The sequence below is a fragment of the Actinoallomurus spadix genome (assembly GCF_024055725.1).
Classification (GTDB): domain Bacteria; phylum Actinomycetota; class Actinomycetes; order Streptosporangiales; family Streptosporangiaceae; genus Actinoallomurus; species Actinoallomurus spadix.
Map to the genome: position 1 here is coordinate 113,632 of NZ_JAMXMX010000017.1, position 51,859 is coordinate 165,490.

A 51,859-nucleotide genomic window follows, 5' to 3' on the forward strand; every position below is an offset into this window, starting at 1 on the left:
GACCGCGCGAGGCGCTCGACGTCCAGGAGATCCACGGTGAGCGCCCGGTCTGGCTGGCCGAGCCGCCCGCCGCGCCGCGGGACTGCCAGGTGCAGCTGCGGGCGCACGGCGAGGTGTACGACTGCACGGCGACGCCGGACGGGGACGTGCTGCGGATCTCGCTGCGCACGCCGGCGCGCGGGGTGGCCAAGGGCCAGGCGGCGGTGCTGTACGACGGCGACCGGGTGCTGGGCTCCGCGACGATCGCGGCGACGTTCTCCGCGGCGAGCGCGGTGCGGGCCGGCGCCTGAGACCCATCTTTCAGGGGCGCTGCCGGGCCGTGCCCACGATGCGCTCGAGCGCGGCGGCGTGCGCCGCGAAGGCCGCGTGGCCGTGGTCGGTGAGCCGGACGAGGGTCCGGCGCGCGGTGCCGGAGCGCTCCTTGCGGACGGCCACGTAACCGGCGTTCTCCAGGGCCGTGATCTGCTTGGAGAGGGCCGAGTCGCTCGTGCCGATCGTCTCGCGGAGGAACCGGAACTCCACCCACTCGGCCGGGGCGAGGAGGGCCACGATCGACAGCCGCGCCGGCACGTGGATGAACTCGTCGAAGCCTTCCTCCATCACGGCTCCCGGCGGAGCGTGGCCTTCATCGCCCGATTCAACCACGGCGTCATCAGGACCCACGCCAGCGCCATGGCGGCCGCGCCGATGGTCGAGGGGTGCGACCAGTCCGCCAGCGAGGCGACGACGTACAGCCCGATGAAAGCGGTGATCATGGCTGCCATCATCGACAGCACGAGCAGCGCCGACCTGTTCGTGTAGCGGGAGCGGCGCAGCCGCGCCGTGCGCGACCGGTTCGAGATCACGCTCAGGACGAGGAGCAGCGCGATACCGGCGGCCTGGTAGGGCAGGCATCCGGAGACGTAGTCGGGGACGGCGCCGACGGCGCACAGCAGGACGGCGACGCTGACGAGGTACCACCGTGGTACGGGCCCGAGGGCGGCGTCGGTCGTCTGGTCCTCGCGGGCCCGGATCTCGCGCAGGGCGTCTTCTGGGGTCATGATTCCTCCCGTACGGCCAACTTTCCTCTCAGGAAAGTAGCACCTGCTTTCCTCTGAGGAAAGTAGGTGTGGCGACCGGCGTCCGCCGGGCCGGCCGCGTTAGGGTCGGCAGAATGAGATTCGGTGTTTCGACCTTCGTGACCGATGAGGGCATCGCGCCGGCCGCCCTCGGCCGGGCGCTGGAGGAACGCGGGTTCGCGTCGCTGTTCGTAGCCGAGCACACCCACATCCCGGTGAGCCGCGAGACGCCGTACCCGGGCGGCGGGGACCTGCCGCGCGTCTACTACCGCACCCTCGACCCGATCGTCTCCCTGACGGCGGCGGCCGTCGTGACCGAGCGGCTCACGCTGGGCACCGGGATCGCGCTGGTCCCGCAGCGCGACCCGATCGTGTTCGCCAAGGAGATCGCCTCGCTCGACCTCGTCTCCGGCGGCCGGGCCGTGCTCGGTATCGGCGGCGGCTGGAACCGCGAGGAGATGCGCGACCACGGCACCGACCCCAAGACCCGGATGGCGCTGATGCGCGAGCGGGTCCTCGCCATGCGGGAGATCTGGGCGAACGACGAGGCCGAGTTCCACGGCGAGTACGTCGACTTCGACCCGATGTTCTCCTGGCCCAAGCCGGTACGGACGCCGCCGGTCCTGGTCGGCGGCTGGGGGCCGAAGACGTTCGACCGGGTCCTGGAGTACGGCGACGGGTGGATGCCGATCGCCGAGGACCCTGCCCGTATCGCCGAAGGCGTCCGGGAACTGCGCGAGCGCGCCGGTCGGCACGTCCCGGTCACCGTGTACGCCACGCCCGCGAGGAAAGAGGCCGTCGACGCGCTGGCCGCCGCCGAGGTCGACGAGATTCTGCTGTTCCTGCCGACCAAGCCCGCCGATGAGACGCTGCGCCGCCTCGACACGATGGTCGGCCTGATCACGGGTTAGGTGCCGAGCCGCCGCGGACGGAGCGGTCTCGCGGCGGCGCCCGGCCCTCCCGCACAGACCCGCTCGCCGGCGATCGCCGCGAAACACCCGCACTGTGGCAGGACCGGCTGAAATGATCTGCAGGAGCAGGCACCGGCGTCCTCGGGTGAAGGGGTTGTGCGCTGATGGATCGGTTGCGGGCGGGCGATCCGGAGTGGGTCGGACCGTACCGCCTGCTCGGCAGGCTGGGCGGCGGGGGAATGGGGCAGGTGTTCCTCGGCCTGTCCCGGGGCGGCCGGCAGGTCGCGGTGAAGGTGGTCCGCCCCGAACTGGCCGACGACGCGCGGTTCCGTGAGCGGTTCGCCGCCGAGATCGCCGCGGCCCGCAAGGTCGGCGGTTTCTTCACCGCGCAGGTCGTGGACGCGGACCCCGACGCGGACCCGCCGTGGCTGGTGACCGCCTACGTCCCGGGCCCGTCGCTGGAGCAGGCGGTCCACGAGCACGGTCCGCTGCCCGGCGAGACGGTCAGCGTGCTGGGCGCGGGACTGGCCGAAGGGCTGGCCGCCATCCACCGGTGCGGCCTGGTGCACCGGGACCTCAAACCCGGCAACGTGATCCTGGCCGAGGACGGACCACGGGTCATCGACTTCGGCATCGCCCGCGCCCTCGACGCCACCCACCACACCGCCTCGATCACCGGCACCCCGCCGTTCATGTCCCCCGAGCAGACACGGGGCCAGGAGATCGGGCCGGCCAGCGACGTGTTCTCCTTCGCGTCGGTGCTGGTGTACGCGGCCACCGGCCGCACACCCTTCGGCGAGGGCCCCACCGACGCGATCATCTACCGGATCCGGCATGACCCGCCGGACCTGTCCGGCCTGCCCCCGCACCTCACCGGTCTGGTCACCGACTGCCTGGCCAAGGATCCCGAGAGCCGGCCGAGCGTCGACGACGTCATCGACCATCTCGCCGGTCCGCACATCTCCAGCCGATGGCTGCCTCCGGCCGTCACCACCGCCGTCGCCGAACGCAGGGCCGAGGCCGACGCGCTTCTCCACCCCTCCCGAGGATCCACCGACGAGACCGGCCGCTGGGGAGCCCACGACCGGGGGCAACGCGGCGCGGCGAGCGGCGCCGGGAACCCGGGTACCGACCTGGGCCATGCCGAGACCATAGGCCCGAGCGCGTTCGACGGCCGCGAGGCGTCACGGGCCGCCCCAGGGCCCGCGACCCCGCAGGACCCCGGCCGGGCCGGCCCTGCCGGCCCTGCCGGGCCGGGCGCCCCGGTCCGCCGGTCACGCCTCCGGGCGTCGGTGCTGCCGGCGTCTGTCCTCCTGGCCGCGGTGGTGGTCGCGGCGACGACGGCGTTCGTGCTCACCCAGAGGCACGGCGGCACGACGCCCGGCCCCGCACCGACTCCGGCCCAGAGGCGTGGTGGCAGTGGTGGTCACGCCCCGGCCCCGGTGAGTGGAGGTGGCAGTACTCCCACCTGGCACCTGCTGAAAGTGGTCGATCTGAACACTACGAACGCGCTCGGGACGGTCGCCTTCAGCCCGGACGGCAAGACCATCGCCGCGGGCGCTCCTGACGACGACAAGATATGGCTGTTCGGCGACACCATCGCGGCCCGGACACTCTCCGGTCCCAGCGGAGTGAGCTCGGTGGCGTTCAGTCCGGATGGCCGGACCCTCGCCGCCGGCGGCCACGACGACAAGGTGTGGTTGTGGGACGTGACCAGCGGCGCTCCCACCGGCCATGCCCTGACCGGTCACACCGACACCGTGTACTCGGTGGCGTTCAGACCGGACGGCAGGACCCTCGCCTCCGGCAGCGCCGACAAGACGATACGACTGTGGAACACCGCCCCCGGGGCTCCCCTCGGCCATCCCCTCACCGGTCACACCGACAGCGTCTACTCGGTGGCGTTCAGCCCGGACGGCCGGACCCTCGCCTCCGGCGGCCGCGACACACTGCGGCTGTGGAACACGGCCACTCAGGCTCCGATCGGCCAGGCCATCACCGGTGGCACCTATTCGGTGGCGTTCAGCCCGGACGGGAAGACCATCGCCTCGGACGGCGATGCCGATGACGTGCGGCTGTGGGACGCGGCCACCGGCAATCCCGTCGGCCATCCCTTCACCGGTCATACCGACACCGTGTTCTCGGTGGCGTTCAGCCCGGACGGCAGGACCCTCGCGGCCGGCGGCGACGACCAGGAGGTGCGCCTGTGGAATACCGCCGACGGCGCGCCGATCGGCCAGCCCCTCGGCTACTCGGACGACATCATGGCGATCGCCTTCAGCCCGGACGGCCGGACCCTGGCCTCCGGGGGTAGGGACGGCAAGGTACAACTGTGGGGACTGAGCTGACCGGCCAGATCATCGCCTGACCTCATCCGAGCGCCCGGCGGAATCGGTCGCCGAGGCCCGTCAGGCGGTCGACCGGCTCGTTGGCGAACACGAGCCGCAGGTACCGGCTCCCGCCGGGACCCCAGCCGTCCATCGGCGTGGCCGCCACCTTCGCCCGGTCGAACAGGCGCCGGGACAGGCCGGCCGGGCTCAGCCCCAGCGGCTCGGCGTCGATGAGCAGCGACCACCCGCCGTGCGGCCGGACGACCGGGTACGCGGCGAGTTCGCGCAGTACCGTGTCGCAGCGCCGCCGCCACTCGGTCGTGGCGGCGGCCACGTCGGCGTCGGCGTCCGGCGCGTCCAGCGCGGCGGCGACGGCGCCCTGTGCCAATCCGACCTGGCACACGACGTTCGTCAGCCCGACCAGCCGGACGTCGGCGAGAAGGCCGGCCGGGCCGACCACCCAGCCGACCCGCCAGCCGATCATCCGCAGCTCCTTGGAGGCCGACCCGACGGTGACGGTCCGCCCCGCCAGCCCCTCGTGGGACGCCGGGTGGCTCGGCGGCAGGCCGTCGAACCGGAGGCGTTCCATCGCCGCGTCATAGATCAGCCAGGCGTCATGGCGCTCGCAGGCGTCCGCGAGCGCCGTCCAGTGCCGGTCGTCGAGCACGAGGCCGGTGGGCATGGCCGGGCCCATCATCAGGACCGCCGCCGTCCGCGGGCCGACGGCGGCCGCGAGCCGCGCGGGATCCACGGACCAGCCCTCCGCCGTGGCCTCGGCCGGGACGAAGCGCGGCACCCCGCCCGCGAGGCGTACCCGGTTCACCAGACCGGCGTAGACGGGGTCGCACAGTACGACCTCCTGGCCCGGCTCGACCGTCGCCAGCAGCGTGTTGAGGATGCCGTTCAGCCCGCCCGCCACACTGACGCACTCGGTGGCGGGGTCGTACGAGCGCCCCGCGATCCGGCCCACGTGCGCGGCCGCCGCGGCCCGGAGCGACCGGTGGCCCTGGAACGGGAGGTAGCTGTTGGCGGCATCGTCGTCGATGGCCGCACGGGTCGCGGCGAGCGCGACGGCGGGCGGCCTGAGGTCGGTGTCGAGGTTCTCCAGCCGCAGGAAGTCCGGGTCGGCGAGGGCGTCGGCGGCGTCTCCGACGACGTCCACGCCGATTCCCGGAATACCGCGAAGCCGGGTGACGGTCATGCGCGGGCTCCGTTCACTATGTCGCTACGTGTGTACCACTATGCTGATACGCATGGACGTAGGGCAAGTGGTCGGCGGCAACCTGCGGAGGCTGCGTACGGCGGCGGGCATCTCCCTGGCGGACCTCGCCGCGGCCGGCGGGATCGGCAAGACGACGCTGCACGGCATCGAGCTGGGCCAGGCCAACCCGACGCTGAGCACACTGTGGGCGCTCGCCACGGCGCTGAAAGTGCCGCTCGGTGAGCTGCTCGAAGCGCCCGCCTCGGCCGTCGAGGTCGTACGGGCGGCGGACGACCGCCCCCGCGCCGAAGGCGACGCCGTCAGCGCCCGCCTGCTGCACCGCATCCGGATCCGCGGCACCGTCGAGGTGTACGACATCGAGGTCGCCCAGGCCGACCGGCACTCGGCCGCCCACCTCCCCGGCGTGGAGGAGTGCCTCGTCGTGACGGAGGGCCGCGTCACGACCGGCCCCGCCGACGCCGCCGAGGAGCTGGAGACGGGCGATTCCATCCGCTTCGACGCCACCCGGCCGCACGTGTACCAGGGACGCGGGCCGCGCAACCGTGCCGTCCTCCTGATGCTGCACCCCGAACCCTGACCCGGCCGGACCCTGCTGCGGCGCCGGCGCGGGTGGCGCCACTGACCGCGTCGAAGTCGCGCGAATCGCGGGAAAGAGGGTCAGCCGTAGGCCCTGGTGAGGGAGCGGATCGAAGGGCGCAGGAGCTCGACGATATGATCCGGGTCGCCGTCGGCCAGGTGATCCAGCTTGATCAGATGCCGGCCGAGGGCGACGCCGATGAGGACCGTGCTGACCAGGGCGGCGCGCAGAGCGGACGCCGGTGCCCTTCCGGACGCTTGCGGATCGCCCGGTGAAGTCACTGTCAGCGGGCGCGCGTCAGTCCTGGCCGGTGACGGCCTGCGTCTCCTGCTCGGCCATCTCCTGCAGCGGCACCTCGTCGATGTTGCCGAGGATGACGCCGACCCAGTCGGTGTCCGGGTAAATGGTCCAGTTGGCGCCGATACCGGGGGCACCACCGCCGCGGGTCCATGTCCACTGGCCGTTGACGATGGCGACCGGCAGCCCGTAGGCCTCGAACGACATGTTGGCGGGGGCTGCCCGGAAGCCCTCGGTCTGAGGCGTATGGGGGATCTTCGCCCCGGTGAACAAGTCGGCATAGTGCCGGTCCAGCACCGTGCCGTCACGCAGCGCGTGCGCGAACCGGACCAGGTCCGGCGCGGTGGCGAAGCCGCCGTCGCCGGGGGCATCGATGAAGCTGCGGCCTGGGTTCTTGCCTGGTTCGTACGGGCGCGGACTGCCCTTGTCGAGATTGCGGACCGCGTCCACGACGCTGCCGTCGGCCAGCGTCATGTACGGGTGCGCGATGTGCTCGTCGGTGAGCCACTGCGGCCGGGTATAGAAGCCCGAGCCGGTCATGCCGCAGCGTCCGGGGCCGATGATGCGCGGCGCTCCAGGCCCGTATTGAAGACGGGAGGGCGTATCGCGGGCGTATGCGTTCTTCGAGCTCCCTCGCGGTGGCAACGCGACAGAACGGCGACGAGGGCGGGTCGGGCGCCGCCCCGCCGTGGGAGCGCGGCCGGTGGTGGCCGGAGATCCATCGCCAGCCTTTAGGCTTCTGCTGTGCCTGATCTTCCGTGGACCATCGAAACCGCGACCGGTGTCGGATCGCATCCCGGAGATGATCCAGCCGAGGCGTTGCGGATCGTCCTCGGTGAGCTCCCCGGCCTGCCGTACCTCCCGGAGCTGCCCGGACGCGGCCCCGGCGCGGACATGATCGGGCGCGCCGCCGGACTGCTCGTCGAACTGGCCGTCGCGCTGCAACCGTCCGGGTGGAGGTTCGCCGACCGGCCGGGCCGCGACACCACCCGGGCTCGGAGCATGCTCGCCCAGGACCTCGACACGCTGGAAGAGCAGGCGAGGGAGTACGAAGGGCCGTTCAAGATCCAAGTGGCCGGGCCGTGGACCCTCGCCGCCTCGATCGAGCTGAGGCACGGCGACCGGGCGCTCCGCGACCCCGGCGCCGTACGCGACCTGATCGCCTCGCTCGCCGAGGGTGTCGCCGCGCACGTCGCGGAGGTGCGCCGCCGGCTCCCGCGCGCGACGATCCTGCTGCAACTCGACGAACCCGGCCTGCCCGGTGTGCTGGCCGGAACCGTGCCCACCGCGAGCGGCTTCTCCCGGCTTCCCGCCGTCGAGGCCCCGCTGGTCGAGGACGGCCTGCGCAGGATGATCGAGGCGACGGACGCCTTCCCACTCGTGCACTGCTGCGCTCCGCGCGCCCCGTACGGCCTGCTGCGCGCCGCCGGAGCGAAGGCGGTCTCGGTCGACGCCGCCTTGCTGCGCCGGGAGGACGAGGACACGATCGGTGAGGCCGTCGAGGCGGGCACCGGCTTCCTGCTGGGCATCGTCCCCGGCACGGACGCGCCGCTGCCCGCGCCGAAGGCGTCGCTCTCCCGCGTCCAGGAGCTGTGGCGGCGGCTCGGCTTCTCGCCGCGCGTCCTCGCCGAGGGCGTCGCCGTCACCCCCGCCTGCGGCCTCGCCGGGGCGAGCCCCGGCTACGTACGCGCCGCGTTGAAGCACTGCCGTGAGGCGGCTCGCGTACTGCGGGAGACCGCCGAAGACTGATCGCGGTCAGAGCTTCGGGGGAGCGCCGAAGAGCGGGGCCATCCGCCGGCCACGCGGCCGCTACTTCGCCGTCCTTCTGCCGCTGACGCTCCGCGCCACGTCGGCGGGAGTGTCCGTCGGGCACGGCCTTGTGCCGCCGGATCATGCTGCTGACCGCTCCTCCACCGGACGCTCGCCGGGAGTGCTGTGTCCGTGATCGCAGCCTTGCTCCTGTTTCGGCGGGGTTGCTCACCCGATAGGCCCCCATGGACCGCGAATGATCAATATCGTCTGATCGTCTTCGGCAACGAGGGCCCGGCGGGGTCACAGCACAGCAGGGAGGAGCAGCTGCCATGGCGCGGTTGCGAGAGGCGGAGCAGGGCGAGGACGGCTCTGCCGCCAGACGGAGTACGAGCGGTTCCGCCGCCGGAAGAGCGAAACGCAGGCCCACCGCCAGCCGGAGGAAGACCGTCCCGGCGGCAGAGCCGAAGGAGACCGGGGCGGCGGCGGAGCGGAAGAAGACCGCTTCGGCGGCAGGCCGGGGGAAGACCGGTGCGGCGGCGGAGCGGAAGAAGACCGGCGCGGGGGCGGCGCGGGAGAAGGCCGGTTCTGCGGCAGGCCGGAGGAGGACCGCTTCGGCGGAGCGGAAGAAGACCGAGACCGCGGAGGGGCGGAGAAAGAGCAGGCCGACGACCAGGAGGAACAGGAGCGGGCGCGGCCTGCTGGCGTCCCTGCGGGGCCTGGCGTTCGGCGCGGGCGGCGTGCTCGCCGCGATCGGCGTTCTGGCTCTGGCGGGCTGGCTGCTGACCTTCCCGCTCGGCGATTTCCGCTACTCGTCCGGGATGTCCGGGACCCCGGGGACGTTCACGGCGGCACAGTGCCACACCACCGGGGCCGGCAAGAACGAGAAGCGCGTCTGCACCGGGACGTTCGTGGCGGCGAAGGGGGGGATCGTCGACGGATCCGCGCGGATCAGCGACGCTCGGGTCGACGTCGGCAAGCCCGTGAAGCTGCGCCGCAGGCCCGACGGCGGGTACGTCCACCCCGGTGCGATGAACGCCGGGATGAACCTGGCGACCGCGTTCGGGATCGTGAGCCTGGCCGCGTTCCTGCTGGTGGTGCTCTGCGTGTCACCGGGACGGGTCTCGGCCGGCAGCTACAAGCGGCTGCGGAAGAACCCCCCTCCCTGGGGGACGCTGCTGACCGTCCTCGTCCCGGTGTTCGGGGTCTCCCTGGCCCTGGCCGCCCTGTGCGCCGTGGTCGGCTTCCTGCTCTCGCTGATCTTCTGATACCGGGAAGAGCCGGGTCAGCCGGCCGCGGTCCCGACGACCCGGCGCGGGCTGATGCGGATGACGACGCGGACGATCTCTGGCGGGAGTTCCAGGTACTCCTGACCGGCGCCGGGTCCCTCGTACTGCCCGGCGAGCTCGACGGCGAACCGCCTGCCGGTGTCCTCGGTGATCGTGGCCGTGCCGCGCACCTCGACGTACCGCAGCGGGTCGTTCCGGTCGAAGACGGTGAGGCCGGCCCGGGGATCGCGGCGCAGGTCGGCCTCCTTGCGGCGCCCGGCGCTTCCTGGTCTCCTTCTCCCGAGGTGGTCAGGCGGCAGGCCTGGTGGCGGGCTGGACCTTGAAGGAGATGGCCTCCATGAGGGCCTTGTGCTTGGTGTTCTGGAAGGCGGCGACCTTCCAGTCGCCGCTCTCCTGGCGGACCAGGGTGTAGGTCTGGATCTTGTGGAGTCGGCCGGGGCGCCCCTTGTGGACGTCGCCGCGGGTGATGACCACGGCGGTGTCGGGACCGGTGAAGCGGACGTCGACGATCTCGCTGGTGAGCCGCGTGCCCTTGAGGAAGCTCTCGAACAGCGCCTGGTGGGCGGCGCCGATCTCCGCGCCGCCGACGTACAGGGTGCCGACGTAGGTGATGTAGGTGGCGTCGGCGGTGAACTCGGCGCCGTAGGCGGCTCCGTCGCCGGCGTTCCAGGCGGCGGTGAGGCGGTCCAGAACGGCGGTGACGGCGGCGGTTGAGGTGTTCACGACATGGCCCCTTCGTGGTAGCTTCCTTCAGGCATTTAGTGCTCAGAAGATTTCTCTTCTCTGAAGAAGAGATTATGGAAGGGGATCGGGCGTGTCAACACCGGAGGACGCGGGAGCGGTGTACCGGCGCTACCTCAGCGCCGTGCTGCTGCACGGTCACGCCAGTGCGAAGGCCGTCGACCTGGGCGCGACCGACCTGTACGCGCTGAACATCCTGGGGCTGGGCGGCCCCATGACCCCAGGTGAACTCGGCCGCCGTACCGGCCTGACCACCGGACCCACCACTCGGCTGATCGACCGTCTCGAACAGGCCGGATACGTCCGCCGCGTTCCCGCCCCTGACGACCGCCGTAAGGTCATCGTCGAACCTGTCGCCGGTCCCGGCGGTCTCGACGCGGCCCTGGCCCCGGCCCGTCAGAGGATCGGCGCCATCATCCAGGGCTACTCGCCCGAACAGCAGGCCGTCCTCTTCGACTACTTCGCGCGCGCCGCCGACGCCTACCTGGAGGCCACCGCGGAGCTCACCGGCAGGGCACGGCCCGCCTCTGCCGACGGTTAGGATGCTCGCCCATCGGCGGGGCGGAAGAGGGGGGCAGCGCGTGGAACGAGCCGGCGAGGCGCTGACAGGAGGTGACCGTGGGCCGTTCGGCCCGCTCGTCACCGTGGAGTGGCTCGCCCACCGGTCGGGCGCGCCCGGCCTGGTCGTGCTCGACGCGTCCGTGGGAGCGCACCGCGGGGCCTCCCGGCGCATCCCGGGCGCACGGATCTTCGACATCGACGGGGCACTGTCCGACCACTCCGATCCGCTGCCCCACACGATGCCCGCGGCGGACCGGTTCACCGACGAGATGCGCTCCCTCGGACTGGACGACGACGGCACGGTGGTCGTCTACGACGCGGCGGGAATCTACTCCAGCGCCCGGGCCTGGTGGATGCTGCAGTCGATGGGCTTCGACCGGGTCGCCGTACTCGACGGCGGCCTGCCCGCCTGGGAGGCGGCCGGGCTCCCCGTGGAGAGCGGCCGGCCCGCGCCCGCGCCGCGGCCGGGGACCTTCACCGCCCGCCCCCGGCCGGGGTGGATCGTCGGCGGCGACGCGGTGGCGGCCGCCCTGGTGGACCCGGCTTCGGCGGTCCTCGACGCCCGTTCCCGTGACCGGTTCTCCGGTACGGCCCCCGAGCCACGCCCGGGACTGCGCGGAGGTCATATGCCCGGGGCGGTCAACCTGCCGTTCGGCGAGGTCCAGCGGGAGGGCCTGATGCGCCGCGCCGCCGAGCTGACGGGGATGTTCGCGGGCCTCGTGGCGGACCGCGAGAAGCTGATCTTCAGCTGCGGGTCAGGTGTCACCGCCTGCGTCCTGGCACTGGCGGCCAGGCTCGCCGGGTACCGCGATCTGGCCGTGTACGACGGGTCCTGGAGCGAGTGGGGACTGCCCTCGGACCGCCCCGTGGTGACCGGCCGGTAGCGCGGCGCGCAGGCCCGGCGGTCCGCATGCGCCGGCCGTGTCCGAGGCGGCGTACCGACTCCCTCCGGATCAGCGAGCCGCAGGTCAGAAGTGTCACTGGCACGCGAGACACTATGAGCAGTGGCAGTCGCTAGGCAGGGAGAGACACGTGGCGACAGGCGTACCCGACGCGGTTCGGCAGCGGCACGCGGAGCTGGCCTCAGAGCTCGACGAGGCCAACTACCGCTACTACGTCCTCGACTCCCCGACGATCAGCGACGCGGATTACGACCGGCTGATGCGCGAGATCCAGGCGCTGGAGAAGGCTCATCCCGAGCTCGTCACGCCGGACTCACCGACGCAGCGGGTCGGCGCGCCGATCACGACCGACTTCGCGACGGTCGAGCACATCGAGCGGATGCAGAGCCTCGACAACGCGTTCAGCACCGATGACCTGTCGGCGTGGCTGACCCGCGCGGAGAAGGAGGTCGGCTCCGTCGCCGACTTCCTGTGCGAGCTGAAGATCGACGGGCTGGCGGTGAACCTGACGTACGAGAACGGCCGGCTCGTCCGTGGCGCGACGCGCGGCGACGGGCGTACGGGCGAGGACGTCACCAACAACATCCGGACGATCGAGGCCGTGCCGCTCCAGCTGGAGGGTGACGACGTGCCGGAGCTGCTCGAGGTGCGCGGCGAGGTCTACCTCCCGGTCGAGGCGTTCGAGAAGCTCAACGAGGGGCTGGTCGAGGCGGGCCGGGCGCCGTTCGCCAACCCGCGCAACGCCGCCGCCGGGTCGCTGCGCCAGAAGGACCCGCGGGTCACGGCGCGGCGCCCGCTGAGCATGATCGTGCACGGGTTCGGCGCGTGGCGCGGCGGGAAGCAGCCGGACAGCCAGTCGGACTCCTACGCGATCATGCGATCGTTCGGCCTGCCGGTCAGCGACCGGGTCAGGGTCGTCGACGGCCTCGACGACGTCCGGGAGTTCATCGAGTACTACGGCGAGCACCGGCACGAGCCCGCGTACGAGATCGACGGCGTGGTGGTCAAGGTCGACCAGCTCGCGCTGCAGCGGCGGCTCGGGTCGACGAGCCGGTGGCCGCGCTGGGCGATCGCGTTCAAGTACGCCCCGGAGGAGGTCAACACCAGGCTCCTCGACATCAAGGTCGGGGTGGGGCGCACCGGCCGGGTGACGCCGTACGGCGTGATGGAGCCGATCAAGGTGGCGGGCTCCACGGTCGCGTACGCCACGCTGCACAACGCCGACGAGGTCAAGCGCAAGGGCGTGAAGATCGGCGACATGGTCGTCCTGCGGAAGGCGGGCGACGTCATCCCCGAGATCGTGGGGCCCGTCACCGGCCTGCGCGATGGCACGGAGCGGGACTTCGTCATGCCGAGCCGGTGCCCCGAGTGCGGCACCGAACTGCGCGCGCAGAAGGAGGGCGACGTCGACATCCGCTGCCCGAACGCCAAGGAGTGCCCGGCGCAGCTGCGGGAGCGGGTCTACTTCGTCGCCAGTCGCAACGCCTTCGACATCGAGGCGCTCGGTTACGTCGCGGCGACCGCGCTGACCCAGCCGCTGGAGCCGGCGGACCCGCCGGTCAAGAACGAGGGCGACCTCTTCCACCTCACCGTCGAGCAGTTGCTGCCGATCAAGTCGGTGGTCCGCGAGCAGCGCACCGGCCTGCCCAAGATCGACGAGAAGACGGGCGAGGAGAAGGTCGTCACCTTCTTCGCCAACAAGTCCGGTGAGCCGAAGAAGACGGTGGAGAAGCTCTTCGAGGAGCTGGAGAAGGCCAAGAAGCAGCCGCTGTGGCGGGTCCTGGTGGCGCTGTCGATCCGTCACGTCGGGCCGACGGCGGCCCAGGCGCTCGCGCGGGAGTTCCGCTCGCTCGACCGCATCGCCGCCGCGTCGGAGGAGGAGCTGACGGCGGTCGAGGACGTCGGGCCGACCATCGCCGCGTCGGTCAAGGAGTGGTTCGGCGTCGACTGGCACCGCGAGATCGTCGAGAAGTGGCGAGCGGCGGGCGTGCGGATGGAGGACGAGGGCGCGGAGGAGGGCCCGCGGCCGCTGGAGGGCGTCACCGTCGTCATCACCGGGTCGCTGGAGGGCTTCAGCCGTGACTCCGCGACCGAGGCCGTGCAGAACCTCGGCGGCAAGGTGTCCGGTTCGGTGTCGAAGAAGACCGGGTTCGTCGTTTACGGCGAGAGCCCCGGGTCGAAGTACGACAAGGCGGTCAAGCTGGGGGTGTCCCTGCTGGACGAGGCGGGCTTCCAGGTGCTGCTCGACAAGGGGCCGGATGCGGCCAAGGAAATCGCGACCGTCGGAGAGGAGTGATTCCTCCAGAATCTGGTCAGGCTGACCTGCGGGGCGATACTGTACGGTATCGATCGATTACCGAGGGGTTGCCCAGCGGTCGAGCACAGGCGTAACGCAACGTGCGCAATCGGTTCCGCGAAGTTGCTCGGACGTCGTAGTCTCCCCTCAGCACTACTTGTGTCCGTCCAAACACCATCGCCTCCCCCCAAAGCGCAAGATTTGGGTGTAACCCCCCGAGGACGTGATGAAGGACCCGAACAACACGCGGGACACCGTCCCCCGGCGTGGCTCTCCGTTGTGGAGCTACGTCGTCTGTGTCACGGTGGTCGGCGTCGCGGCCCTTGCCACTTCGTTCGCCGGTCTGGGCGTCGCCGACCTCCGGACGCTGGTCGGCGACCCGCTCTTCTGGATCCTGGCGTTCCTGATCGTGTGCGGCGAGCTCAAGCCGATCATCACGCCGGGCTCCACCGAGACCACCGGCGCGACGGTCTCGACCACCTTCACCTTCGCCACACTGATCTACGCCGGCCTGCCGACGGCGCTGCTCCTGCACGCCGTCGCGACCGTGGCCACCGGCATGCTGCGCCGGCGCGCCCTGCACCGCACGGCCTTCAACGTCGGGCAGTACACCCTCAGCTTCGCCGCGGCGGGACTGGTGCTGCTCGCGGCCGGCATCACGGCGTCGCCGACGCACCCCTGGACCCCGCACGCCCTCGACCTGCCGACGATGCTGCTGGCCGGGGTCTCATACTTCGTCGTCAACCTCGTGCTGGTCAACACCGCGATCGCGCTGCACGAGCGCACCTCCGTGTTCAAGACCATGCGCTGGAACCTCGGCCTCCAGCTCCTCGTGCACAGCGCGCTGCTGGGGCTGGCGCCGCTGGTGGTCGTGGCGATGAGCTGGTCGGCGGCTTTCGTCCCACTGTTCGTCCTGCCGTTCATCGCGGTCTACATCAACGCCTCGGTGTCGGTCAGCCGCGAGTACCAGGCCCTGCACGACGGCCTCACCGGCCTGCCCAACCGCAAACTCCTCATCATGCGCACGGAGGAGGCGCTCGCGCAGGCGCGTCACCAGGCCGAGCGGGCCCTGACCGCCCGGGGCCGGGACCACGAGCCGCCCCGGCGGGTCGGTCTGTTCCTCCTCGACCTCGACCGGTTCAAGGAGGTCAACGACACGCTCGGCCACCCGACCGGCGACCGGCTCCTGCAACTGGTCGCGCACCGCCTCACCCACAGCGTGCGGCCAGGCGACCTGGTCGCGCGGCTCGGCGGCGACGAGTTCGCGGTGCTCCTGCCCACCGTGCGTGACGCGCGGGGTGCCCGCGAGGTCGCGGCGCGGCTCCGGGCGGCGCTGAACGAGCCCGTGCGTCTCGACGGCATGTCATTCGACCTGGAGGCCAGCGTCGGCATCGCCCTGCACCCCGACCACGCGCCCGACTTCGAGCTGCTGATGCAGCGCGCCGACGTCGCGATGTACGTGGCGAAGGAAAATCGCACCGGGGTAGAGATCTATTCACCGGATCGGGACCGCAACTCGCCCGAACGCCTCGGCCGGCAGGGGCAGTTGCGCCGCGCGATCGACCGCCGCGAACTCGAGCTGTTCTTCCAGCCCAAGCTCTACCTCGGCAACGGCCGCCCGGTCGGCATGGAGGCGCTGCTGCGCTGGCGGCACCCGCAGAAGGGGCTGCTCACCCCCGACCAGTTCCTGCCGATCGCCGAGCAGACCTACCTGATGCGCGGCATCACCGACTTCGTGGTCGACGCCGCGCTCACCCAGGTCGCCCGATGGTGGAAGGCCGGGCTCCGCGTCCAGGTCGCCATCAACGCCTCCGGCCGTGACCTGCTCGACTCGGCGCTCACCGAGATGATCGCGGCGGGCCTGCTCCGGCACGAGGTGCCGCCGCGGGCCCTGCAGCTGGAGATCACCGAGCGGATCCTGATGACCGAACCCGCCTACGCCGCCGACACGGTCGGGGCCCTGGCCGAGCTGGGCATCCCGCTCAGCCTCGACGACTTCGGCACCGGCTACTCCTCGCTCGTCCGGCTGAAGAGCCTGCCGGTCGAGGAGATCAAGATCGATGCCTCCTTCGTCAGCCGCCTGAACGAGGCGGGTGACGACGCGGTCATCGTCCGGTCGATCATCGATCTGGCCCGCACCCTCGGCCTGCGTTCGGTCGCCGAGGGCGTCGAGAACGCCGAGACCGAGCACCTCCTGCGCAACCTCGGCTGCGACGCCGGCCAGGGCTACCACTTCCAGGCGCCGATGTGCGCCGCGGAGGCGACCGACTGGCTGCGCGAGCACGTCGCGAAACTCGAGGCCCCCGAGGGCGCGGCGCTCTGACGCGCCTCCCGCCGGGCACGCGGAGGACCACCGTGCCTGCGGTCGCCGGGCCCGGACGAGGGCCCGCCGGTGGGGCGCCCACTGCCTGAGACCGCCGCGGCGCCCGCACTCGGCGCCGCCGCGCCGCCCCGCGGCGCCCGCGCTCGCGACCTCCGACTCGCACGACCGAGGGTGCCGACGAAGCCGCCCTCCGCCGAACCGCCCGGCCGGGTCCTCGTTCCGGCCCGGATCGCGGCCTCCTCGCCAGCCCTGCGTAAACCGCGTGTTAACCGGTCGTGGCCGGTTCGGACCGCCCTCTAGGATGGCTGGGAACCCATCGATCGCAGAAACGGTTTCGACATGCTTAACGAGCACGCCGCCCATGGCTCCGCCGCCGCGGGCCAGGCCCGCGGCGGCGGAGCCATCACCCGCGATGAGGTCGCGCACCTCGCCCGGCTGTCCCGGCTGGCGCTGCGCGAGGACGAGCTCGATCACCTCGCCACCCAGCTCGATGACATCATCTCCGCGGTCGCGCGCGTCCAGGAGGTCGCCGCCGAGGACATTCCGCCGACCTCGCACGCGCTGCCGCTGACCAACGTCTTCCGCGCCGACGAGGTGCGGCCCTCGCTCACGCCCGACCAGGCGCTGTCCGGCGCGCCCGCCGCCGACGAGCAGCGTTTCAAGGTCCCGCGGATTCTCGACGAGGAGGCGTGAACATGCGGAGCGAACGCGACGCAGCGAGCGGAGTGGCCGGCCGAGGCACGAGGCCGTCCGCGGAGCGAGTGAGGAGCGCGAGCGACCAATGAGCGCTGACATCATCAAGAAGAGCGCGGCCGAGCTGGCCGGGCTGATCTCCTCCGGCGAGGCGTCGGCGGTCGAGGTGACCCAGGCGCACCTGGACCGGATCGCCGCCGTCGAGGACTCGGTCAAGGCGTTCACGCACGTCGACCCGGAGACCGCGCTCGCGCAGGCCCGCACGGTCGACGAGCGCCGCGCGGCGGGGGAGGCGCTCGGCCCGCTGGCCGGGGTGCCGATCGCGCACAAGGACGTCTTCACGACGATCGACATGCCGACGACCGCCTCCTCCAAGATCCTGGAGGGCTGGCGCCCGCCGTACGACGCGACCGTCACGCGGCGGCTGCGCGAGGCGGGGCTGGTCATCCTCGGCAAGACCAACATGGACGAGTTCGCGATGGGCTCCTCGACGGAGAACAGCGCGTTCGGCCCCACCCACAACCCGTGGGACCTGAACAAGATCCCCGGTGGGTCGTCCGGCGGGTCCTCGGCGGCCGTCGCGGCGTACGAGGCGCCCCTGGCGACCGGCACCGACACCGGCGGCTCGATCCGCCAGCCCGCCGCGGTGACCGGCCTCGTCGGCATGAAGCCGACCTATGGCGGGTCCTCGCGCTACGGCCTGATCGCGTTCGCGTCCTCGCTCGACACGCCGGGCCCGCTGGCCCGTACGGTCCTGGACGCCGCGCTCCTGCACGAGGCGTTCTCCGGGCACGACCCGATGGACTCCACGTCGATCGACCAGCCGGTGCCGCCCGTCGTCGAGGCGGCGCGCCGCGCCGAGGTCGGCGGCCTGCGGGTCGGCGTCGTCAAGGAGTTCGGCGGCGAGGGGTACCAGCCGGGCGTGCTGGCGCGGTTCCACGAGGCCGTCGAGGTGCTGGAGTCGCTCGGCGCCAAGGTCGTCGAGGTGTCCTGCCCGCACTTCACGTACGCGCTACCGGCGTACTACCTGATCGCGCCGTCGGAGTGCTCGTCCAACCTGGCCCGGTTCGACGGCATGCGCTACGGCCTGCGCGTCGGCGACGACGAGACCCGCTCCGCCGAGGAGGTCATGGCGCTCACCCGCGCCGAGGGCTTCGGGCCGGAGGTCAAGCGCCGGATCATGCTCGGCACCTACGCCCTGTCGAGCGGCTACTACGACGCCTACTACGGCAAGGCCCAGCAGGTCCGCACGCTGATCGCCCGTGATTTCGACGCGGCGTTCGAGCAGGTGGACGTGCTGATCTCGCCGACGACGCCGACGACCGCGTTCGCGATCGGCGAGCGCGCCGACGACCCGATGGCGATGTACCTCGCCGACCTGTGCACGATCCCGTCCAACCTGGCCGGCAACGCCGCGATCTCGGTGCCGTGCGGCCTGGCGGACGAGGACTCCCTGCCGGTCGGCCTGCAGATCATGGCACCGGTCCTCGCCGACGACCGCGTCTACCGCGTCGGTGCCGCCGTCGAGCGGGCCCTACAGGACCGCTGGGGCGGCCCGCTCCTGGCCAAGGCCCCCGAACTCTGATCGGGCCCGAAGGGACTGAACTACCGATGAGCACGGAAACGCTCGTGCCGTACGACGAGGCGCTGGCGAGATACGAGCCGGTGCTGGGCATCGAGACCCACATCGAGCTGGGCACGAAGACGAAGATGTTCTGCGGGTGCGCGACCGAGTTCGGCGCGGAGCCGAACACCCAGGTCTGCCCCGTCTGCCTGGGGATGCCCGGGGCGCTGCCGGTGACGAACCGCTCGGCGATCGAGGGCATCATCAAGATCGGCCTGGCGTTGAACTGCTCGATCGTCGAGTGGTGCCGCTTCGCCCGGAAGAACTACTTCTATCCGGACATGCCGAAGAACTTCCAGATCTCGCAGTACGACGAGCCGCTCTGCGTCGACGGATACCTCGACGTCGAGGTCGATGGGGAGACGTACCGCGTCGAGATCGAGCGGGTCCACATGGAGGAGGACACCGGCAAGTCGCTGCACGTCGGCGGCGCCACCGGCCGCATTCACGGAGCCGACTTCTCCCTCGTCGACTACAACCGGGCCGGCATCCCGCTCGTGGAGATCGTGACCAAGCCGATCGTCGCGACCGGTGACAAGGCGCCGCTGGTCGCGCGGGCGTACGCCACCGAGCTGCGCGAGCTCGTGCGCGCGGTCGGCGTCTCGGACGTGCGCATGGAGCAGGGCTCGATGCGCTGTGACGTCAACGTCTCGCTGATGCCCAAGGGCGCGTCGGAGTGGGGCACCCGCACGGAGACCAAGAACGTCAACTCGCTGCGGTCCGTCGAGCGTGCCGTCCGGTTCGAGATCGAGCGGCAGGCCGGCGTCCTGGACGCGGGCGGCAAGGTGATCCAGGAGACCCGGCACTTCCAGGAGGGCACCGGCACGACCACGAGCGGGCGCAGCAAGGAGGAGGCGCAGGACTATCGCTACTTCCCCGAGCCCGACCTGGTGCCGATGGCGCCGTCGCGCGAGTGGGTCGAGCAGCTGCGCGCCTCGCTGCCGGAGCTGCCGGCCGCCCGCCGCCGCCGGGTGCAGGGCGAGTGGGGCGTCGCCGACAAGGAGCTGCAGGACATCGTCAACGCCGGCGCGCTCGACCTGATCGAGGAGACGGTGCGCGCGGGCGCCGAGCCGGCCGCGGCCCGCAAGTGGTGGATGAACGAACTGTCCCGGCGGGCCACCGAGCAGGGCGCCGAGCTGGCCTCGCTGCCGGTGACCCCGGCCGACGTGGCGCGGGTCAGCGCGCTGGTCGCCGAGGGCAGCATCAACGACAAGCTGGCCCGGCAGGTCTTCGACGGCGTGCTCGCCGGTGAGGGAACGCCGGACGAGGTCGTCGAGAAGCGCGGTCTGAAGGTCGTCAGCGACGAGGGCCAGCTCGGCTCGGTCATCGACGAGGTCATCGCCGCCAACCCTGACATCGCGGACAAGGTTCGTGGCGGCAAGGTCGCGGCGGCCGGCGCGCTGGTCGGCGCGGTCATGAAGGCCACCCGCGGCCAGGCCGACGCCGGCCGGGCCCGCGAGCTGATCATCGAGAAGCTCACGAGCTGACGGCCGGACCGGCCGGCCCGTGAGCTGATCGTCGAGGAGCCGGCCGCCGGGCCGGCCAACGCGTGAGCCGATCGCCCGGAGGCCCGTGAGCCGGCGGCCGCGATCACGCGGCCACGCCGAACCGGGCAGGACGAGAAACGACGGCGGCCCCGGACCCGTACGGGTCCGGGGCCGCCGCTCATCTATCGGCGATCTCTACTGTCAGGGAACCCGGACGACGAAGGTCGTCGAGGCGACTCCCTCGTTGGAGTGGACGGTCGCGGTCACGGTCGCCACGCCGGATCCGACGGTGCGGATGACGCGGTCGGCCTCGACCTTGACCACCTCGGGGTTGTCACTGCGGTAGGTGACGCGCATCCCCGCGGGCAGCGGCGTGCTCTGGCCCTTGGTGATGTATCCGTAGATGCTCTCGTCCTTCATCGACACCGTGAGCTGCGGGTCGATCGTGGTGCCCTTGTCGAAGGTCACCCGCTGGACGATGCCCTGGGCGGCGTCCCCGGCCTGGGCCGGCTTGGCGGTGACGACCGCGGGCGACGGCTTCAGCGTGCCGTCGACCTTGAGGTCGGCCTTCGCCGCGACGTCCCCGCTGGAGCTGCCGACCCGCAGTTCGTACGTGCCCGGGTCGACGACGTAGCGGTTCGCGGACTCGTCGAAGAACGCGAGCTTGGACGCCGGGAAGGTCAGGCGGACCGTCTTGCTCCGGTGCGGGTCCACGTTGACCTTGTCGAACGCCTCGAGCCGCTGGGCCGGGCGCTCCTTGCTCGCCGGCTCGAACGGGGTGCTCGCGTACAGCTGCGGCACCGTGGTGCCCCGCGTGTCACCGTTGTTGGTGACCTTCACGGTCGCGTGGACCGTGCCGTTCGCGTCCACCTTCTTCTCGACGTTCAGGTCCGAGTAGGTGAACTGCGTGTAGCTCAGGCCGTACCCGAACGGGTACGTGACGTCCCCGTTGAAGTACATGTAGGTGCGGCCGTGGCTGGTGGAGGTGGGACGGATGGCGTAGTCACCGATCGCCGGGAGCTGGCTCTGGTCCTTGTACCAGGTGAACGGCAGCCGCCCGCTCGGGTCGATCTTGCCGAGCAGCACGTCGGCGAGCGCGGCGCCCTGCTCCTGGCCGTTGTAGGAGCTCCAGACCATCGCCGGCACCTGCGACTGGAAGCTGTTCGTGTCGACCTGGCCGACGGTCTCCAGGTACGCGACGGTGTGCGGGTTGCGCGCCGCGACCTGGCTGATCAGCGACGCCTGCGCGCCGGGCAGCGCCAGGCTGGTGCGGTCGACGTCCTCACGGGAGTTGCTGGAGTTCGTGCCCGCGATGACGATGACCACGTCGTACTGGTCGGCCGCCGCGACGGACGCCGCGTCGACGGTGCTCTGGCCGTTGCCGGTGACGCCGGGGTAGTAGTCGACCGTGGCGTCCGGGTTGAGCTTCTGGACCGCGGCCTTGATGCCCTGGTAGGGGTTCACCTGCTTGGCGACCCCGGAGGGGCCTTCGTAGGTGGCGTAGCCGCCGAGGAAGAGCGAGGCCGGGTTGGCGTAGGCGCCCATGACCGCGACCTTGTAGGAGCCCTTGGCGGGCACCTTCAGCGGCAGCAGGCCGTCCTTGGCGCCGGTGGCCGGGTCGTTCTTCAGCAGCACGAGGCTCTGCTGGGCGGCCTGCTGCGCGAGCGCGATCCGCTCCGGGGTCTGGGTGACGGCCTTGTTGGCGTCGGAGTTGACCCAGGTGATCCCGCCCAGGCGGGCGCGGGCGTCGCGGACCCACGACACCTGGTCCTCCTGGTCGAACTCACCGGTCTGGATCCGCGCGGCGAACAGCCGGGTGACGGAGACGTCGACGTCGTTCTCGTTGAAGACGCCGGTCTGGGTGGTGATGTGCTTGGCGACCGCGTCGGGGACGGTGTTCGCGTAGTTGTACTGGTCGCGGTAGCCGCCGTTGCAGTCCAGGTCCTCACCGGCGGTGATGGCGTAGGCCATCCGGCCGTACTGGTCGAGCGGGGCGGACGCGCCCGGCGGCTGCCAGTGGTGACCGCCCTGGATCTCGAACACCGCGTCGCAGTCGGAGGTGAAGTATCCGCCGAAGCCCCACGTCTGCCGGGCCAGCGTGTCCATCAGCTGGACGCTCGCGGCGGCGGGGACGCCGTTGACCCGGTTGTAGGAGCTCATGATCGAGCCGGGGTTGGAGCTCTGGATGATGTCGCGGAACTGCGCGGTGTAGTACTCCCGCAGCGTCCGCTGGTCCATGTCGGACGTACCGGTGCGGCGGTTGTACTCACTGTCGTTGGCGGCGAAGTGCTTCAGCGTGGCCAGCGCCTTGCTGTAGCCGTTCGCCGACTCCGGCAGCCTGCCGTTCTCGTCCTGACCCTGCAGGCCGTTGACGAACTGGCCGGCGAGGGCGGCGGTGAGGGTCGGGTCCTCGCTCCACGTCTCGTCGTTGCGGCCCCAGCGGGGGTCACGGCCGAGGTTCACGGTGGGCGAGTAGAAGTCGAGGTTCTGCCTGTTGTTCGGCATCACCTCGCGGGCCTCGTCACCGATGGCGCTCGCGACCTTGTGGACCAGGTCGGGGTTCCAGGTGCTGCCCATCGCCAGGTCGACCGGGTAGGAGGTCGTGTTCGTGGCGGGCGGCGGGTTCGAGGTGCTGCCGGTGATCGCGGCGACGCCGTGCGAGGCCTCGTTCCACCAGCCCCACTGCGCGACACCGAGCCGGGGGATCGCCGGCGCGATGTTGCTGTTCATCTGCTGGGCCTTCTCGGCCAGCGTCATCCGGCCGACGAGGTCGGCGGCCCGCTCGGCGGGCGTGTAGTGGGGATTCAGGTAGATCGGCGTCGGTGTGCCGTCGTCCGCCGACGCGGCCGGCGTGCCGGTCGCGACGGCGGCGAACAGAGCCGCCCCCGTCGCGAGCAGCGCGATGGATCGTCTTCTCACAGATACTCCCAGGACGCACGTGGTGTGTCACGACCGTTCACGCTCTGGTCACTGACACTTGTGGCGGGACTGTAGAAACGCCGGTTAATCAGCGTCAAGGAATAAAAACGGCCGCAAACGGCCATCATTAATCCGAATCTCGGACGAACATGTACTCTGCCCCTCATGTCGGAAGCTCCAGGGTCACTCACCTCCCTCCGGTCGAGGAACCGCCTGCTGGTCGTGGAGACCGTGCAGCGGCGCGGCCGGATCAGCAGGGTCGGGATCGCCCGGGCCACGGGCCTGTCGCGTACGACGGTCTCGAGTCTCGTCGCGGACCTGCTCGCCGAAGGTGTCCTCACCGAGGCGGACGGCGCCGGACGTCGCGCCTCGCCCGGAGGCGGCCGCCCCGCGACCCCGCTCACCCTCAATCCGGAGGGCGGTGGCGTCCTCGGCGTCCACCTGCGCCACGCCGGGATCCGGGTGCTGTTCACCGACCTGTCGGGGGGCGTGCTCGGCGAGCGGTACAGCGAGATCGACGTCGACCACCGCCCGGACGACGCGCTCGCCTATGTCGCCGACACCGCACTCGACCTGGTGGCGGCCGTCGGCCATGACGCCGGCCGCGTCTTCGGCATGGGGGTCGCGGTCTCCGCCCCCATCCGGTCGCGCTCGCACACGCTGCGGACCTCCTCGGTGCTGGCCGACTGGACCGGCGTCGACATCGCCGCACGCCTGGGGGAGCGGGTCGGGCTGCCCGTCCACGTGGGCAACGACGCGAACCTCGGCGCGCTCGCCGAATGGACCTTCGGCGCGGGCCAGGGCGCCGACGACCTGATCTACGTGATGCTGTCCGACGGCGTCGGCGCGGGCCTCATCCTGGGCGGCGAGCTGTACGAGGGGGCCACCGGATCCGCCGGCGAGCTCGGGCACATCCCCGTCGTCGACGGCGGGTACGTCTGCCGGTGCGGCAACCGGGGCTGCCTCGAGACGGTGGTCGGACTGCGCGCGCTCACCTCCGCCTTCGCCCACACGCGCGGGCCGGGCACCACCATCGCCGACGTCGTCGCGCTTCTCGCCGCCGACGATCCCGGCGCGCGGCGGGTCACCGCCGACGCCGGGCGGATGATCGGCCGTGCCCTGGTCGGCATCTGCGCGATGCTCGAACCCCGGCGGGTGGTCATCGGCGGCGAGGTCGCGGCGGTCGGCCGGCCGCTGATGGAGGGCATGCGCGAGGTGCTCGCCCGGCAGTTGCCGCCGCCGATCGGCCAGGAGGTCACCGTCATCGCCGGCCGTCTCGGCGATCGCGCCGAGGCGCTGGGCGCGATCGCGCTCGCCACCCAGAGCACGTCGGCGCACCTGCTGACCCGCTGACCACTGCGTTCCGGGTGGGATCCCGGTCCGGCCGCGCGGCAGCGGCCTCTACGATCGGTCTGAGCGGTCAGGAAGGCGGCAGGATGAAGGTCTGGGTCCCGGACAAGGAGATGGCGGAGGCGCTGGCGGACCTCGCCGCGGCGGAGGTCGACGTCTACCCGGGTGCGGACGCCCTCCCCGGTGATCCGGCGGAGGTGGAGTTCTACGTCCCGCCGTTCGTCCCGACGCCGCAGAGCCGCGCGATCCTGGCCCGGATGAGCGGGCTGAAGGTCCTCCAGCTCCAGGTGGCGGGCGTGGACGCCTTCCTGCCGCACGTGCCGCCGGGCGCCGTGCTGTGCAACGGCCGGGGCGTGCACGACGCGAGCACCGCCGAGTGGACGGTCGGGGCGATCCTCGCCGCGCAGCACGACTTCCCGCGCTTCGCCGACGCCCAGCGGGAGGGGCGCTGGGACTGGCACATGACCGACGCGCTCGCCGACCGCACCGTGCTGATCGTCGGATACGGCTCGGTGGGCGCGGCGATCGAGCGGCGCCTGCTCCCGTTCGAGACCGAGGTCGTCAGGGTGGCGCGGACCGCGCGGGACGGGGTCCATCCGGTCGGCGCGCTGCCGGAGCTGCTTCCCGAGGCCGATGTGGTGGTGCTGATCGTGCCGTTCACCGAGGAGACGACCGGTCTGGTCGACGCCGGCTTCCTCGCGCGGATGAAGGACGGTGCCCTCCTCGTCAACGCCGCCCGTGGCGCGGTGGTGGACACCGGCGCGCTGGTCGCGGAGCTGTCCCAGGGGCGGTTGCGCGCGGTGCTGGACGTCACCGACCCGGAGCCGCTGCCCGCCGGTCATCCCCTCTGGTCCGCCCCGGGGGTCTTCATCACGCCTCACGTCGGAGGATCGACGCCGGCCTCGCGGCGGCGCGCCGTCGCCCTCGTCCGCCGGCAGCTCGAACGCTACGTACGAGGCGAGACCCTGCAGAACGTCATCACCGGCGCCTACTGATCTGGTAAAGGCTGCCGTAAGGGCCTTTTGCCGGGGCGAAGCCGACGCGAACCGGCCCTTTGCCGATTTGGGCGATCGCACCGCCGAAGCGGCCAGATGCGCTCAGTGTCCGATTACTCAACGTCGCGAGTTGTCGCCGGGTGGACGCCCAGCCTCAATCGCTCCGTGACCTACGGACCGTACATTGAGCATCGAGGCTGACGAGAGTGACCGCCGCGCGGGCGCTGACCGGAGATCCCGGCACGTCCGCGTTCGGTGCGATCGACACCGGTGACGTCCCGTTCGCGGGCCGTCACTCGTACCGATGACACGGCATTCGACAGGCAGGTACACGGACAACCTGTGACGGCCATGAGCCGTCGCCCGAAAAGTCATGCGTTCGGCACCCGGTGCACCCCGTGCTCCGGAAGAATCCGATCAGAATTCAGAGAGCGAGTAAGTGATGACCGGCGAGCGGACCGAGCGGCGGCGCTGGGGGATACCGGCGGCCGCGCGGCCGTTCTACCCCATGCTCGCGCTCGCCGTCATCCACGCGATCGCGTTCCTGGCCGGCCGGGGGATCGACCGGGCCTGGCTCACCGCCTGGGCGGCGGTGACCGCGTCGGCCTCCCTGCTGTTCGCCATGGGGCGGACGCCGCAGACCCCCGCCGGCAAGGTCGGCCGGGACACCTGGCGCTGGTTCGGCCTCGCCGGAATGGCCTGGTCCGCCGGCGCGGCGGTCCAGGCGATCTCCCGGATCGTCTTCAGCCGGTCCGCGGTGGCGGTCTCCCCGGCCGATCTGTTCTTCCTGATCGCCCTGGGTGCGATGACGGCAGGCTTCGTCATGCCCATCGGCCTGCCGCGCAGCGCCCGCCCGTGGCTGCGCTACCTCGCCGACACCTACGTCTGCGCCTGCGCCCTGTTCGTCGTCGCCTGGGTGGCGGTGTTCGACCACCTCTACCGGCTGTCCGGGGAGGGCTGGGCGGAGTTCCTCATCGAGCTGCGCTATCCCCTGCTCGACGCGGTCCTGGTCTGCGGCCTGCTGCCGATGGCGGTCGGCGCGGTACGGGGGTACCGCCGCTCCACCATCGTCGCGTACTGCGCGCTGGCCGTCCTCACCACCGCCGACGTTCTGTACGTCGTGGGCCGGCTCAACGGCCGCGGGCCGTACGGCACCGCCGCCGACCTGGCGCACCTGGCCGGCCTGCTCCTCCTCGGCGCGGCCCCGTGGGTGCGGCGCCGGGGCCACGGCGACGCGACCCGGCGGCGGCTCGTCGGGCCCGGCATCGCGCCGACCGCCACGGCCGCCGCGGCGGCGATCTTCGTGGCGGGGCACACGCTGACCGGCGCGCAGGGCCTGCGGCCGGTCGTCCCGATCATCGCCGGATCCGCGGTCCTCGTCGTCCTGGCCCGCCTCGGCGAGCTCGTCCACGACAACGACCGGCTCCGGCACGCCGCGCGGACCAGCGAGAAGCACTTCCGGGCGCTCACCGAGAGCATCAACGACGTCGTGGTCATCTGCGGCCTCGACGGCGTCATCGAGTACGTCAGCGCCGGCGCCCAGCCCTCCTACCACTACGCCGCCGAGGACCTGCTCGGCCGCTCGGTGACCGAGCTCATCCACCCCGAGGACCTGCCGAAGGTCGTCGCGGCGGTGCGCCGGCTGCTGCGCGACAGGGGAGACGACGTCGCCCGGATCGCCTGCCGCGTCCGCGCCCCCGACGGGACCTGGCTGCCCACCGAGAGCACGATCTGCCGGTACGGCTCCTCCGGCGGCAATGCGGCGGACCGGCTCCTGGTCACCGTACGGGACTTCAGCGAGCAGGCCGCGTTGCAGCGGCAGGTCACCCACCTGACGTTCCACGACGGGCTCACCGGCCTGCCGAACCGCGCCTACTTCGAAGAGCGCGCCCGCGAGGTCGTGGAGCGGTCCCAGGGGACGGTCTCGGTGATCTTCGTCGACCTCGACGGCTTCACCGCCGTGAACGACTCGATCGGCCACGCCGGCGGCGATCAGGTGCTGGCGCAGGCCGCCCGCCGCCTGCGCGCCGGAGTCCCGGCCGACGACACGGTCGCCCGCTGGGGGAGCGACGAGTTCGCCGTGCTCGTGGAGAACGCCACCGAGGTGCAGGCCGTCGTCGACCTCGGCGAGCGCCTCGTACGGACGCTCGCGAGCGAGCCGTACCGCGTCGGCGACCGCAGCATCGTGCTGACCGCGAGCGTCGGCGTCGCCTTCACCGAGGACGGCATCGGCGGGCTGGAGCTGATCCGCAACGCCGACGTCGCGCTGTCCCGGGCGAAGGACCTCGGCGGGGGACGGGTCGAGGTGTTCGCCGCCAAGATGCACGCCGACGTCGTACGCCGGCTCGAGCTCGGCGGCGAGCTGCAGCGCGCCCTCACCGAGCAGCGGTTCACGGTGGAGTTCCAGCCGGTCGTCGAGCTCGCCACGTCGCGGGTCACGGGTGTCGAGGCGCTGGTGCGGTGGTGGCGCGACGGGGAGTTCGTACCGCCCGAGGAGTTCATCGGCACCGCCGAGGAGTCGGGCCTGATGATCCCGCTCGGCAACTGGGTGCTGCGCGAGGCGTGCTGTCAGGTGGCCCGCTGGCGCGCGTCCGGCTGGGACATCGGGCTGTCGATCAACCTCCGGCCACGGGAGATCGCCGCGCCGCGGTTCGTCGAGTCCGTGGCGACCGCGCTCGATGACAGCGGCCTGTCCCCCGGGATGCTCACCCTCGAGGTCGAGGAGGAGGTCCTCGTGGACGGCGGCGACGAGCTGATCGCCCGGCTGTCCGCGCTGCGCGACCTCGGGGTGCGGCTGGCCATCGACGACTTCGGCACCGGTTACGCCTCACTGGCCTTCCTCCGGCAGCTGCCGGTCGACGTCATCAAGATCGACCCGTCGTTCGTCGCCGGTCTCGGCCGGGACGAGACCCTGACGCTGCTGACCCGCACGATCGTGCGCGTCGGCCGCGACCTCGGGCTGAGCGTCGTCGCCGAAGGCATCGAGCGGCCCGAGCAGCTCGTGCTCCTCAAGGAGATGGGCTGCCCGCGCGGCCAGGGCTTCCTGGTCGCCCGCCCGATGGCGGCCCAGGGGGTCGAGGCGCTCGTGCGGACCAACCCGCGCGGCGAGGCGTCCATCCCCCTGCACGGCTCGGCGCTCTCCGCGGGCTGACCACCCCGCGCGGCGAGGCGTTGTTCCTCCTCGCACGGCTCGGCGAGTCCCGCGGGCTGACCGCCCTGCGCGGCGAGGCGTTCACCTGCACGGCTCCGGCCTGCTCGCGGCGCCGATCACGTTGGTCACCGTGTTGCGCGCCCGTTGGTAGAAATCCTTCCTTTCTATCACGGTCGCAGAAAGTTCTTGTCTCCGCTCGGGTCCTTTGAGATCGTTACCGCGACTTCACCCCGTAGCGCGGAGGCTGCCGATGAGCCTGCGAGGTCGTACCCTCGTCGCGGCGACCGTGGTCCTGGCCGGTCTTGGCACCGGACAGGCCCACGCCCAGCAACACGCGAGTCCCTCTCCCACCATCCGCCAGCAGGTCTACGCCCAGGCGGCGCGGACCTACCACGTCCCCGAGAACCTGCTGCTCGCCGTCTCGTACCTGGAGTCCCGCTGGGACGCCAACCAGGGGCGGCCGAGTACGAGCGGCGGCTTCGGGCCGATGCACCTCGTCGACGGCACGCTCGCCCCGGCCGGTGAGCACCTCTCCGGCGGCGGGGAGGACCCTCGCGGCGACACCGCCCGCCCCGCCCTGCACCCCACGGCCCCGGCGGCCACCGCACCGCACACCGCGCAGACGCTGCAGGAGGCGGCCCGGATCACCGGTGACGCGCCGGTCGAACTGCGCACCGACCCCGCCGCCAACATCCGTGGCGGCGCCGCGCTGCTCGCGCGCTACCAGCAGGACCTGGGCGGGTCGCTCAGCGCCGACCCGGCCGCCTGGTACGCCGCCACGGTCCGCTACGGCGGCGGCGACTGGTTCGCCGGCCAGGTCTACGACCTGATCCGGACGGGCGCGTCCCGTACCACCGACGACGGCCAGCGGGTCGCCCTGGCCGCCGACCCGGCCGTACGGAACCCGGCGAAGGCCGCCAACGACCCGGAGACCGAGTGCCCGAGGGGCCTCGGCTGCGAGTGGATCCCGGCGCCGTACCAGCTCCTGGACCCGAACGACCAGACGAACTACGGCAACCACGACCTCGGTGACCGGCCGAAGAGCCAGAAGATCGACTACATCGTCATCCACGACACCGAGGGCTACTACCCCAACGACGTCCGGATGGTCCAGGACCCGACGTACCTGGGCTGGAACTACACCGTCCGGTCCGCCGACGGGCACGTCGCCCAGCACCTCAAGGCCAAGGACGTCGGCTGGCAGGCCGGCAACTGGTACATCAACTCCAAGTCCATCGGCATCGAGCACGAGGGGTTCCTGGCCCAGGGCGGCACCTGGTTCACCGAGGCGATGTACCGCAGCTCGTCGGAGCTGGTGCGCTACCTCGCCCGGAGGTTCCAGATTCCGCTGGACCGGGCGCACGTCATCGGCCACGACAACGTGCCGGGGACCACGCCGAGCGGCGTGCCGGCCATGCACGAGGACCCCGGCCCGTACTGGGACTGGGCGCATTACTTCGACCTGCTGCACCGGCCGCTGCACGCCACCGCCGGGCGGAACTCGGGCGAGGTGATGATCCTTCCCGACTACGACGCGAACGTCGTCCCGTACACCGGCTGCGACGGTAAGAACCCGTCGGCGGTCTGCCCGCCGCACGGTGGCGGCTCGATCATGCTGCACACCGAGCCCCGTGACGACGCGCCGCTGGTCAAGGACATCGGCAAGCACCCGTCGACCGGCGGGACCGCGACGATGAGCGTGTACGACCACAGCGCCCGCGCGGCCACCGGCCAGAAGTTCGCCGTGGCGGACCGGCAGGGCGACTGGACGGCGATCTGGTACCTCGGCCAGAAGGCGTGGTTCCACGACCCGGCGAGGCAGCGCACGGCCGTCGGTGTCCGCGGCCTGGTCGCGGTGGCCAGACCGGGCGCGGCGTCGGTCCCGGTGTACGGCCGCGCCTACCCGGAACCGGAGGCGTACCCGGCGGGCATGCCCGTCCAGAGCCTCACGCCCATGCAGTACACCTTCGCGGCGGGCCAGGCGTACGCCGTCGTCGGTTCCGAGCGCGGGGAGTACTACTACGCCAAGAACTTCGACCGGTCGGGCTCGGCGGTCGTCAGGGGCAGGCTGAGGTACTACGAGATCCAGTTCGGGCACCGGGTGTACTTCGTCAAGGCCGACGACGTGGACCTGAGGCCGGTCCGGTAACGGGTCTCAGATCCGCGCCCACTCCGGGGTCCAGGCCTCATCGGGCCCGGGGGTGGGCGCGGCCCCGTCCCACAGGTGGTCGCGCAGCGTCCCCAGCGCGGGATGGCGGTTGACCGCGTGCCACGCGAACGACCACGGGTAGATGGGCGTCGGGCGGCGGATCGGGATCCGCCGCAGCTCGTGCCGCCTGGGCCAGTCGATGCGCATCCGCGGGCCGATGAGGGTCGTCAGGGCCGCCGAGTCGCTGATCGTGTCGAGCAGGTGCTCCATCCCAAAGTCGGGCCCGCTCGCGTCGATGCCGATCCGGAAGTCCTCCGCCATCGCCTCGTAGTAGTCGCCCCATTCGGTGCCGGCGACGATGCCGGGCACCCACACCCGGTGCGCCGCGAGATCGACCAGGCGGATCTCGTCGGCGGCGGCGAGCGGGTGCCGGTGCCCGACCAGAAGCTCCAGCGGTTCGTCGTACACGCGCCGGTGGGAGATCGTGGCCGGCAGGGAGCCAGGGTCGCGGACACAGCAGAACGCCGCGTCGATCGTGCCGTCGAGGAGTGCCTCGAAGGCGGCCCGCGCACCGCCGAGACCGACCAGGTCGATCTCCACCTCCGGGTGCTGCCGGTGGAAGTCCAGCACGATGTCGGCCGAGGCCAGGCGCCGCTCGAGAACGTCGACGCGGAGCGCGCGGCGGCCCGGCCGGACGGACTCCACGGCGCCGCGCACCGCCAGGAGCACCGCCTTGGCGTGCGGGAGGAAGGCCCGGCCGTCCACGGTGAGCCGCGCGCCGTGCGCGTCCCGGATGAACAGGGGCACGCCGAGGAACCGCTCCAGCGCGGCGATCCGCTTCGACACGGCCTGCTGGGTGATGCGAAGCTCGGCGGCCGCGTCCTGGAACCGGCCGTGCTCGGCGATGAGGACGAACGCCCGGACCGCCTCCACGTTCACCGAACAGAGCCTACAACCGATGGTTGTGGGCGGGCCCGCACGGTTGTTTGTGGCCCGGCGGTCCACGGGTGTTGGATCGCTGGCGGTCGACGTGGGGTTGTTCGGCGAGGGGAGCGCGGATGGCACGGGGCAAGGGGCTGGGACGGGACTTCGCGTGGCTGTGGCGCGCGTTCGCGGTCAGCGCGCTGGGCACGTGGCTCGCGTTCGACGCCTTCCCCATCCTCGCCGTCCGGGTCGTCCACGCGAGCGCCGCGCAGGTGTCCCTTCTCGCCGCGGCCGGCGGCGCGGCCGCGGCGGTGCTGGCGATCCCGCTGGGCCCCTGGGTGGAGTACCGGCGGAAACGGCGGCTGATGATCCGGGCCGACCTGGTCCGCTTCCTCGCGCTCCTCACCGTGCCGATCGCGTACTGGACGGGCGCGCTGTCCTATCTCCAGCTGGTCTGCGTGGCCGTGGTCGTCGCCGTGGCCGACATCGTCTTCACCTCGGCCGCGGGCGCGAACCTCAAGGCGCTGGTGCCCGGACCGGACCTGCTGGAGGCCAACCGCAGCTTCGAGACGGTCTCGTGGGTCTCGACGGCCGTCGGGCCGCCGGCGGGCGGGGCGCTCATCGGAGCGGTCGGGCCCGTCGTGACGGTCGTCCTCGACGCGGTCAGCTACCTGCTGTCCGCGCTGGGGATCCGGGCCATCTCCCGGTCCGAGCCCGCGCCTCCCGTCCGGACGGAGGGCGGGTCGCGCCTGGCCGAGATCGGGGAGGGCTGGCGGACGATCGTCGCCGACCGGGAGCTGCGCCTGTTGTTCGTCAACAACGCGCTCGTCGGAGCACTGATCATGGCGACGGCCCCGCTGCTGACGTACCTCATGCTGCATGACCTGAGGTTCAGCACCCTGGAGTACGGGCTCGCGTTCGGAGTGCCCTGCCTGGGCGGCATCCTGGGCGCCCGGCTGTCCGGTCCCCTGACCCGCCGGTACGGGCAGCGGAGGATCCTGCTCGGCTTCGGCGTCGCGCGGGCCGTCTGGCTCGTCGGGCTCGCCTTCACGGGGCCGGGCCTGGCCGGTCTCCTCGTCGTGATGACGACGGAGCTGGGGATCATCACGTGCATGGGGGTGTACAACCCCGTCATGGCCACCCGCCGCCTCGTACGGACCGCCGACGACAGACTGGCCCGCGTCCTCACCACCTGGCGGGCCGGCTCGCGCACGGCCGTCGCCGGGGCGACCGCGCTGTGGGGCGCCCTGGCCGGCCTCACGAGCGCCCGCGCCGCCATCGCCACGGCGGGCGTCCTCCTGATCGCGACCTCGCTGTTCCTGCCGTGGCGCACGGGCGAGGAGCTCCCCGTCCGGGGCGGTGAGGATCACGGCCCGGCCGATGTGGCGGAGGCCGCGGGCGCGGCGCAGAGACAGCAGGCCTCGGTGAACACCCGTACGGCCTCCCGGCCGTCGCCGGCCCGCCAGACGACCGCGAGCTCGCCGGGGGACAGGCCGCTGACCGGGCGGTAGACGATGTCGTCCCGGCGGTGGATCTCGGCATTGCCGGCGGCGAGCAGCACGACGCCGAGGCCGGACGCGACCGCCTCGAACGTCTCGTCGGTGGTCTCCACCACCGCGGCGACCCGGGCCGGCGTCGCGCGATGATCCTCGGCGAGCCAGAATCGGCGCAGCGCCCCGGCCTCGGGCGGCAGCGCGATGAACGGCTCGTCCACGAGGTCGGCGAACGCCACGACCGCGGACGCGGCCAGACGGTGACCTGGTGGCAGGGCGACCCACCGGTCCTCCCGGGTGATCACCTTCCAGGCGAAGGCGTCCTCGGGCACCGGCAGCCAGGCGACGGCCACGTCGACGCCGCCGTCCGCCAGCCCGGCGGTGGGATCGGCCCAGGAGACCTGGCGGAACCGGAGACGCCATCCGGGCAGGAGCCGGGCCATCGTCGTCCGTACGGCGGGGATCAGCCCGCGGCCGATGCTCGTCTGGAAGCCCACGGTCAGGACCGCCTCCTGCGCGGACGCCGCCTCGGCCACCGCGCCCCGCGCCCGCTCCCACTCCTCGATGAGCCGCCGGGCGTGGGGCAGCAGGGCACTGCCCGCCGGGGTCAGCGTCACCGAGCGCCGGTCCCGTACGAACAGCGGAGTCCTCAGCTCGAGTTCGAGCCGGTGGATCTGCTTACTCAGCGCCGGTTGGGAGATGAAGAGCCGCTCGGCCGCGGCCCGGGTGAAGCTGAGCTCCTCCGCGACGGCGACGAAGTACCGCAGATCCCGTAGGTGGACGTCCATAGCCAGAGGTTATGACAGCAGGTCTTGGACGCCTGGAGGCGTCCTCCGGAACCCTGTGGGACGAAGGCGCGGCCGGCCGGCCGCGTCGCGACATCGGGGGCGTCGTCCCCTGTTCGAGCAGGAGTGACATGCGAGCCGTTGTTCATGATCCTGAGGCGTCGTCCGGTCTCCGGCTGAGCACCGTTCCGGACCCGGTACCACGCCCGGACCAGGCGCTGATCGAGGTCCACGCCGCCTCGCTGAACTTCGTGGACGTCGGCTTCCTGGCCGACCGGTCCCGGCCCGGGGCCGTTCCGGGGATGGACGCCGCCGGAGTGGTGATCGAGGCGGCGGCCGACGGCTCCGGTCCGCCGCCCGGGACCCGGGTCGTGACCTTCGGCTGGGAGGCGGGCGCCTGGGCCGAACGCCGTGCCGCCGACACCGCGGAGCTCGCCGTCGTTCCCGACTCCGTCGACCTGGGGGCCGCGAGCGCGCTCCCGGCCGCGGGCGTCACCGCGCTGCGCGCGCTGCGCGGGCTCGGTGCGGTGATCGGCCGCCGGGTGCTCGTCACCGGGGCCTCGGGAGGCGTCGGCCGGTTCGCCGTCCAGCTCGCGGCCCGCGCCGGCGCGTACGTCATCGCGGCCGCGGGCGGACCGGACCGGGCCCAGGGCCTGCGCGACCTCGGCGCCGATGAGGTCGTGACCGACCTGCGCGACGTCACCGCACCGGTCTTCGGGGTGCTGGAGAACGTGGGCGGCGCACTGCTCGCCGAGGCGTTCCGGCTGCTGGAGCCCGGCGGGTGCGCGCAGAGCATCGGCATGGCGTCACGCGAGCCGACGACCCTCGATCTCGAACGGGAGCGCCTGGCCGGCGGGCGGAAGCGGCTGGAGCCCTTTGCGGTCGGCCGGGAGGCGTTCGGGCCCGACCTCGCCTACCTGGTCGGTCTCCTCGCCCAGGGGATGCTCGACCCGCAGGTCGGCTGGTGCGGCCCGCTGGATCGCGCTCCGGAGGCGGCCGAGGCGCTCTTCGCCCGCCGTGTCCGCGGCAAGGCCGTCCTCGACATCGGAACGGTGTGACCGGGCCGGCGGGGCGTCAGCGGTCCTGGGTGTTCTTCTCGATGATCAGGTCGGCGATCTCCGCCAGCAGGGTGACCTGGCCGGGGGTGAGGTGGTCGAGGAAGTAGTGCCGGACGTCATCCACGTGACGTGGCGCGGCGGCCGTGATCGCCTCGCGGCCCTCGGGCGTGACGACCACGAACGCGCCGCGCCTGTCGTCCGCGCATTCCTCGCGCGTGACCAGGCCGCGTTTCACCATGCGGGCGAGGTGGTGGGACACCCGGCTCTTCTCCCAGCCCAGGACGCGGGAGAGCTCCTGGATGCGCAGCCGGCCGCCGGGCGCCCGGGTCAGCTCGGCCAGGACCGTGTAGTCGGTGGCGGACAGGCCGAAGCCCTCCTGCATCGACCGGCCGGCCCGGTTGACCAGGAGGTCGGTCATCCTCAGCAGGCCGCGCCATGCCCGTTCCTCGGTCGTCGTCAGCCAGCGGTTCTCCGCACTCATGAGACCACCGTACGGGGAAGTTGACGTGTCACGCTCTACTTTCGACGCGACCCTCCCGGCCGCGCGAGCGGGGCCGGGAGGGCCGGACGCCGGCGCGGCCCGGCCGTCACCGGTCAGACCTGGGCGGCGCCGCCGTCGACGAAGAGCTCGGTGCCGGTGACGAAGCTGCTCTCGGACGAGGCGAGGAAGACGGCGGCGGAGGCGACCTCGTCCGGCCGGCCCATGCGGCCCAGGGGCACGGTGCTCGCCAGCTGGTCCCGGAGCTGCGCGGCCTGCTCGTCGTCGGGGGCGAGCCCGTCGATGCCGGGGGTCGCGATCGGGCCGGGCACGATCGTGTTGACGCGGATGCCGCGGCCCTTGAGCTCGTTGGCCCAGGTGCGGGCGAAGGACCGGATCGCCGCCTTGGAGGCGCCGTAGACGCCGAACGCCTCGTTGCCCTCCGTCGCCGCGGTGGAGCCGGTCAGGATGACCGACGCGCCGTCGTTCAGCAGCGGGAGCGCCTTCTGGACGGTGAACAGCGTTCCCCTGACGTTCGTGCCGAACGTCGCGTCGAAGTGCTCCTCGGTGACCTGTTCGAGCGTCGCGAACTCACCGCCGCCGGCGTTGGCGAACAGGACGTCGATGCGCCGCCCCTGGTCGGCGACGGTCGCGTAGAGGCGGTCGAGGTCCGCCAGGTCGGCGCTGTCGGCCTGGACCGCGGTCACCGATTCGCCGATGGCCGCGGCGGCCTCGTCGAGGGCCTCCTTGCGGCGCCCGGTGATGACGACGTGGGCGCCCTCCTTCGCGAACCGCCGGGCCGTGGCCAGGCCGATGCCGCTGGTGCCGCCCGTGACGACCGCGGTCTTTCCGTCAAGCTGTCCCATGACTCTCTCCTGCCGTGATGCCAACCCGAGTGGGTTGTTGAATGCTCAACTAAAGGTACGTCTAGGTAGGTGATGTGTCAACTAAATGCTTATGGCAGTCTGGGCTGATCAGTCTGAACTGGACAGTTCAGACTGAAGGTTCTATGGTGGCCGATATGGCAGAGATCGATCCGGCGGTCTCCGAATCGGCCCTGCGCGCGGCGCGTGAGGTGCGCGTGGTGGTCGGCCGTCTGCGCCGGCGGTTCCGGGAGACCTACGACACGGAGGGGCTGACCCCGTCGCAGACGTCCGCCCTGAGCAGGCTGAGCAAGGGCGGGCCGGCGTCGGCGAGCGACCTCGCCGCGGCCGAGCGCGTCCGGCCGCAGTCGATGGCCGCCACGCTGGCGGTCCTTGAGGAGCGCGGTCTGATCCAGCGCAGGCGCGACCCCGGCGACGGCCGCCGGCAACTGCTGTCGGTGAGCGAGACCGGGCAGGCGTATCTGGAGGACAAGCGGCGCGCGGGCGAGGAGTGGCTGGCCCGGGCCCTGGAGGACCGCTACACCGAGGACGAGCGACAGACCGTCATCGAGGCGCTGGCCCTGCTCGACCGGCTCGCGCACCCGTGACGGCGGGGGCGGAACGCACCGGGCGCGCCGGCGCCGGGAGCGAGGCGGGGGAGGCCTTCGACCGGAGGCTGCTCGCCCCGATGATCCTCGGGGCGGTGCTCAATCCGATCAACTCGTCGATCGTCTCGGTCGCGCTGGTGCCGATCGGCGCCGCGTTCGGGGCGCCGCCGTCCCAGACGGCCTGGCTGGTCTCCGCGCTGTACCTCGCGACCTCGATCGGGCAGCCGGTGGTCGGACGGCTGATCGACCTGTACGGGCCGCGGCGGCTGTTCCTCGCCGGCACGGCCCTGGTGGGGATCGCGGGGCTGGTCGGTCTTCTCGCCCCGGACCTGGCCGTGCTCGTCGTCGCGCGGGTGCTGCTGGGCTTCGGGACCTGTGCGGGTTACCCGGCGGCGATGTACCTCATCCGCAGCGAGGCCGCCCGTACCGGGAGGGGCAGCCCCGCCGGCGTGCTGACGGTGATCGCGGTCAGCACCCAGACCGTCGCCGTCGTCGGCCCCACCCTCGGCGGACTGCTGATCGCGGCCGGGGGGTGGCGGACGACCTTCGCCGTCAACATCCCGCTCGCCGCGGCCGGCCTGATCATCGGCTTCCTGCGTGTGCCCGGGACGCCCCTGCCCGAGCGGGCCGCGCGGGAACGGCCGGCGACGCGGCTGGACCTGCCGGGCATGGCCCTGTTCGCCGTGACGCTGGTCGCACTGCTGCTGTTCCTGATGAGACCCGGAGCCGGCCACTGGTACCTCCCGGCGCTCGCCGCCATGGCGGCGGCCGGTTTCGCGCTGCGCGAGTCCCGCGCGGCCGAGCCGTTCATCGACCTGGGCGTCCTCGCGGGCAACGTGCCCCTCCTGCTGACCTACGCCCGTACGCTCCTCGCCTACGTCGTGTCGTACTCCTTCCTGTACGGCTACACGCAGTGGCTGGAGGAGGGACGCGGGCTTTCCGCCTCGCAGACCGGGCTCGCGCAGTTGCCGCTGTTCCTGACCGGAATCCTGGTCTCCTCCCTGACCGGGCGGCACAAGGACATCCGCGGCAAGCTCCTCGTCGGATCGATCGGGCAGATCATGGCCTGTGCCATGCTCCTGCTGCTGCACCGGGGCAGCGCCGTGCGGCTGCTCGTCGCCGTCGCGATCGTCTGCGGCGTCCCCCAGGGGCTGAACAGTCTCGCCCTGCAGAACTCGGTGTACCACCAGGCCGACCCGGCGCGGATCGGCTCGTCCGCCGGTCTGCTGCGGACCTTCACCTACCTCGGCGCGATGGTCTCCTCCGCGGCCTCCGGCGTCTTCTTCTCCCGCCGCGCCGACACGGGCGGCCTGCACCACCTGGCCTGGTTCATGCTCGCCGCCGGGGCGGTGTTCCTGGCGGTGACCGTGACCGACCGCTCACTGCGCCGGATCGGCGGGGACACCGGCGGAACCTCCCCACGGCCCGGAACGACCCGGGCCCGACCACCTGAGGAACGGAACGAATGACGGAGAACACCGCCCTGCTCGTCATGGACGTCCAGCAGGGGATCATGAACCGCGTCACGGACCCCGGCTACCTGCCGCGCGTGGTCCGCGCGATCGACGCGGCCCGTAGGGCCGGCATCCCCGTGCTGTACGTCGTGGTGGGCTTCCGGCCCGGCCACCCGGAGACGACCAGGCGGAACAGGACGTTCGGGGCCCTGCCCGCGGGCGTCTTCACGCCCGAGGACCCCGGCGCGGCCGTCCACCCGGACGTCGAGCCGCGGCCGGGGGACATCTTGATCACCAAGAGGCGGATCAGCGCCTTCGCGGGCAGCGACCTTGAACTGGTCCTGCGGGCGCGGGGGATCGACCACCTCGTCCTGGCCGGTGTCGCCACCAGCGGCGTCGTCCTGTCCACCCTGCGCCAGGCCGCCGACCTCGACTACCGCCTCACCGTCCTCACGGACGGCTGCTACGACCCCGACCCTGAGGTCCACCGGGTCCTCACCGAGAAGGTGTTCCCCCGGCAGGCGGACGTGGTCACCGTCGAGAAGTGGGCGTCGGCCCCGGCATGACGCCGCCGAGACCGCCGGCCGTATGCGGGACGCGACCGGCGGCCGCCTCCCGCTGCGCGTCGAGGAACTCCGAGAGGACACCGGTGAACAGGGCGGGGTCCTCGAACGGCAGGCCGTGCCCGCCGGGCACCTCGGTCAGCCGCGCGCCGGGGATCAGCCGGGCCAGCTCCCGCTGGTGGTGCGGAGGCACGATGCGATCCTCGGTGCTGGAGACGATGAGCGCCGGCGCCGTGATCCGGGGCAGCAGCGCGGTGATGTCCACGGAGATGTTGCACTCGCTCTGCCGGATGAACCCTTCCTCCATCCCGGCGAGAGCGGCGGTGAACCCGGCGGCCGCGGCACGGAAGTCCTCTTCGCTCCGGCCGCGGAGGGTGGCGCCGCTCATGGCGGTCACCTGGAGCAACCGGGCGAGCAGTTCGCCGTCGATCCGGGCGAGCCGGATCCACAGGTCCATCTGGAACGCCATCCACGGATCGGTCTTCGCCCAGCCGGCGTGCGCGGCGAGTGACAGCACCCGGTCCGGCCGGGTACCGGCGACGGCGGCCGCGACGACCGCGCCGAGCGAGTGGCCCGCCAGGTGGAACCGGTCGAGTCCCGCGTGGTCAGACGCGGCGTGACCTCGGCGCCGCGTTGATCTCGTATACTGAGACATACCGTCCAGGGATTTGACGCCAGCCGGGAAACCCACCATGGTTGACACCATGAACCGCAACCTGATTCTCGTACTTGGTCGGCGCGCAAGCTGACCGAGTAGATCGCTTGCGCGCTCCCCTCGACCGCCGTCCGGCGCGAGGGGTTTTTTGTTGGCCATAACCCCGGCCCCGCGCACCGTGTCCCGGACGGCACCGCCCGCCCGGCACGCTCAGGGGCAGAGCCCAGCGCTCAAGACCACAAGGATGAAGCAGATGACCGAACGGATGACCGGATCCCAGGCGCTCATCAGAGCCCTGGAGGAGGTCGGCGTCGACACCGTCTTCGGGATCCCCGGCGGGGCCATTCTCCCCGCGTACGACCCCCTCTTCGACTCGCAGAAGATCCGCCACATCCTTGTACGGCACGAGCAGGGCGCCGGCCACGCGGCTCAGGGGTACGCCCAGGCGACCGGCAGGGTGGGCGTGTGCATGGCGACCAGCGGTCCCGGGGCGACGAACCTCGTGACGCCGATCGCCGACGCGTACATGGACTCGGTGCCGATCGTCGCGATCACCGGCCAGGTCGCGAGTGGCGCGATCGGCACGGACGCCTTCCAGGAGGCGGACATCTCCGGCATCACGATGCCGATCACCAAGCACAACTTCCTGGTCACCGACCCGTCCGAGATCGGCCGGACGATCGCCGAGGCGTTCCACATCGCCTCGACCGGCCGCCCGGGCCCCGTCCTCGTCGACATCTCCAAAGACGCGCTGCAGAACGAGACCGACTTCATCTGGCCGCAGCCGATGCAGCTGCCCGGCTACCGGCCGGTGACGCGGCCGCACGCCAAGCAGGTGCGCGAGGCCGCCCGCCTGCTCGTCGAGGCCAAGCGGCCGGTCCTGTACGTCGGCGGGGGAGTGCTCAAGGCCCACGCCGCCGGCGAGCTGCGCGCCCTCGCCGAGCTGACCGGCGCCCCGGTCGTGACCACGCTGATGGCCAAGGGCGCGCTGCCCGACAGCCACCCGCTGCACATGGGTATGCCCGGCATGCACGGCAGCGTCGGCGCGGTCGGCGCGCTGCAGCGCGCCGACCTGCTGATCGCGCTGGGCGCGCGGTTCGACGACCGGGTCACCGGCCGCCTGGACAGCTTCGCCACCGGCGCGAAGATCGTGCACGCCGACATCGACCCGGCCGAGATCTCCAAGAATCGCCACGCCGACGTGCCGATCGTCGGTGACGCCCGCGACGTCCTCACCGACCTGGTCAACGCCGTGCGCGCCGAGCACGCGGCGGGCCGCAAGGGCGACTACGAGGACTGGTGGCGCCAGCTGAACGCCTGGCGCGAGACGTACCCGCTGGGCTATGACCAGCCGGAGGACGGCAGCCTGGCCCCGCAGTACGCCATCGAGCGCATCGGCAAGGTCGTCGGCCCGGACGCGCTGTACGTCGCCGGGGTCGGCCAGCACCAGATGTGGACCGCGCAGTTCATCGGCTACGAGAACCCCGGGTCGTTCATCAACTCCGGCGGGCTCGGCACGATGGGCTTCGCCGTGCCGGCCGCGATGGGCGCCAAGCGGGGCCGTCCCGACACCCCGGTCTGGGCGATCGACGGCGACGGCTGCTTCCAGATGACCAACCAGGAGCTGGCCACCTGCGCCATCGAGGGCATCCCGATCAAGGTCGCCGTCATCAACAACGGCAACCTCGGCATGGTCCGCCAGTGGCAGACCCTGTTCTACGACGGGCGCTACTCCAACACCGACCTGCAGTCCCGCCGGATCCCCGACTTCGTCAAGCTCGCGGAGGCGTACGGCTGCGTCGGGCTGCGCTGCGACAACGCCGACGACGTGGACGCCACGATCGCCAAGGCCATGGAGATCAACGACGTCCCGGTCGTGATCGACTTCGTGGTCCACCAGGACGCGATGGTCTGGCCGATGGTGGCGGCCGGCACCGGCAACGACGAGATCAAGATCGCCAGGGACATGGCGCCCGACTGGGAGAACGGTGACTGACTGACATGAGCAGGCACACGCTGTCAGTGCTGGTCGAGAACAAGCCCGGCATCCTCGCCCGGGTCGCCTCGCTGTTCTCCCGGCGCGGATTCAACATCGACTCCCTCGCCGTCGGCACGACCGAGCATCCGGACATCTCCCGGATGACGATCGTCGTCAACGTTGAGGAGCTCCCGCTGGAGCAGGTGACCAAGCAGCTGAACAAGCTGGTCAACGTCATCAAGATCGTGGAGCTGGACCCCTCGGCGTCAGTGCAGCGCGAGCTGGTGCTGATCAAAGTCCGGGCCGACGCCGAGACCCGGTCGCAGGTCCTGGAGACCGTCCAGCTCTTCCGCGCCAAGGTCGTCGACGTGGCCACGGACGCGGTCACGGTCGAGGCCACCGGCAGCCGGGACAAACTGGAGGCCCTGATACGGGTCCTGGAGCCGTTCGGTATCAAGGAACTGGTGCAGTCGGGCATGGTGGCCATCGGCCGTGGCGCCCGCTCCATCACCGACCGCTCGTTGCGCGCCATCGAGCGCAGCGCGTGAGATCTAGAGAGGCAAGATCAAGTGGCTGAGATCTTCTACGACAACGACGCCGACCTGAGCGTCATCCAGGGCCGCCACGTCGCGGTGCTCGGATACGGCAGCCAGGGGCACGCGCACGCGCTCTCGCTCCGTGACTCCGGGGTCGACGTCCGCGTCGGCCTGCCGAAGGACTCCAAGAGCCGGGAGAAGGCCGAGAACGACGGCCTGCGCGTCGTCACGCCGGAGGAGGCCTGTGAGGAGGCCGACCTCACGATGGTGCTGATCCCGGACCACCTGCAGCGGCAGGTGTACGCCGACGCGATCGCGCCGTCGCTCGTCGAGGGCGACGCCCTGTTCTTCGGGCACGGCCTCAACATCCGCTACGGCCTCATCGAGCCGCCGGAGGGCGTCGACGTGGCCATGGTCGCGCCGAAGGGCCCGGGCCACCTCGTGCGCCGCCAGTACACCGAGGGCCGCGGCGTGCCGGTGCTCGTCGCCGTCGAGCGCGACGCCAGCGGCAACGCCTGGCCGCTCACCCTCTCGTACGCGAAGGCCATCGGCGGCACCCGGCCGGGCGCCCTGAAGACGACCTTCAAGGAGGAGACCGAGACCGACCTGTTCGGCGAGCAGGCCGTGCTGTGCGGCGGCGTGTCCGAGCTCATCAAGGCGGGCTTCCAGACCCTCGTCGACGCCGGCTACCAGCCCGAGGCCGCCTACTTCGAGTGCTTGCACGAGATGAAGCTCATCGTCGACCTCATGTACGAGGGCGGCCTGTCGAAGATGCGCTGGTCGATCTCTGACACCGCGGAGTTCGGCGACTACACCCGCGGCCCGCGCATCATCACCGACGAGACCCGCGAGGAGATGCGCAAGATCCTCAAGGAGATCCAGGACGGCACCTTCACCAAGGAGCTCGTCGAGGAGTTCGACGCCGGCCGGCCGAACTTCCTCAAGCGCCGCGAGGAGGAGCAGAACTCCCCGATCGAGCAGACCGGCGCCAAGCTCCGCCCGATGATGTCCTGGCTGCAGGACTGACCCTGCAGGACTGACCCTGCGGGACTGACCTGCGGGACCGACCTGCGGGACCGAGTGAACCTCGCCCCGGCGTGTGCGACCGCACCGCCGGGGCGACGTCGTCCGGGGGCCCGAAAGTCGGCAACCGCCGGGACCGCGAGTCTGGTTGATAGCACTTTGTAAGTCAGTGCGGCGAATGCCGGTTCGGGACGCGCCTCAACTTGATTTCGGCGCGGACCGGCGGCGGGAAGGAGGATACTTACGGCGGTAAATGCGTCCCGGCACCTGCGCACCGCGCGGGCGGTCAACAACTTCCGGCTGCTGTACGTCGAGGAGCTCCGCGACCACTTCAGCCAGGTCGGCTGGGCCCCGAACCTGCCGGTCGACCCCGCCTACCCCGAGGCGTTCGCGCCGACCTCCAGCTCCGGCCTCACCGCCATCGGGCTCGCGGTCGTCGAGGCGGCGTACATCTCGATCGGCCTGCTCGGGCTGTCGGGCGCGCGGCCGACCCCGATCATCGTGACCGTCTGGACCGCCCTCACGGCCACGCTCCTCTTCCTGATCTACCACGCCCGTCTCGGCGCGGCCCGCCGGCGGCAGGGCCCGGCCAACCCGTACGGCTTCCCGTCCGTGGAGTCCTGAGGTGGAACGCTGGAGCACCTGCGGGGAGGCGTGGATCGGCCTGATGCGGCACGTCTGGACGACGGGCGTGGCGGGCCTGGACGACCGGGGTCCGGTCATCGAGGCCCCGCCGCGGCTGTTCGAGATGACGACGCTCGGCTGGGACGACCCGATCGTCCGCGCGTACGGCGACACCGAGGCCGTCGCGCGGTACACCGCCAAGTTCACCCGGACGGACGTCGTGCCGCCGTTCAAGTACAGCTACGGGGCGCGGCTCCGTGACCTGTCCGGCGTCGACCAGCTCGCGTGGGTGATCGAACTGCTGCGGGCCCGTCCGTGGACGAAGAGCGGATGGATCTCCCTGACGGTCCCCGGTGAGCGGCAGGACGCCGTGCCGTGCCTGGCCGCCCTGGCGTTCCGCGTACGGTCCTCGCGCCTGTCGATGACCGCGACGTTCCGTTCGCAGAACGCCTTCACGAGCTATCTGAACTATCTTCCGCTGCGCTCGGTGCAGCTGGAGGTCGCCGGGGCGGTCGGCCTCCCGGCGGGGACGATGCGGGTCTTCGTCGACGTGCCGCACGTCTACATCGCCGACACGGGCGCCGTCACCGCCGTCCTGGCCCGCGCCGCCATGCGCGGGGCCGCCTGAGCGACGCGGTCAGCGGCAGTCGTCCGGCGCGGGGTCGCCGTGGAAGCGCGCCCTGATCCAGGCGTTCAGGTCCGGCGCCGCCGAGGGTACGACGTTGTCGTACGCGTGCGGGCAGACCCGGGAGGCGATGACGCCGCCGCCGGGGCGGCGACCGGTTCGCTGCGGATGAGCGTGCCGGGCGTTCGCCGCGGCAGGAGAGCCGGCGGCCGGTGGAACGCCCAGGCCGGGCGGGGTGCGGGCTCGCCTCGCCCACGTCGGGATCCGTGTCGGAACCGGAGCATCCGGTGAGCAGGATCGTTCCGGCGGCCGCGACGGAGATCAACCGTTTCATGTGTCACGACGCTAGGAGCGGCGCGGACGCCGGCCCTCGTGCCGGTGGCCGATCAGTGCCTCACCCGTTCGACGACCCGGCCGACCGGCGGGCGGACCCCGGTCACGCCGAACCCGCACGACGCGGCGGACCGCACGCGGTGGCGCGACCCGCGCGGCCCGGCCGTCCCGTCGTCGAATGGACGATGCCCGGTTCGGCCCGTGGAAGGAGGACGGCGCGGCCAGGACTCCCTACGGTCGGTGTCATGCGGGTGATCCGATGTGAGGGACTGACCAAGCGGTACGGCGCCACCCTGGCGGTCGACCGACTGGACCTGACGGTCGGGGGCGGTCAGGTCTTCGGTTTCCTGGGGCCGAACGGCTCGGGCAAGACCACGACCATGCGCATGCTCCTCGGCCTCATCACGCCGACGGCCGGGCGGGCCTGGGTGAACGAGCGGCCGCTCCCGGATCCGGACGGCCTGGCCCGGGTCGGCGCGATGCTCGAGGAGCCGGCGTTCTACCCGTGGCTGACCGGACGGCGCGCCCTCGAGGTGCTCGCCCTGCACGGTCCGCCGCCGCGGCGCCGCGACGCGGTGGCGGCGGCCCTGGACCGGGTCGGCCTGTCCGCCGTGGCGGACCGGAGGGTGAAGGCGTACTCGCAGGGGATGCGGCAGCGGCTGGGGCTGGCGGCCGCGCTGCTGCGCGACCCGGCGCTGCTCGTGCTGGACGAACCGACGAACGGCATGGACCCGGCGGGCATCCGGGAGTTCCGGGCGCTGCTGCGCGCTCTCGCCGACGACGGCATGACCGTGTTCCTGTCCAGTCACCTGCTCGCCGAGGTCGAGCAGGTCTGCGATCGGGTCGCGGTGATGAACCGGGGGCGCCTGATCGAGGAGGGGCCGGTCGCCGGACTGTCCACCGTACGACGGCGGGTACGCGTCATTCTCGACGAGGCCGATCGGGATCGTGCCCGGGAGGTCCTGGCAGGGCGGCGGACCCGTACCGACGGCCCGGGGACGCTGCTCGTCGAGGAGGCCGACGGCCGTCAGGTCAACGAGGCGCTCGGCCGCGCCGGCCTGTGGGCCCGGGAGATCCTCGTCGAGCGTCCCGGCCTGGAAGAGGCGTTCCTGACCCTCACCCTCACCGAGGAGGACGGCCATGCGCCTGCTGCGCGCTGAGCTCCGCAAACTGAACCGGCCACTGCTGTACGGCGTGGCGTTCGCGGCGACGCTGTTCTGCGTCCTGCTGGCGGTGGGCGCCGCGTCCAATACCGCGAGCGACGTCGCCGGCGCCGGCCGCGTGCCCTCGTCGTGCGCCGAGCTGAGGATGCCGGAGGGATCGGCGTGCGAGGCCACCAAGGTGAGCGGCCGGGCGCGGGCGGCGCTCGACCGGGAGCGGGAGCTGCGGACCGCGAAGCGGACCGCGGCGCACCTCGGCCCGGCCGCCGGGGGCGCGGAGGCGGCCGGGCTCATGGCCTCGCTGCCCGGGGTGCTGGCCATCGCCCTCCTCGCCGGCGGCCACGTCGGCGGGGAATGGTCCGGGCGGACCCTGAAGACCGTGCTCACCCACTGCGGCCGCCGTGAGCGGGTGCTCGCGGCAAAGCTGGTGAGCCTGTGGCTGGCCGGGGCGGGCCTCATCGCGGCGTGCTGGGCGGCGCTCGCCGTCGCTGGCCCGATCCTCGTGCGGGCGTACGACCTGCCGTCCCCGCACGTCTCCGTGGCCGGCGAGCTTCGGCACTCGGCCGGGCAGTTCGGGCGGGCGCTGGCGGTCATCGCCGTGTTCGCCGTGATCGGGCTGCTCGCCGCCGTCGTCACGCGCGGATCCATCGGCACGATGGCGGCCACGGCCGGGATCTTCATCACGGTGCTGGCACTGGCCGGGCTGCCCGGTACCGGGCGCTGGACGCCCGCGACCTGGGTTCAGGAATGGATGGGCTTCGCGGCCGGGCTCGGGTCGATCACCAGGCTGCCGGACAACTTCTGGTCGCGGTTCATCCCCGCGACCGGCTCCCCGCCGGGGCCGTCGGCCGGCCTGATCGGCCTCGCGGCGACCTTCGTCGCCGGTGCGCTCCTGGCCGTCGCGCTGTTCCGCCGGTCCGACGTGAGCCAGTGAGATCGTAGAGCCATGCGCGAGTAGGAGGAATCGGAAATGTCGGCTGGGGACGTCACGTCACGCCGGGGGGAGGGGGACGGGTCGCCGGGTGGGGTCGTGACGTCCTCCCGGGGGGAGAGGGACGGGCTGCCGGGTGGGGTCGTGACGTCCAGCCAGGTCGACGTCGCCGTCGCGGCGGGGCTGTTCGCCTGGGGCGCGCCGGACGTCCCGTGGTGGTGGAAACCGGCCTCGCACGTTCCGGCGACGCCCGTGGTGCTCGGCTACCTGGGCCTGGAGCTGGCGATCTCCGTCCCGTTCCTCTGGCGGCGGCGCGTCCCGGTGCCCGTCCTGCTGATCGCGAGCGGTGGGCTCGCGGTCCGCGTGGCCCTGCACCAGCACGCGATCGCGGCCTTCGCCGCGGTGCTGGTCGCCGCGTACGGGCTGGGCGCGTACGGCGCGCAGACGCGGAGGTACGCGCGGTGGCTCGGGTGGATCGGCCTGATCGTCGCAGCGGTCATCGGCGTGACGATCAACCTGCACCGCGTCGCCGGGGTGCCGTTCGCGCTGCTCGGCGCGGCCTTCCTCGTCGGGGACGCGGCGACCGCGCGGCGAGCCGAGGCCGCCCTCGCCGTGGCGGCCGCGCACCTGACCGAGCGCACCCGGATCGCCCGTGAGCTGCACGACGTCCTCGTGCACCAGCTTTCGGCGATCACCGTCCAGGCCGGGGCCGCCCGTCTGACCGGCTCCGCCCCGGCCGAGGTGCTCGGCACGGTCGAGCGGCTCGCCCGTGAGGCGCTGAACGAGCTGAACCACCTGCTCGGCGCGCTGCGGCGGGACGACGAGGCGGGCACGCCCCGGCGCCCGGTCCCATCCCTGGCCGAGATCGACGCGCTGATCGGGGCGGCACACGACGCGGGTGTCCCGGCGGACCTGGAGGTGACCGGCAGGGCGCGGGAGCTCAGTCCCGGCCTGCAGCTGTCGGCGTACCGCATCGTCCAGGAGTCCCTTACGAACGTCGCCCGGCACGCGCCGGGAGCGGCGACCCGGGTGACACTGCGCTACCTCGACGACCGCCTCGCGGTCGAGATCGTCAACGGACCGCCGGGCCGCGGACGCCGCGGTGGCCGGTCGGCGACCGGCGGACGGGGGCTGCCGGGCATGCGCGAGCGCGCCGAGTCGCTGGGCGGGGAGTTGCGGGCCTCGGCCGCGGACGGGGGATTCCGGGTGACCGCCGCGTTTCCGTACGACGCGTGGAACGGCGGGTCATGACCACGAGCCCTCCGATCGGTGTGCTGATCGCCGATGACCAGGCCCTCGTGCGCGCGGGCCTCGTCGCGCTGGTGGGCGGGCAGCCGGACCTCACCGTGGTCGCCGAGGCGGCCGACGGCGCGGAGGCGGTGGCGCGCGCCCGCGAGGTCCGTCCGGACGTCATCCTGATGGACATCAGGATGCCCGTGCTCGACGGCCTGGCGGCGACCCGCCGGATCCTCACCGGATCGGCCGGCCCCGCGTCGCGCGTCGTCGTCCTGACCACCTACGACCTGGACGAGTACGTCTACGACGCGCTGTGCGCGGGGGCCTGCGGGTTCCTCCTGAAGCACGCGCCGCCGGAGGAACTGCTCCTAGGCGTCCGCGCCGCCGCCGGCGGTGACGCGCTGATCTCGCCGGCGGTGACCGGCCCGCTGATCGAGGCGTTCACCGGCCGGCGACGCGCCCGGGCCCGGCCGCCGGCGGCCGTGGCCCGGCTCACCGCCCGCGAACGGGAGGTCTTCGACCTGGTGGCGGAGGGGAGGACCAACACGGAGATCGCCCGGACGCTGTCCATCGCCGAGACGACCGTCAAGACGCACCTCGGCCGCGTCCTGGACAAGCTCGGCCTGCGCGACCGCGTGCACGCCGTGATGTACGCGTATGAGAACGCGCTCGTCCTCCCCGGCACCCGGCGGTGAGCGGGCGGGCGGTCAGCGCCGGACGACGTCGGCGTTCATGTCGGCGAGGAACTCCTCGCTCTCGGCGTCGGCCACGTGGGCGAACACCGGGACGTCGCTGGCCGGGAGCTTCTCCATCGTCGCCTGCAGCAGGTCGTTGGCCAGCTGCGGGTCGGCGTCCTCGGCGAGCACGACGTGCAGCATGATGCCCTCGACGCCGCTCGGCATCCGGACGTCGGAGATCCAGACCCGCTCGACCGCGGGGTACTCCGGCAGCCGCTCGGCGACGCCCTCCTTCAGCGGCCCGACCAGCTCGTGCTCGCTGGCGCGGAACGCGACCTCGACGTCCTCGTCGACGCCCATGCCCTGGGTGACGAGGAAGCCCTGGATGTCGCTGAACGGGATGAGAGCGGCGTCGTCGCTCTCCGGGTCGATCACCATCGCCTGGACCTCGCCGCTGCGGGCGATCTCCAGCAGCAGAGCCGCGTCGGCGTGCTGGAACTCCTCGCTCGCGGACTTCTCGCTGTACGCCTCCGGGCGCGTGAAGGCGGCCAGCGCGACGGACTCGTCCTCGAGCTGCCCCACCAGAACCGAGCCGTCGGGGTTCGTCACGATGAGGACCCCGCCGTCGACGAGCGCGCGCAGGATCTCCTCGGGTTCACCGCGCTGAGCGAGCACGTCGGCCAGCTTCGGGTTTCCATTAGCCATACGCCCGACACTAGTGCGTGGGCGATGCCCCATGGGCCGATCCTGGCCACCGGACCGGGTATTCGCCTCATCTCACTGGCGCGTTCACCCGCTGTTACTACCATCGTGTAGGGCGAGGTCACGCCGAGGGCGCTCGGGACGGACGCACGCCCCCACGCCGTGCAGCCACACGTAGGGGGTCCTCGTGAGCAGGCCTGTGGTCCTCATCGCCGAAGAGCTCTCACCCGCCGGTCTGGCACTCCTGGAACCGGACTTCGAGATCCGCCGCGTCGACGGCGCCGACCGCGAGGCGCTGGCCGCCGCGGTCGCCGGCGCCGATGCCCTGATCGTTCGCAGCGCCACCACGGTCGACGCGGCGGTGCTCGCCGCCGCGCCCCGGCTGCGCGTCGTCGCCCGCGCCGGAGTCGGCCTCGACAACGTCGACGTCGAGGCGGCGACCAGGGCCGGCGTCATGGTCGTGAACGCGCCGACCTCCAACATCGTGACCGCCGCCGAGCACGCGATCGCGCTGCTGCTGGCCACCGCGCGCAACATCCCGCAGGCCCACTCCGCGCTGAAGCGGGGCGAGTGGCGGCGCGCGGCGTACACCGGCGTCGAGCTGCAGGACAAGACGCTCGGCGTGCTCGGGCTCGGCCGCATCGGCGTGCTGGTCGCGCAGCGGCTCGCCGCGTTCGGCATGCGCGTGATCGCCTACGACCCGTACGTCCAGGCGGCCCGGGCCGCGCAGCTCGGCGCGCGGCTCGTCCCGCTCGACGAGCTGCTGCGCGACAGCGACTTCATCACCGTCCACCTGCCGAAGACCCCCGAGACGCTCGGCCTGATCGGCGACCGGGAGCTTCGGCTCGTCAAGCCGTCCGTACGGATCGTCAACGCCGCGCGCGGCGGCATCATCGACGAGGACGCCCTCGACCTCGCGCTGAAGGAGGGGCGGGTCGCGGGGGCGGGCATCGACGTGTTCCGCAGCGAACCGTGCACGGACAGCCCCCTCTTCCAGCACGACAGCGTGGCGGTCACGCCGCACCTCGGGGCGAGCACCCACGAGGCGCAGGAGAAGGCCGGCACCCAGGTGGCGCGGTCGGTGCGGCTGGCGCTCGCCGGCGAGTTCGTGCCGGACGCGGTCAACGTCCGCGGCGGCGTCGTCGCCGAAGAGGTCAAGCCGGCCCTGCCGCTGGCGGAGAAGCTCGGGCGGATCTTCACCGCGCTCGCCGGTGGCCTGCCCGTGCGCATCGAGGTCGAGGCCCGCGGGGAGATCACCGCCCACGACGTGAAGGTGCTGGAGCTGGCCGCGTTGAAGGGCGCGTTCACCGACGTCGTCGAGGAGGCGGTGACGTACGTCAACGCGCCTCTGCTGTCGCGCGCCCGCGGCGTCGAGGTGACGTTGACCACCAGCGAGGACAGCCCGGACTGGCGCAACCTCCTGACGGTCCGCGGCACGATGCCCGACGGCGCGGTCGTCTCGGTGTCCGGCACGCTGACCGGGCCGCGTCACATCGAGCGGATCGTCGAGGTGAACGGTTACGCCATGGAGATCGCGCCGGCGGCGCACATGGGCTTCTTCACCTACACCGACCGGCCCGGGATGGTCGGCGTGGTGGGCCGCCTGCTCGGCGAGGCGGGCGTCAACATCGCCGGCATGCAGGTGGGCCGGCATGAGAAGGGCGGCCGGGCGCTGATCGCGCTGACCGTCGACTCCGCGCTGGCGCCGGAGCTCGTCGATGCGATCGCGGAGGAGATCGGCGCCGAGCAGGGCCGTCGCGTCGACCTGTGAACGGAGATCCACCGTCAGGGGAGGGGGCGAAGAGTCTGCCGATGGCCGGGGATCGCCCGGGAACGTGTCTTGCGATGTGAGATTCCCGGCCGGGACGCGAGACAGGCCGGGAGGCAGCGGGTAGCGTCGAGAAGGTCATGCGGCGCTTCGTACTCATTCTTCGCTGCCGCGGCGGGGCCTGATCTAGGGCAGGCCGGCGACCCGCCGCGGAGTTCGCCGCTGGCCGTGAGTCCCGCTTGATCCGCTCGCCTGATGACGATCTTCACGGAGACGAATCCCATGGATGCTGACTTCGCCTGGGCCCCCGCCGACGACGCCGCCGAAGAGGCGGTCAGGGCCGTGCAGACCGCGCTGGACCGCCGCGACAACGGCGGCGCCGCCGGCCGTTAGAACGACCCCGACGCCGCCGGCGGCCGGACGGGTCTCGGCGCCGCGGGCCGTCAGGTGGCCTCGGCGCCACCCGTCAGGCGCGCGTCGACGCCGAGCGCGACCGCGCCGATCAGGGCGGCGTCGTCGACGAACCGCGCCGCCTCGACCGGCGGTGGGAAGGGCACGGCCCGGTCGACCACCGCGCGGACGGCGGGCAGGAACGCCTCGGTCATCCCGCCGCCCACGACGACGCGTTCGGGATCGAGGAAGGTCGTCAGGTTGGCGACCGCCATTCCGACCGTGGCGGCGGCGTCGTCGAGCAGGGCCGCCACGGCCGGTTCCTCGCGGCGGGCGAACAGCGCCTCGGCGGTGACCTGCTCGCCGAGGAG

The 51,859-nt window shown here is 72.1% G+C and carries 48 protein-coding genes and 1 pseudogene (1 of these 49 cut by a window edge); 33 read left to right on the forward strand and 16 right to left on the reverse strand.

What is annotated here, in order from left to right; all coding sequences use genetic code 11:
* Positions 1–290, forward strand: the 3' end of a protein-coding gene (gene mnmA, locus NE235_RS24405; RefSeq protein ID WP_252806863.1) for a tRNA 2-thiouridine(34) synthase MnmA. The gene continues 805 nt to the left of window position 1, outside the view; the window shows 290 of its 1,095 coding nt (coding positions 806–1,095); its start codon lies beyond the left edge, outside the window; it ends in the stop codon at positions 288–290.
* A gap of 10 nt (positions 291–300) precedes the next feature.
* On the opposite strand, the gene NE235_RS24410 is transcribed toward mnmA, so the two are convergent.
* Positions 301–600, reverse strand: coding sequence for a transcriptional regulator (locus NE235_RS24410; RefSeq protein ID WP_252806865.1), 300 nt, complete (start codon positions 598–600; stop codon positions 301–303).
* Positions 600–1,040 (reverse strand): hypothetical protein, encoded by a 441-nt coding sequence (locus tag NE235_RS24415; RefSeq protein WP_252806867.1) that lies wholly within the window; start codon positions 1,038–1,040, stop codon positions 600–602. The genes NE235_RS24410 and NE235_RS24415 overlap by 1 nt, the downstream gene beginning before the upstream one ends.
* A 113-nt stretch (positions 1,041–1,153) precedes the next feature.
* On the opposite strand from NE235_RS24415, the gene NE235_RS24420 reads away from it, so the two are divergent.
* Positions 1,154–1,969 carry an LLM class F420-dependent oxidoreductase gene (locus NE235_RS24420; protein WP_252806869.1) on the forward strand — a complete coding sequence of 272 codons (816 nt, stop codon included), beginning with the start codon at positions 1,154–1,156 and terminating at the stop codon, positions 1,967–1,969.
* 164 nt (positions 1,970–2,133) lie between these two features.
* A complete protein-coding gene (locus NE235_RS24425; protein ID WP_252806870.1) occupies positions 2,134–4,317 on the forward strand; it encodes a WD40 repeat domain-containing serine/threonine protein kinase in 2,184 nt (727 codons plus the stop codon).
* Between the two features lie 22 nt (positions 4,318–4,339).
* On the opposite strand, the gene NE235_RS24430 is transcribed toward NE235_RS24425, so the two are convergent.
* Complete coding sequence (locus NE235_RS24430) at positions 4,340–5,500, reverse strand: pyridoxal phosphate-dependent aminotransferase (RefSeq protein WP_252806873.1); 1,161 nt, start codon at positions 5,498–5,500, stop codon at positions 4,340–4,342.
* A gap of 52 nt (positions 5,501–5,552) precedes the next feature.
* Here NE235_RS24430 and NE235_RS24435 point away from each other — a divergent pair, with 52 nt between their 5' ends.
* Entirely contained in the window at positions 5,553–6,098 is a 546-nt protein-coding gene (locus NE235_RS24435; protein ID WP_252806875.1) for a helix-turn-helix domain-containing protein, read from the forward strand.
* An 80-nt stretch (positions 6,099–6,178) separates the two neighbouring features.
* Here the strand turns inward: NE235_RS24435 and NE235_RS24440 are convergent, their stop codons facing one another.
* Positions 6,179–6,379 carry a TetR/AcrR family transcriptional regulator gene (locus NE235_RS24440; protein ID WP_252806877.1) on the reverse strand — a complete coding sequence of 67 codons (201 nt, stop codon included), beginning with the start codon at positions 6,377–6,379 and terminating at the stop codon, positions 6,179–6,181.
* A gap of 16 nt (positions 6,380–6,395) precedes the next feature.
* On the reverse strand, positions 6,396–6,935 hold the full coding sequence (locus tag NE235_RS24445) for a beta-lactamase family protein (protein ID WP_252806879.1): 540 nt from the start codon (positions 6,933–6,935) through the stop codon (positions 6,396–6,398).
* Positions 6,936–7,139: 204 nt separating this feature from the next.
* Between NE235_RS24445 and NE235_RS24450 the strand changes: the two genes are divergently transcribed.
* Together NE235_RS24450 and NE235_RS24455 are read left to right on the forward strand one after the other, a co-directional pair.
* Positions 7,140–8,144, forward strand: a complete 1,005-nt coding sequence (locus tag NE235_RS24450; RefSeq protein WP_252806881.1) for a methionine synthase — start codon at positions 7,140–7,142, stop codon at positions 8,142–8,144.
* Between the two features lie 332 nt (positions 8,145–8,476).
* Positions 8,477–9,412, forward strand: coding sequence for a hypothetical protein (locus NE235_RS24455; protein WP_252806883.1), 936 nt, complete (start codon positions 8,477–8,479; stop codon positions 9,410–9,412).
* Positions 9,413–9,429: 17 nt separating this feature from the next.
* Here the strand turns inward: NE235_RS24455 and NE235_RS38855 are convergent, their stop codons facing one another.
* Positions 9,430–9,603: a pyridoxamine 5'-phosphate oxidase family protein gene (locus NE235_RS38855; protein ID WP_252806885.1), complete on the reverse strand. Its 174-nt coding sequence runs from the start codon at positions 9,601–9,603 to the stop codon at positions 9,430–9,432.
* A gap of 118 nt (positions 9,604–9,721) precedes the next feature.
* A complete protein-coding gene (locus NE235_RS24465; RefSeq protein ID WP_252806888.1) occupies positions 9,722–10,156 on the reverse strand; it encodes an SgcJ/EcaC family oxidoreductase in 435 nt (144 codons plus the stop codon).
* 91 nt (positions 10,157–10,247) lie between these two features.
* On the opposite strand from NE235_RS24465, the gene NE235_RS24470 reads away from it, so the two are divergent.
* From NE235_RS24470 to gatB, 7 genes are all read left to right on the forward strand, one after another.
* The gene (locus NE235_RS24470) at positions 10,248–10,715 is read left to right on the forward strand and encodes a MarR family winged helix-turn-helix transcriptional regulator (RefSeq protein WP_252806890.1); all 468 of its coding nucleotides are present in this window, start codon (positions 10,248–10,250) and stop codon (positions 10,713–10,715) included.
* A gap of 40 nt (positions 10,716–10,755) precedes the next feature.
* A complete protein-coding gene (locus NE235_RS24475) occupies positions 10,756–11,619 on the forward strand; it encodes a sulfurtransferase (RefSeq protein WP_252806892.1) in 864 nt (287 codons plus the stop codon).
* A 148-nt stretch (positions 11,620–11,767) separates the two neighbouring features.
* Positions 11,768–13,933: an NAD-dependent DNA ligase LigA gene (gene ligA / locus NE235_RS24480; RefSeq protein WP_252806894.1), complete on the forward strand. Its 2,166-nt coding sequence runs from the start codon at positions 11,768–11,770 to the stop codon at positions 13,931–13,933.
* A gap of 226 nt (positions 13,934–14,159) precedes the next feature.
* On the forward strand, positions 14,160–16,256 hold the full coding sequence (locus tag NE235_RS24485) for a putative bifunctional diguanylate cyclase/phosphodiesterase (protein WP_252806896.1): 2,097 nt from the start codon (positions 14,160–14,162) through the stop codon (positions 16,254–16,256).
* 339 nt (positions 16,257–16,595) lie between these two features.
* Positions 16,596–16,949, forward strand: coding sequence for an Asp-tRNA(Asn)/Glu-tRNA(Gln) amidotransferase subunit GatC (gene gatC, locus NE235_RS24490; RefSeq protein ID WP_252776033.1), 354 nt, complete (start codon positions 16,596–16,598; stop codon positions 16,947–16,949).
* 88 nt (positions 16,950–17,037) lie between these two features.
* Positions 17,038–18,534 carry an Asp-tRNA(Asn)/Glu-tRNA(Gln) amidotransferase subunit GatA gene (gatA, locus tag NE235_RS24495; RefSeq protein ID WP_252806897.1) on the forward strand — a complete coding sequence of 499 codons (1,497 nt, stop codon included), beginning with the start codon at positions 17,038–17,040 and terminating at the stop codon, positions 18,532–18,534.
* 26 nt (positions 18,535–18,560) lie between these two features.
* Complete coding sequence (gene gatB, locus NE235_RS24500) at positions 18,561–20,060, forward strand: Asp-tRNA(Asn)/Glu-tRNA(Gln) amidotransferase subunit GatB (RefSeq protein ID WP_252806899.1); 1,500 nt, start codon at positions 18,561–18,563, stop codon at positions 20,058–20,060.
* A 201-nt stretch (positions 20,061–20,261) separates the two neighbouring features.
* Here the strand turns inward: gatB and NE235_RS24505 are convergent, their stop codons facing one another.
* On the reverse strand, positions 20,262–22,979 hold the full coding sequence (locus tag NE235_RS24505; protein WP_252806901.1) for a glycoside hydrolase family 3 C-terminal domain-containing protein: 2,718 nt from the start codon (positions 22,977–22,979) through the stop codon (positions 20,262–20,264).
* Between the two features lie 165 nt (positions 22,980–23,144).
* Here NE235_RS24505 and NE235_RS24510 point away from each other — a divergent pair, with 165 nt between their 5' ends.
* The 4 genes from NE235_RS24510 to NE235_RS24525 all read left to right on the forward strand — a co-directional run bounded on the left by NE235_RS24510 (position 23,145) and on the right by NE235_RS24525 (position 30,624).
* Positions 23,145–24,332, forward strand: coding sequence for an ROK family transcriptional regulator (locus NE235_RS24510; RefSeq protein WP_252806902.1), 1,188 nt, complete (start codon positions 23,145–23,147; stop codon positions 24,330–24,332).
* Between the two features lie 83 nt (positions 24,333–24,415).
* Positions 24,416–25,324 (forward strand): 2-hydroxyacid dehydrogenase, encoded by a 909-nt coding sequence (locus NE235_RS24515; protein ID WP_252806903.1) that lies wholly within the window; start codon positions 24,416–24,418, stop codon positions 25,322–25,324.
* Between the two features lie 442 nt (positions 25,325–25,766).
* Positions 25,767–28,475, forward strand: coding sequence for a putative bifunctional diguanylate cyclase/phosphodiesterase (locus NE235_RS24520; protein WP_252806905.1), 2,709 nt, complete (start codon positions 25,767–25,769; stop codon positions 28,473–28,475).
* 250 nt (positions 28,476–28,725) lie between these two features.
* Positions 28,726–30,624: a peptidoglycan recognition protein family protein gene (locus tag NE235_RS24525; RefSeq protein ID WP_252806907.1), complete on the forward strand. Its 1,899-nt coding sequence runs from the start codon at positions 28,726–28,728 to the stop codon at positions 30,622–30,624.
* 6 nt (positions 30,625–30,630) lie between these two features.
* Here the strand turns inward: NE235_RS24525 and NE235_RS24530 are convergent, their stop codons facing one another.
* Entirely contained in the window at positions 30,631–31,563 is a 933-nt protein-coding gene (locus tag NE235_RS24530) for a LysR family transcriptional regulator (RefSeq protein ID WP_252806909.1), read from the reverse strand.
* 119 nt (positions 31,564–31,682) lie between these two features.
* On the opposite strand from NE235_RS24530, the gene NE235_RS24535 reads away from it, so the two are divergent.
* On the forward strand, positions 31,683–33,059 hold the full coding sequence (locus tag NE235_RS24535) for an MFS transporter (RefSeq protein WP_252806911.1): 1,377 nt from the start codon (positions 31,683–31,685) through the stop codon (positions 33,057–33,059).
* On the opposite strand, the pseudogene NE235_RS24540 reads toward NE235_RS24535, so the two are convergent.
* A pseudogene (locus NE235_RS24540) lies at positions 33,023–33,829 on the reverse strand (LysR family transcriptional regulator); the annotation flags it as partial. The gene NE235_RS24535 and the pseudogene NE235_RS24540 sit on opposite strands and share 37 nt — an antisense overlap.
* Before the next feature lie 128 nt (positions 33,830–33,957).
* Between NE235_RS24540 and NE235_RS24550 the strand changes: the two are divergent.
* Positions 33,958–34,884, forward strand: coding sequence for a zinc-binding dehydrogenase (locus NE235_RS24550; protein WP_252806913.1), 927 nt, complete (start codon positions 33,958–33,960; stop codon positions 34,882–34,884).
* A gap of 16 nt (positions 34,885–34,900) precedes the next feature.
* Here NE235_RS24550 and NE235_RS24555 read toward each other — a convergent pair whose 3' ends face one another.
* Positions 34,901–35,365, reverse strand: a complete 465-nt coding sequence (locus tag NE235_RS24555; protein WP_252806915.1) for a MarR family winged helix-turn-helix transcriptional regulator — start codon at positions 35,363–35,365, stop codon at positions 34,901–34,903.
* 113 nt (positions 35,366–35,478) lie between these two features.
* Positions 35,479–36,228 (reverse strand): glucose 1-dehydrogenase, encoded by a 750-nt coding sequence (locus tag NE235_RS24560; RefSeq protein WP_252806917.1) that lies wholly within the window; start codon positions 36,226–36,228, stop codon positions 35,479–35,481.
* A gap of 155 nt (positions 36,229–36,383) precedes the next feature.
* Between NE235_RS24560 and NE235_RS24565 the strand changes: the two genes are divergently transcribed.
* The 3 genes from NE235_RS24565 to NE235_RS24575 are packed head-to-tail and all read left to right on the forward strand — an operon-like array spanning position 36,384 to position 38,853.
* Positions 36,384–36,833, forward strand: coding sequence for a MarR family winged helix-turn-helix transcriptional regulator (locus tag NE235_RS24565; RefSeq protein ID WP_252806919.1), 450 nt, complete (start codon positions 36,384–36,386; stop codon positions 36,831–36,833).
* Positions 36,830–38,302, forward strand: a complete 1,473-nt coding sequence (locus tag NE235_RS24570; protein ID WP_252806921.1) for an MFS transporter — start codon at positions 36,830–36,832, stop codon at positions 38,300–38,302. Before NE235_RS24565 ends, NE235_RS24570 begins: the two co-directional genes overlap by 4 nt.
* A complete protein-coding gene (locus NE235_RS24575; protein ID WP_252806923.1) occupies positions 38,299–38,853 on the forward strand; it encodes a cysteine hydrolase family protein in 555 nt (184 codons plus the stop codon). Before NE235_RS24570 ends, NE235_RS24575 begins: the two co-directional genes overlap by 4 nt.
* On the opposite strand, the gene NE235_RS24580 is transcribed toward NE235_RS24575, so the two are convergent.
* Positions 38,819–39,505, reverse strand: a complete 687-nt coding sequence (locus NE235_RS24580) for an alpha/beta fold hydrolase (protein WP_252806925.1) — start codon at positions 39,503–39,505, stop codon at positions 38,819–38,821. The genes NE235_RS24575 and NE235_RS24580 overlap by 35 nt on opposite strands.
* A 178-nt stretch (positions 39,506–39,683) precedes the next feature.
* Between NE235_RS24580 and NE235_RS24585 the strand changes: the two genes are divergently transcribed.
* The 3 genes from NE235_RS24585 to ilvC are packed head-to-tail and all read left to right on the forward strand — an operon-like array spanning position 39,684 to position 43,045.
* Positions 39,684–41,501: an acetolactate synthase large subunit gene (locus tag NE235_RS24585; protein WP_308206146.1), complete on the forward strand. Its 1,818-nt coding sequence runs from the start codon at positions 39,684–39,686 to the stop codon at positions 41,499–41,501.
* A 5-nt stretch (positions 41,502–41,506) separates the two neighbouring features.
* Positions 41,507–42,031: an acetolactate synthase small subunit gene (gene ilvN / locus NE235_RS24590; RefSeq protein ID WP_252806929.1), complete on the forward strand. Its 525-nt coding sequence runs from the start codon at positions 41,507–41,509 to the stop codon at positions 42,029–42,031.
* A gap of 30 nt (positions 42,032–42,061) precedes the next feature.
* A complete protein-coding gene (gene ilvC, locus NE235_RS24595; protein ID WP_252777402.1) occupies positions 42,062–43,045 on the forward strand; it encodes a ketol-acid reductoisomerase in 984 nt (327 codons plus the stop codon).
* 371 nt (positions 43,046–43,416) lie between these two features.
* Here the strand turns inward: ilvC and NE235_RS24600 are convergent, their stop codons facing one another.
* Positions 43,417–43,566, reverse strand: a complete 150-nt coding sequence (locus NE235_RS24600) for a hypothetical protein (RefSeq protein ID WP_252806931.1) — start codon at positions 43,564–43,566, stop codon at positions 43,417–43,419.
* On the opposite strand from NE235_RS24600, the gene NE235_RS37650 reads away from it, so the two are divergent.
* The 6 genes from NE235_RS37650 (at position 43,544) to NE235_RS24625 (ending at position 48,646) form a co-directional block, all read left to right on the forward strand.
* The gene (locus NE235_RS37650; RefSeq protein ID WP_289849136.1) at positions 43,544–43,666 is read left to right on the forward strand and encodes a hypothetical protein; all 123 of its coding nucleotides are present in this window, start codon (positions 43,544–43,546) and stop codon (positions 43,664–43,666) included. The genes NE235_RS24600 and NE235_RS37650 overlap by 23 nt on opposite strands.
* 1 nt (position 43,667) lies before the next feature.
* Positions 43,668–44,294: a thymidylate synthase gene (locus NE235_RS24605; RefSeq protein ID WP_252806933.1), complete on the forward strand. Its 627-nt coding sequence runs from the start codon at positions 43,668–43,670 to the stop codon at positions 44,292–44,294.
* 575 nt (positions 44,295–44,869) lie between these two features.
* The gene (locus NE235_RS24610; RefSeq protein WP_252806937.1) at positions 44,870–45,784 is read left to right on the forward strand and encodes an ABC transporter ATP-binding protein; all 915 of its coding nucleotides are present in this window, start codon (positions 44,870–44,872) and stop codon (positions 45,782–45,784) included.
* On the forward strand, positions 45,765–46,718 hold the full coding sequence (locus NE235_RS24615) for an ABC transporter permease subunit (RefSeq protein ID WP_252806939.1): 954 nt from the start codon (positions 45,765–45,767) through the stop codon (positions 46,716–46,718). The genes NE235_RS24610 and NE235_RS24615 overlap by 20 nt, the downstream gene beginning before the upstream one ends.
* A 141-nt stretch (positions 46,719–46,859) precedes the next feature.
* Positions 46,860–47,966: a sensor histidine kinase gene (locus NE235_RS24620; RefSeq protein WP_252806941.1), complete on the forward strand. Its 1,107-nt coding sequence runs from the start codon at positions 46,860–46,862 to the stop codon at positions 47,964–47,966.
* A complete protein-coding gene (locus NE235_RS24625) occupies positions 47,963–48,646 on the forward strand; it encodes a response regulator (protein ID WP_252806943.1) in 684 nt (227 codons plus the stop codon). The genes NE235_RS24620 and NE235_RS24625 overlap by 4 nt, the downstream gene beginning before the upstream one ends.
* Before the next feature lie 12 nt (positions 48,647–48,658).
* Here the strand turns inward: NE235_RS24625 and NE235_RS24630 are convergent, their stop codons facing one another.
* Positions 48,659–49,333, reverse strand: coding sequence for an SseB family protein (locus NE235_RS24630; RefSeq protein ID WP_252806945.1), 675 nt, complete (start codon positions 49,331–49,333; stop codon positions 48,659–48,661).
* Positions 49,334–49,517: 184 nt separating this feature from the next.
* Here NE235_RS24630 and serA point away from each other — a divergent pair, with 184 nt between their 5' ends.
* The gene (gene serA, locus NE235_RS24635; RefSeq protein ID WP_252806947.1) at positions 49,518–51,101 is read left to right on the forward strand and encodes a phosphoglycerate dehydrogenase; all 1,584 of its coding nucleotides are present in this window, start codon (positions 49,518–49,520) and stop codon (positions 51,099–51,101) included.
* Positions 51,102–51,353: 252 nt separating this feature from the next.
* Positions 51,354–51,491, forward strand: coding sequence for a hypothetical protein (locus NE235_RS24640; protein WP_252806949.1), 138 nt, complete (start codon positions 51,354–51,356; stop codon positions 51,489–51,491).
* A 50-nt stretch (positions 51,492–51,541) separates the two neighbouring features.
* Here NE235_RS24640 and NE235_RS24645 read toward each other — a convergent pair.
* Positions 51,542–51,859: ROK family protein (locus NE235_RS24645; RefSeq protein ID WP_252806951.1), on the reverse strand; the 318-nt coding region annotated here is incomplete at its 5' end.

Bases quoted from the DNA above. Each gene is read 5' to 3' on its own strand.
- gatC (WP_252776033.1), top strand. From the start codon at position 16,596: ATGCTTAACGAGCACGCCGCCCATGGCTCCGCCGCCGCGGGCCAGGCC.
- NE235_RS24520 (WP_252806905.1), top strand. From the start codon at position 25,767: ATGACCGGCGAGCGGACCGAGCGGCGGCGCTGGGGGATACCGGCGGCC.
- NE235_RS24550 (WP_252806913.1), top strand. From the start codon at position 33,958: ATGCGAGCCGTTGTTCATGATCCTGAGGCGTCGTCCGGTCTCCGGCTG.
- NE235_RS24445 (WP_252806879.1), bottom strand. From the start codon at position 6,935: ATGACCGGCTCGGGCTTCTATACCCGGCCGCAGTGGCTCACCGACGAG.
- NE235_RS24625 (WP_252806943.1), top strand. From the start codon at position 47,963: ATGACCACGAGCCCTCCGATCGGTGTGCTGATCGCCGATGACCAGGCC.
- NE235_RS24515 (WP_252806903.1), top strand. From the start codon at position 24,416: ATGAAGGTCTGGGTCCCGGACAAGGAGATGGCGGAGGCGCTGGCGGAC.
- NE235_RS24615 (WP_252806939.1), top strand. From the start codon at position 45,765: ATGCGCCTGCTGCGCGCTGAGCTCCGCAAACTGAACCGGCCACTGCTG.
- NE235_RS24415 (WP_252806867.1), bottom strand. From the start codon at position 1,040: ATGACCCCAGAAGACGCCCTGCGCGAGATCCGGGCCCGCGAGGACCAG.
- NE235_RS24580 (WP_252806925.1), bottom strand. From the start codon at position 39,505: ATGTCTCAGTATACGAGATCAACGCGGCGCCGAGGTCACGCCGCGTCT.
- NE235_RS24410 (WP_252806865.1), bottom strand. From the start codon at position 600: ATGGAGGAAGGCTTCGACGAGTTCATCCACGTGCCGGCGCGGCTGTCG.
- gatB (WP_252806899.1), top strand. From the start codon at position 18,561: ATGAGCACGGAAACGCTCGTGCCGTACGACGAGGCGCTGGCGAGATAC.
- NE235_RS24555 (WP_252806915.1), bottom strand. From the start codon at position 35,365: ATGAGTGCGGAGAACCGCTGGCTGACGACGACCGAGGAACGGGCATGG.
- NE235_RS24525 (WP_252806907.1), top strand. From the start codon at position 28,726: ATGAGCCTGCGAGGTCGTACCCTCGTCGCGGCGACCGTGGTCCTGGCC.
- NE235_RS24565 (WP_252806919.1), top strand. From the start codon at position 36,384: ATGGCAGAGATCGATCCGGCGGTCTCCGAATCGGCCCTGCGCGCGGCG.
- gatA (WP_252806897.1), top strand. From the start codon at position 17,038: ATGAGCGCTGACATCATCAAGAAGAGCGCGGCCGAGCTGGCCGGGCTG.
- NE235_RS24640 (WP_252806949.1), top strand. From the start codon at position 51,354: ATGACGATCTTCACGGAGACGAATCCCATGGATGCTGACTTCGCCTGG.
- ilvN (WP_252806929.1), top strand. From the start codon at position 41,507: ATGAGCAGGCACACGCTGTCAGTGCTGGTCGAGAACAAGCCCGGCATC.
- NE235_RS24435 (WP_252806875.1), top strand. From the start codon at position 5,553: ATGGACGTAGGGCAAGTGGTCGGCGGCAACCTGCGGAGGCTGCGTACG.
- NE235_RS24575 (WP_252806923.1), top strand. From the start codon at position 38,299: ATGACGGAGAACACCGCCCTGCTCGTCATGGACGTCCAGCAGGGGATC.
- NE235_RS24420 (WP_252806869.1), top strand. From the start codon at position 1,154: ATGAGATTCGGTGTTTCGACCTTCGTGACCGATGAGGGCATCGCGCCG.
- NE235_RS24485 (WP_252806896.1), top strand. From the start codon at position 14,160: ATGAAGGACCCGAACAACACGCGGGACACCGTCCCCCGGCGTGGCTCT.
- NE235_RS24535 (WP_252806911.1), top strand. From the start codon at position 31,683: ATGGCACGGGGCAAGGGGCTGGGACGGGACTTCGCGTGGCTGTGGCGC.
- NE235_RS24510 (WP_252806902.1), top strand. From the start codon at position 23,145: ATGTCGGAAGCTCCAGGGTCACTCACCTCCCTCCGGTCGAGGAACCGC.
- NE235_RS24610 (WP_252806937.1), top strand. From the start codon at position 44,870: ATGCGGGTGATCCGATGTGAGGGACTGACCAAGCGGTACGGCGCCACC.
- NE235_RS24560 (WP_252806917.1), bottom strand. From the start codon at position 36,228: ATGGGACAGCTTGACGGAAAGACCGCGGTCGTCACGGGCGGCACCAGC.
- NE235_RS24430 (WP_252806873.1), bottom strand. From the start codon at position 5,500: ATGACCGTCACCCGGCTTCGCGGTATTCCGGGAATCGGCGTGGACGTC.
- NE235_RS24630 (WP_252806945.1), bottom strand. From the start codon at position 49,333: ATGGCTAATGGAAACCCGAAGCTGGCCGACGTGCTCGCTCAGCGCGGT.
- NE235_RS24455 (WP_252806883.1), top strand. From the start codon at position 8,477: ATGGCGCGGTTGCGAGAGGCGGAGCAGGGCGAGGACGGCTCTGCCGCC.
- NE235_RS24425 (WP_252806870.1), top strand. From the start codon at position 2,134: ATGGATCGGTTGCGGGCGGGCGATCCGGAGTGGGTCGGACCGTACCGC.